Origin of the sequence: Lentzea alba, assembly GCF_011067745.1 — a bacterium.
GTDB lineage: Bacteria > Actinomycetota > Actinomycetes > Mycobacteriales > Pseudonocardiaceae > Lentzea > Lentzea alba.
The window spans coordinates 114,646-170,951 of record NZ_JAAMPJ010000011.1 but is presented as its reverse complement, the minus strand read 5'-3'; the positions used below and the strand labels follow the sequence as shown (position 1 = coordinate 170,951).

The window sequence follows — 56,306 nt, the reverse complement described above, 5'->3', positions numbered from 1 at the left end:
TGGAGACGCCGATCGCCCGGACCCGGCCGTCGGCGTAGAGCTGTTCCAACGCGCGCCAGGTCTCCGCGTACAGGTCGCGCGAGGGAGTGGGCCAGTGGATGAGGTACAGGTCGAGCACGTCGCGGCGCAGCCGTCGCATGCTCTCGTCGAACGCGCGCAGCGTCGAGTCGTAGCCCTGGTCGGAGTTCCACAGCTTGGTCGTGATGAACAGGTCGGGGACGCCCGCGATGGCGTCGCCGACCCCGGACTCGTTGTAGTAGGCGGCCGCCGTGTCGATGCTTCGGTAGCCGGCTTCGATCGCCGTCGTGACCGCACCGGCCACCTGGTCCTCCGGCACCTGGTAGACGCCGAAGCCGAGTTGAGGGATCCGTACTCCGTTGTTCAACGAGATCAGCGGAACCATGCGCGTAGCTTCGCATCGTTGTAGACGTCCTGCATCGCCTTCACCGTCTCGATGAGTTCGCGTCTCAACTCGCCAGGCGCGACCACCTCGACGTCCGCACCGAATTTGAGCAGGTCAGCGAGGGCGTGCCGGGTCGACTCGGTCGGGAATCCGAACTCCTCCCCCGGCTGCGGCGCGGTCTCCCGGATGACCCGCGCCTGGTACCCCCTGAGCAGGTACTGGGACTTGTCGAGGCCTGCTCGTGTCATGCGGACAGTGATGCGCTCGCCGTACATGCGGGCCTCGAACTGCTCCGACCACTCCGTCCAATACCGCGCGAGGTCGAAGTCCCCGGGCCGTTCGAACGTCTCCGGCAAAACCTCCAACGCCAGCACGCGGGAGACCCGATAGGTGCGGCCGCTGCCGACGAAGTACCAGGTGCCGGCCTTCAGCACGAGCCCGTACGGGTCGACCTCGCGTTGCACGGTCTGGTTGCCCCAACGCTGGTAGCTCATCCGCACGCGCCGTTGCTCCCACACGGCGTCGGCGATCGTCGCGAGATACGAGGTGGGTTCGTCGCCGCGGAACCACGTCGGGGTGTCGAGGTGGAACCGCTGCCGGATCTGCTCGGCCCGCGTCCGCAGCTCGGTCGGCAGCGCGGCGAGCAGCTTGAGCTGGGCCGCGGCAGCGAACTCCTTGAGCCCCAGCTCCTCGGCGGGACCGGGGAGTCCGGCCAGGAACAGCGACTGGGCCTCCGCGCCCGTCAGACCGGTCAGGCGCGTGCGGTAGCCGTCGACCAGCTGGTAACCGCCGGTGGGGCCGCGGTCGGCGTAGACGGGGATGCCGGCAGCGCTCAGCGACTCGATGTCGCGGTAGATCGTGCGCGGCGAGACCTCCAGTTCGGAGGCCAGTTCGTCCGCCGTCATCCGGCCCCTCGACTGCAGGAGCAGGAGGACTTGGATGAGCCTGCTGGATTTCACGGACCAAACCTGACACGAACTGTCAGGAACAGCCAGCAGAGTGGTCCACATGAAGGCAACCGGAACCATCGAAGTGAAGAGCTGGGACGAGAACACCTGGGACGGCCGCTCCTACAAGGAGGTCGAGGGACGCAAGCTGACCGAGGCGCACGTCCAGTTCACCTATGCGGGCGACATCAGCGGGACCGGCAGCTGCCGCTACCTCATGTACTACGGCGACGACGTGGCCTGGACGACCGCGCTGGAGGAGATCACCTGTGACCAGGGCTCGCTGGTGCTGCGGCACGTCGGCGCCTACCGGTCGTCCGTCGAGGCCGTGATCGAGATCGTGGACGGCACCGGCGAGTTCCTCAACGCGAAAGGTGCGGCGACGATCGAGTGGGCGGAGGATGGCAGCGGCACCTACACCCTGGAGTACGAGGTCTGAGCGATGACCAACGCCCCCATCTACGACGCGGCGAAGCAGCGGATCACCTCGCTGGTCGAGGGCCGTGATCCGCAGACGCCGGTGGCGGCGACGCCCGGCTGGTCGGTCAAGGACGTGGTGGCGCACCTCGCCGGCGGTCTGCGCGACTTCGTGGACCGCCGGTTCGACGGTGTCGAGTCGGGTGAGTGGGGCGAACGGCAGGTGCGCGACCGCCGCGACAACTCTCTCGCGGACGCCTTCGCGGAGTGGGACGCGAACCGGGAACGCGCTGAGCCGTTGTTCGACTCGCCCATGGGCTCCGTGCTGATCTCCGAGGTGATCGCGCACGAGCACGATCTCCGTGCGGCACTGGGAGTTCCCGGCGAGCGCGACAGCGTCGACGTGCGGGCGGCGCTCACCAAACCGCTGCAGCAGCTCGATCAGCGCATGCGGGACAACGACGTGCCGGCGCTGCGGATCACGCTGGAGCACGGCGATCGCGTGCTCGGCCACGGCGAACCGGCCGGGACGTTGCGGACGACGTCGTTCGAGCTGATGCGGGCGATCGGCGGGCGCCGGTCGGCGGACCAGATCAAGGCACTGGACTGGGAAGGCGATCCGGACACCTGGATCGCCGCGCTGGCGTTGTTCGGACGGCACCGCGCGGAGCCGTTCAGTGAGTGACTGGCTCACCGACACCCGCGATTCCTACGACACGGTCGCGGAAAGCTATGCCGAGTACACGCGCGGACTGCTGGCTGACCTGCCGTACGTGCGTGCGGCGCTCAAGATGTTCGCGGACCTGGTCGACGGACCGGTCGTGGACGTCGGCTGCGGGCCCGGCGAGGTCACGGCGTACCTGCACGGGCTCGGGATGGACGTGTTCGGGATCGACCTCTCCCCCGGGATGATCGAACTCGCCCGGCGCACCCACCCCGCGCTGCGGTTCGAGGTCGGGTCGATGACGGAACCGCTCGGCGTCGCGGTGGCCGGGATCCTCGCGTGGTGGTCGTTGATCCACGTGCCGGACGACGAGGTGCCCACCGTCTTCAAGCACTTCCACGACGCGTTGCAGCCCAACGGCCTGTTGCAGCTCGGTTTCCACGTCGGGGACCGGACGAACCGCAAGACGCAGGGCTACGGCGGGCATCCGATGCGGGTGAACGTCCACCTGCGACGGCCGGAGCGCGTGGCGGAGTGGCTGGAAGCCGTCGGGTTCACCGTTGAGGCGCAGTTGTTGTTGGGTGCAGACGGGGCCGTGCTCTTCGCACGGCGCAGGTGAGACCATCTGCGCCGTGTCAGAGGAACAGACGTGCCAGCGGTGCGGTGAGACCGTCGAGCTGAGCCAGGAAGACTTCGAGCTGTTCGAACGGATGCACCCCGAGTGCTTCCACTTCGCGTTCGAGCACGACCTGAACAAGCCGGGCCTCAGCGAGACCGAGGACTGCGGCGACCCCGCCTGCCCATCAGCCTGAACTGCCATGGGGGGCACATTCATGGACGTGAGGTCCATGAATGTGCCCCCCATGGTTTGGGTCAGCTGTTGTAGGCGGAGAGCGGCGGGCAGGAGCAGACCAGGTTGCGGTCGCCCTTCGCGCCGTCGATGCGGCGGACCGGCGGCCAGATCTTCGGAGCACCGGTACCGGCCGGGTAGACGGCCTCCTCGCGGGTGTACGGGTGGTTCCACTCGCCGACGGTCACGCAGGCCGCGGTGTGCGGGGCGTTGCGCAGCGGGTTGTCCTCGACGGGCCACTCGCCCGCGCCCACGCGGTCGATCTCGCGCTTGATGGCGATCATGGCGTCGATGAACCGGTCGATCTCGGCGAGGTCCTCGGACTCGGTCGGCTCGACCATCAGGGTGCCGGCGACCGGGAACGACATCGTGGGGGCGTGCAGACCGTAGTCGGCGAGACGCTTCGCGACGTCGTCCACCGTCACGCCGGTGGCCTTCGTCAAAGGCCGCAGGTCGAGGATGCACTCGTGGGCGACGAAACCGCCCTCACCGGTGTAGAGGACCGGGTAGTGCTCGTCCAGCCGCCGGGCCACGTAGTTCGCGGCGGCCACGGCGGTCAGGGTCGCGCGGCGCAGGCCGTCGCCGCCCATCATGCGGACGTAGGCCCACGAGATCGGCAGGATCGACGCGGAACCCCACGGGGCGGCACTGATAGGCCCGACGCCCGTCGCGGGGCCCGCGGTGGGCTGCAGCGGGTGGTTCGGCAGGAACGGCGCGAGGTGCGAGCGGACGCCGATCGGGCCGACGCCGGGGCCACCGCCGCCGTGCGGGATGCAGAACGTCTTGTGCAGGTTCAGGTGCGAGACGTCCGAGCCGAACTTGCCGTAGCGGGCCAGGCCGATCAACGCGTTGAGGTTCGCGCCGTCGACGTACACCTGGCCGCCCGCGTCGTGGACCAGGCCGCAGACCTCGCGGACGGTGTCCTCGTACACGCCGTGGGTCGACGGGTAGGTGATCATGATCGCGGCGAGGTCGTCGGCGTGCTCGGCGACCGTCTGACGCAGGTGGCCCATGTCGATGTTGCCCTTGTCGTCGCACTTCACGACGACGACGCGCATGCCGGCCATGACGGCGGACGCGGCGTTGGTGCCGTGCGCGGACGACGGGATCAGGCAGACGTCGCGAGCTTCCTCGTTGCGCGAACGGTGGTACGCGCGGATCGCCAGCAGGCCGGCGAACTCACCCTGCGAACCGGCGTTGGGCTGCAACGACACCGCGTCGTAGCCGGTGACCTCGGCGAGCCAAGCCTCAAGATCCGAAACGATGCGAAGCAGACCGGCGGCGTCCTCGACGGGCGCGAACGGGTGCAGGGTCGAGAACTCCGGCCAGGTGATGGACTCCATCTCCGCGGTCGCGTTCAGCTTCATCGTGCAGGAACCGAGCGGGATCATGCTGCGGTCGAGCGCGACGTCCTTGTCCGACAACGCACGCAGGTAGCGCAGCAGCGCGGTCTCGGAGCGGTGCGCGTGGAAGACCGGGTGGGTCAGGTAGTCGGACGTGCGGCGCAGGTCGGCCGGGATGCCGTCCGCGGTGTCGGCGTCGATCGCGTCCACATCGGACCCGGTGACCCCGAAGGCTTCCCACACCGCGACGACGTGCGCACGCGTGGTCTTCTCGTCGCAGGCGATCGCCACGACGTCGTCGTTGACGAGACGCAGGTTGATGCCGACGGCACGAGCCTTGGCGACGACCGCGGCGGCCTCACCGGGAACGCGCACCTCGACGGTGTCGAAGAACTCGCCGTGCACGACGTCCAGACCGGCCTCGCACAGGCCCGTGGCGAGCACGGTGGCCAGGCGGTGGACGCGGGTCGCGATGGCGCGCAGGCCCTCGGGACCGTGGTAGACGGCGTACATCGAGGCGATCACGGCCAGCAGCACCTGCGCGGTGCAGATGTTCGACGTGGCCTTCTCGCGGCGGATGTGCTGCTCGCGCGTCTGCAGAGCCAAGCGGTAGGCCAGCGAGCCGTCGGCGTCGACGGAGACACCCACGAGACGACCGGGCAGCTGACGCTCCAACCCGGACCGGACGGCCATGTAACCGGCGTGCGGGCCACCGAAGCCGATCGGCACGCCGAAGCGCTGCGTGGTGCCGATGACGACGTCCGCGCCGATCTCGCCCGGCGCGCGCAGCAGCGTCAACGCCAGCAGGTCGGCGGCGACGACGGCCTGCGCACCGGCGGCGTGGATCTCCTCGATCAACGCGGCCTGGTCGCGCACGACACCGGACGCGCCGGGGTAGGACAGCAGCACGCCGAAGAAGTCGCCGCCCAGGCCGAGGCCCTCGATGCCCTGCGACAGATCCGCGACGACGATCTCGATGCCCAGCGGCTCGGCGCGCGTCTCGATGACGGCCAGCGTCTGCGGCAGCGTGTCCGCGTCGATGACGAACTTGTTCGACTTCGAGCGACCCGCTCGGCGCACCAGCGTCATGGCCTCGGCGGCGGCGGTCGACTCGTCCAGCATGGACGCGTTCGCGACCGGCAGCCCGGTCAGGTCGCCGACCATGGTCTGGAAGTTCAGCAGCGCCTCAAGGCGGCCCTGCGAGATCTCCGGCTGGTACGGCGTGTACGCGGTGTACCAGGCGGGCGACTCCAGCACGTTGCGCAGGATCACGCCCGGCGTGACGGTGTCGTAGTAGCCGAGGCCGATCATCTGCGTCATCGGGCGGTTCTGCGCCGCGAGCTCACGCAGCTCGGCCAGCGCCTCGGTCTCGGTGGCCGGGGCGGGCAGGTCCAGCACGAGGTCGCGCTCGTGAATCGACGAAGGCACCGCGCGCTGCGCCAGCTCCTCCAGCGATCCGACGCCGATGACGTCGAGGATGCGCGCGAGTTCGGCGGGACGCGGACCGACGTGGCGGTCGGCGAATGGGGTGCCGTGCTCGAGAGCGGCGAGCGGAATGCGGTCCTGCGTCATCAAACGCCTCCGGGGTGGCTGCGGGCACACGTGTCCTGGTGCCCTCCCCGCTCTGTCCGTACCCCGAGGGGCGCCTGAGAGGTTCACCCACCACAAAAGAGAGTGGGCTTTCACCGTCGGCGGGATCCCCAGAAACCACCTGGGTGTCCACTTTCCAGAGGCGTCTCGCTCACGCGGTCCTGGATGCCTGAGAGGTTCCCGGGGAGGGACTTGCTCCTTCGGCGCCGGGCTCGAAACCCGGTCTCTCCCGCCTGAGTTCAGCGACTACCCGCGAAGAATACCCGCAGGCAGCCCAGCTAGTCCCTAGGGACGCGACCTACGTCTCAACGGCGAGACCTCGCAGCACCCGGCCGACCGGGTCGAGCAGGTCGTCGCGCACCGCCACCAGCAGGTGCTCGGTGTTCACGACCTCGTCGCCACGACGGGCCGCGACGAGCTTCGCGCTCTCCACGAACCTCCCGACCCCGGCACCGGTCGCGGCCGGCAACGTGGCCGGATCCACTCCCGCCGCACGCAGCGCCGCCGCCCCGCCGGAGGAGAACTCCGGCCGCAGCCGCCGCCCGGCGGCCGTCAGCTGGTCGTCGACCGTCAGCACCGCCGCGACCAGGTCCGCGGCCGTGACCTGGCGTCCGGCGATCACCGCGAGCCTCTCCGCCTCGTTGCGCACGACGGTCAGCACCGGTCCGCCCAGCCCCTGACCGCGGACGACGAACCGGATCAGCCAGCGCACGTAGCCTCCACCGGCGTCACCCTCCAACGCCCCGGCCTTGCGCAGCAGCCGCACGGCGGGAGCCTCTTCCGGTTTCGCGGCCTTCCGCACGGCTTCGATCGTCGCCCCGACGTCCACGCGCAGGAGGGTGAACAGGTCGGCGGCGCGTCCGGACTTCAGTGACAGCAACGCCACCGACAGATGGGTCGTGGTCAGCACACCGTCGCCGGCCTCGGCGATCGCCGCACGCAAGCACTCGTCCAGCGCCCGGCTCACCGGGATCGCGGGCTCGATGAGAGCGCGGTCGTGGGCTGTGCGCATCAGTGCGGCCACGCCCGGATCAGCCTCGACGGCACCACCGTCGTCACCGGACCGGTTCCCGGCTTCCTCGGCCATCGCCTCTGCTCGCACCGACTTCACGCCCAGCCTGCGACCGCGGCCGATCGAGTCCGCCAGGGCGACCAGCAGGTTCTCGGTGCCGACGAGGCCGGACCCCAGCCGGGACGCCCGCTTCACGGCGGCGGCCAGCACCGTCACGACCTGCGAGGAGGGAGTGATGATCATGCGAACAACACTAGGGACCGACGCGGTCCCGGCGCTTGCGCCGACCGGCCACTCAGGACGGCCAGTCGGCCATGATCTTGCTCAGCCGGTCGCGCGTTCCCGCCGGCGGCGCGCCAGCTCGTCCTCGGTCATGGGAGCGATCTCCATGCCGTCCGCACGTTCGGCCGGGAACTCGTGGATGGTTCCGGAGATCTCCCGCATCGCACCGCTGACCGCGATGCCGAACACGCCCTGGCCGCCCTGCAACAGGTCGACGACCTCTTCCGGCGAGGTGCACTCGTAGACGGTGGTGCCGTCCGAGAAGAGGGTGATCTTCGCCAGGTCCTGCACGCCGCGGCGGCGCAGGTGGTCCACGGCGACCCTGATGTTCTGCAGCGAGACGCCGGTGTCCAGCAGTCTCTTCACGACCTTCAGGACCAGGATGTCCTTGAAGGAGTACAGCCGTTGACTCCCGGAGCCGTGAGCCATCCGTATCGTCGGGGCGACGAGTCCGGTCCTGGCCCAGTAGTCGAGCTGCCGGTACGTGATGCCCGCGATCTGACACGCCGCGGGACCCCGGTAGCCGACGAGCTCGTCCGGCAGCGAGGAGTCCGGGAACAGCTCACCCTGCTGCCCGGATTCGGCCCTCACGGGCGCTTCCTCGGCCACGCCTGCCTCCCCTCGCAAACGGCAACGAAAGTCGAAGCCGTCAAGCCACCACGTCAGCTCGCACGAACCGGTGACGTCCACTCGAGTTCGACGGTAAGACCGGTCAGAGGGCAGGTCAACGCGACGCGCGGGGAGTGTTGACCCTCAACCTCAGGTGGAGAGTCAGAGCGTCACCCGAACCGGGAGGTTCAGGTGACGTTTAGTGATCGTTTAGCGGCCAAAGGGTCTGGGAAGTAGCCCAAATGAGCGACGCGCTGACGGGTTACATCGGCTCCAAACGAGACAGACAGCGACACGCAGCAAATCAGGTGTCAGCGCCCCGACTGTGCCTACGTATCCGCTCCGCGGAAGTCCTCGGGCGAGACCGAGTCGAGGAACTCGCGGAACTTCTCGACCTCGTCCTCCTGCTCGTCCGGGATGATGAGGCCCGCCTCGGCCAGCACGGACTCCTCGGCGTGGATCGGCACCCCCACCCGCAACGCCAGCGCCACCGAGTCCGAGGGCCGCGCGGACACCCGCACGTCGCCGTCGAACACGAGCTCGGCGAAGAACGTGCCCTCCTGCAGGTCGGTGATCCGCACCTGCTCGAGGTTGCGCCCCAGTGCTCCGATGACGTCCTTCAGCAGGTCGTGCGTCAGCGGACGAGCGGGGCGAACACCCTGTTGTTCGAGTGCGATCGCCGTGGCCTCGACGGACCCGATCCAGATCGGCAGGTACCGCTCACCCTCGGTTTCGCGCAGAAGAAGGATCGGCTGGTTCTGGGGCAGCTCCACCCGGACGCCCACGACGCGCATCTCGCTCATCGGGTCTCGCCTCCCTCTTACTCGTTGGGGAGTACCCGGTTCGTCTCCCGAGCATCCCCCGGCGTATGCGTTCGACGCTACCCGCCAAGCGGGCCGTGTGCTCAATTGTTGCGGGCAGAACGTGATCAAGATGATTGACGCAGGCCTGCTCTTACCAACAACGTGTGCAACGAGGTGAACAGGTCAGTCAATTCCCGGACCGTCTCGGGATCTGAGAAGGACTTCAGCAGAACCACCTCGTGATCCGCTGCCGCGCGAACCGCGCGCAGGTGTTCGCGCTCGACGCCGAGTCCGGTCATCGTCCGGATCGTGCGGAGCGTCGCGATGTCGTCGGTGGTGAAACGGCCACCGGGGCCGGGCCGCAGCAAACCGTCGCGCTCCAGCTGGGACAGCTGTTCCGCGCTGATTCCGGTCTGGGAAAGCAGATCGATCCGCGACACCCCAGTGGACACGGCGAAGTCCGTTGCGGCGTCGAGTTGTTCGCGGATCACCTTGAGCGGCAGGTACCTGTCGCGTTGTGCGGACAGCACGAACCGCAGCCTCTCGACGTCCGCCACGGAGAACTGGCGGTAGCCGGAGGCCGTGCGTGCCGGGCGGACCAGCCCCTCCGCTTCCAGGAAGCGGATCTTGGAGATGGTGACCTCGGGAAACTCGGGGCGGAGCTGTGAGAGCACCGCCCCGATGCTCAGTCCCCCACGTTGTGGCCGCCCGGCCGTCACGCGTCAGGCTCCCGCGGAGCCAGGACCCGTCAGGAAGACGAGGCGGAACTTGCCGATCTGGACCTCGTCACCGTTCGCGAGGACGGCCTGGTCGACCGGCTCGCGGTTGACGTAGGTGCCGTTGAGGCTGCCGACGTCGATGACGACGAACTCGCCGCTCTCCCGGCGGAACTCGGCGTGGCGGCGCGAGACCGTCACGTCGTCCAGGAAGATGTCGCTGTCGGGGTGGCGCCCTGCGCTCGTCGTGTCGCGGTCAAGCAGGAACCGGGACCCGGCGTTGGGGCCGCGCTTCACCACGAGCAGCGCGGAACCGGCGGGAAGTGCGTCAACACCGGCAACGGCCGGCTCCTGGGCAGGCGCCTCGGCGCCGCCCTCCATCTCCTGGAGGAAGTCCGCCCGGAAGACGGAGGTCCGCTCCGGGGACTGCTCCGGCGGAACGCCTGGGCCGTCGTTCGTGCTCACCTGAGCTCTCCTCCTGCTGCTGGATCCGTCACTTCCGGTAAAACCTATCGCGTTCGGGTCGCCACCCGAGGAGCGGCTCCCCTTCCGGCCGAAGATCCGGCGAAAGATCGACGTCACTCCTTCTCCACCAACGCCTTGTAGCCGTCCGCGTCCAGCAGGCCTTCCAGCGCGTCGGCGTCGTTCAGGCGGATCTCGACCATCCAGCCCTCGCCGTACGGGTCGGTGTTGACCGAGTCCGGCGTCTGCACCAACGCGTCGTTGATGGCGACGATCTCACCGTCGAGCGGCGAGTAGAGGTCGGACACGCTCTTGGTGGACTCGACCTCGCCGAACGTGTCGCCGGCGGCGACGGTGTGGCCGACCTCGGGCAGCTGGACGAAGACGACGTCACCGAGCTGTTCCTGGGCGTAGTCGGTGATGCCGACACGCACGGTGTTCTCGCCCGTGCTGGCGACCCACTCGTGTTCCTCGGTGTAGCGAAGCTCCTCGGGAATCAACTGACTGCGCTCCTCGTGCTGAACCTGTATGGGGTGATCTTTTCACGCGGCCCGGTCGGGAGTGACCCGCAGGGCCAGGAAGAACTGGTAGACGTACAGCAGCGCCGACCACAGGTAGAGCGCCCCGCCCCAGACCGTGAACGCGTAGGCGAACGGCTGGGCGACCTGGGCCCACGCCGAGTCGCCCTGCGCCAGCAGCAGCAGGGGGAACGCGTACAGCAGGTTGAACGTAGCGGCCTTGCCCAGATAGGTGACCTCGAACGGGCCCCAGCCCCGTCCGCGCAGGACCAGCAGGCAGATGCCGACGACGACCTCTCGCCCCACGAGCACGAGGGCGATCCAGAGCGGGACGATGTCCCTGATCACGAACGCCAGCAGCGTGCAGAACACGTAGAGGCGGTCGGCGGCGGGATCGAGCAGCGCGCCCAGGTTGCTCATCTGGTTCAGCCAGCGGGCGAGCTTGCCGTCCAGCCAGTCGGAGAGCCCCGCGAAGACGAGGACGAGCAGCGCCCAGCCGTCCGCGCGGGGTCCGAGCAACAGGTACAGGAAGAGCGGAACACCGGCCAGCCGCAACACGCTGAGCAGGTTCGGAATCGTCAGCAGGCGATCAGCCGGATCACGCACACCCGCACTCTAAACGAGTGACTGCGCAACGGCTGCCGGATGGCGTCACGGCGCGGTTGCGACTGTTGCGAGTCTTGTGCGGGGCGTTCGTTTCTTACGGGTGAAGCTCAGGCTGTCCGGGTGAACGTCCAGCCCCGGCGCTGCATCTCGGCACCGGTGATGGCGTGCGGGCGGCCCCGGTCGTCGCGGCCCACCCAGCGAGCGCGGAAACCCTCGAGCACGTAGGCGTGGCCCCGGCTCCAGACCACGCTGCACGGCGTGGTGGGCAGCGCGGAATCGGACTCTGCGTCCTGCTGCGGCTGGGTTTCCATGGCGGTTCTCATTTCAGTCCCTCCGTGACATCAGGGATGTCGCGCACCGGGGCTCCGGCGTTATCCCTGAGAACGAATTCTGGCGGACTGTGGTTCAGAACACGTGTCCTGTTTGGGTCCTTAGCGTTAACTGGATCAAACGGCGCGCCGAGCTGTTCGGGCCCGAAGTTCGACAGATGGCGGGTTGCTTGCCTACGCAACCGTTCGTCGTACACCGACGACCGCACAACGTCCGTCCGCGTTCGGCAGGGCCTAATCTTCGTGGGTGGACCAGGTGAAATTCGGTACTGAGCTCATCTCCCGGTTGATGGACCACCTCTCGTCACAACTCGACGGGTGCGTGGGTGTGGGCCTCAGCGTGTGGCCGGACGGCAGGCTGATGCGGGCCGTCGGCCGTGCGGCCGAACTGGACCAGCTGCAGCTCGACGGTGCCGACGGACCGCTCGTCGTCGCCTCCCGCGACGAGCGGCAGACGGTCGGCCAGGTCGGCGGCGTGGACGTGGTCGCGGTGCCGGGCAGCTGGGGCAACGGCGGGCCTGTGGTCCTCACCGTCTATCTCGACCACGCGCCGCGGGGCGAGGACCTGAAGGCGATCGAGGAGATCGAACCGCTCGTCGCGACCGCCGCCTCGGTGGTCGAGTTCTGCGCGGGCGAGGTGCTGCGGGCCGATCAGATGGTCCGGATGGTGCAGCACCGCCGTTACATCGAACAGGCGAAGGGTCTGGTGATGGGAGCACGGCCGTGCGCACCCGGTGAGGCCTTCGAACTGCTGGTGCGGGCCAGCCAGCACGCGAACGTGAAACTGCGGGACGTCGCCACGGCATTGGTGCTGGTCGTGGGCGGAGCGCTGGAGGACAGCGCGGAGGAGACGGTCGAGCCGCCGCGCGTCGCGTTCGACGCCGCGCGAAGACTCTGGGACGGCCTCAGGAAGTGACTTCCGCGCGTTTGAGCACCGGTCCGTTTGGGTAAGGCTTGCTCGACCTGTCCTGTTGAGCGGTCTCTCCCGTACGGTGAGACCGCAGCGGTTGAGCCAGCAGCCGCGTCGGGTGCCGCTGCAGTGGCGGCTCCCCATGTCCGAGAGGGAGTACATCGGTGACTGTGCAGGACCCGCGAGCGGACCAGACCATCGAGCTGTCGGTGCGACAGCCCGCAGCCGGTGTCTCCGTCCTCGCCGTTTCCGGAGAGGTCGACATGGTCTCCGCGCCCGCGTTGCGCGAAGCCCTGGTGAACGGCCTGGCCGACGGCGGCATCTTCGTGGTGGACATGACCGGCGTGACGTTCCTCGGCTCCGCCGGCCTGGCGGTGCTCGTGGAGGCCGCGAGAATGGCACCGCAGCACTCCGCGAACCTCAAGGTCGTCGCCAAGGCGCGGGCCGTGACGCGGCCGCTGGAGGCCACGGGCCTCGGCGAGGTGTTCAGCATTCACGAGTCCGTGGACGCCGCCCTCACCTAGCACACGGTGAGACGGTTCCCCGCCGCCTCCAGTGCTCCGGAGACGGCCCGCAGAGCCTGCTCGACGCCGCCCCGGTGCTCACCGAGCCCGGTGAGGTCGACGGTCAACGGCACACTGCCGCCGCGTGCGGCCGTGATGAGCGTCCGGCGCAGTGACGGGCCGGCCGCCACGGGCACGTCCCCGCGCACGACGGCCACGACACCGGAGGAGGTCTCGTACACGTGCACTTCGCATTCCGGCGGAGCGGGTTTTTCGGCGGGCGCGGGCATCCGCGCGCGGGTGAGCCGCACGGTGGTGCCGTTCGCCGAGCGGTCGATCTCGACCTCGTCCACGCTCTCCCGCATGAGCAGGAGACCCCGGCCGCGCGTGGTGAGCGCGGGTGGCGGCACGCGCCACTGGCCGTGGTCGGTGACGTCGACGTGGACCGCTCCGTCGTCGCCGATGCGCGCGCTGACCTCGACGGTGCCCCGGGCAGGCCCGGGATAGGCGTGTTCGACGGAGTTGTTGACCGCTTCGCTGACCGCGAGAACGAGGTCGATCGCCTCGTCCTCGGTGAAACCGCTGTCCTGGAGCCATTCGCGCAACTGATGGCGCACTGGCGCCACCTCACGCGGGTCGGCGGGGAAGCGGAGAGCCAGGAAGTCCTCGTGCACCAGCACAGCGCTCCTCCCGTGGTCGCTTGCCTCCAGCAGGTGATTTCCCGGGGAGCGCCGCCAATACACGTGTGAAACGGGATCGATTCGGGTACGGCAATGACATGCCGGCCTTCAGCAGAACGGACTACAAGGTGGGTGTGACGCAATTGTCAGGGGTCGAACTGCGGATGGCCGCGGATCCCACGCAGCTGTCCATCGTGCGCGCGGTCGCCGCGGACATCGCGATGCGACAGGACTTCGACCTCGACTCGATCGAGGACCTGAAGCTCGCCGTGGACGAGACGTGCTCGACGCTGATCACGATGGCCGCCGATGACGCGGTGCTCAGCTGTCACTTCGCGGTGGACGGCAAGGGCGCCGTCCGGGTGGCGGCGAAGATCGCGGGCAAGTCCGCCGCCGGGCCCGACGAGGGCAGTTTCGGCTGGCGCGTGCTGACCGCGCTCGTGGACTCCGTCGAAACCAGAGTCGAGGAGACCGAAGGGTTCGTGGTCCACATCGGCCTCGTGAAGTCTTCGGCAGGGGCGGTGGATGCGTGACGAGCTCGGAGGAGGCGACCAAGACCTCCCCTGAGGAGGAGGCGCCCAAGCGCTCGGGCGGTGACTACGACCACCTGGCACCGCTGTTCGCCGAGCTGGCCGTGACCCCGCCGGGGCCGTCGCGCGAGACGCTGCGGGACCGGCTCGTGACCGAGCACCTCCCGGTCGCCCAGCACATCGCCCGCCGCTTCGGCCACCGCGGCGAACCGCACGAGGACCTGGTGCAGGTGGCGACGGTAGGCCTGATCAACGCCGTCGACCGGTTCGACCCGGACCGCGGCAGCGACTTCCTCTCGTTCGCCGTGCCGACGATCATGGGTGAGGTCCGGAAGTACTTCCGCGACTCCAGCTGGTCGGTGCGGATGCCCCGCCGCCTCAAGGAACTGCACCTGGCGATCAACGCGGGCACCTCGCGGTTGTCGCAGTCCCTCGGCCGCGCCCCGACCCCGTCGGAACTGGCCGAGCACCTGGGACTGTCGCGCGAGGAGGTCCACGAAGGACTCGCGGCCGGAAACGCTTATCAGAGCGCGTCTCTGGACGACATGCTGATGTCCGAGGACTCGTCGATCTCGCTCGGTTCCACCATCGGCGAGGAAGACCCCGAGATCGCGATGATCGAGCAGCGGGAGGCGTTGCACCCGCTGCTGCAGAAGCTCCCCGAGCGGGAGCGCAAGATCGTGATCATGCGGTTCTTCGGCAACATGACGCAGACTCAGATCGCGCAGAAGGTCGGGATCTCGCAGATGCACGTCTCGCGGCTGCTCGCGAAGACGCTGCGGCAGCTGCGAGACGTGCTCGAAGAGTAGGACTGGCCATGAACGGCGCTTTTGTGGACCTGGGGTCCACAAAAGCGCCGTTCATGGCCAAGCCCGCCAGGTGTTCAGGACGCGACGCGGACACGGCGCCGGGTGGCCGCGATGATCTGGCGCCGTTCGTCCTCCCCCATGCCGCCCCACACGCCGTACGGCTCCTGAGCCTCGAGCGAGTGGGCGCGGCACTGCGTCAGCACCGGGCAGTGCGCGCAGATGGCCTTCGCCTTCTCCTCCCGAGCCTCACGGGCGTACCCGCGCTCGTTGTCGGGGTGGAAGAAGACCGCGCTGTTCTGGCCGCGGCACAGACCTTCCATCTGCCAGTCCCACACGTCGGTGACCGGCTTGGGCAGACGGGTCGTGCAGGTCATCGCGACTCCCTTGGATGGGCGGAAGAGTTGCGATCACTGCGTACCCGTGGTCTGACCAGGGATAAACCTGTCAGAGCCTTTCGGGTGCTCCGATACCCAGCAAAGACAGTCCCAGCGTGAGCGCCCGCGACGTCAGCGTGAGCAGGTGCAGCCGCGAGTCCTGCAGTTCCTGGCTCTCCGCGGTGGCCACCGGGCAGTGGTTGTAGAACGTGGAGAACGCCGTGGCCGTCTCGAACAGGTAGTTCGTCAGCTTGTGCGGCGCGAGCTCGTCGATGGCCGCCTGAACCGCCGTGGGCAGCTGCAGCAACTTCAGAGCAAGATCCCGCTCGGCCTGCTCCTGCAACACCAGCGGCGCGTCAGCGGGCGCCTCCCGCCCGACCTTGCGCCCGATGGAGAGGATCCGGGCGTTCGCGTACTGGATGTACACGGACGTGTCACCCGTGGTCGCCAACATCTTCTCCCAGGTGAAGACGTAGTCCTTCTCCCGGTCGTTGGAGAGATCCGCGTACTTGACCGCGCCGAGCCCGATCGTGCGGGCGAGCGCGTCCTTCTCCGCACCCTCCACTTCGGACGATTCGGGCATCACCTTGTACGAGTTCTCGACCGCCTCGTTGAGCAGATCGATCAACCTGATCGTCCCACCGGCCCGCGTGCGGATGGTCTTCCCGTCCGACCCGAGAATCGTGCCGAACCCGGTGTGCACCGCCGTGTGCGCGTCGTCCAGCCACCCGGCCTGCTTGGACGTCGCGAAAATCATCTGGAAGTGCTGCGCCTGCGGCGTCCCGACCACGTAAATCAGCTGGTCGACCTTGCGCTCCCGCACCCAGTACCGCGCCGTGGCGAAGTCCGTCGTGGCGTACCCGTACCCGCCGTCGCTCTTCCGGATGATCAGCGGCAACCGATCACCCTCGCGGTTGGTGAACCCAGGCGGGAACACGCACAGCGCGCCGTCGCTGGTCTCGACGAGCCCCTTCTGCTGCAACTCGGTGATCGTGTCCGCGAGATAGGGGTTGTAGAAGCTCTCGCCGTAGTTGTCCTCGGCCGTCAACCCGATCTCGAGCAGCTCGTACACCTGGTTGAAGTGCCGCTGCGACTCCCCCACCAGCTCGTGCCACAACTTGAGCGTGGCCTCGTCCCCACCCTGCAACAGCACAACCCGCCGCCGAGCCCGGTCCGCGAACTCCGGATCAGCGTCGAACTTCTGCCGAGCCTGCTGGTAGAACGCGTTGAGGTCGCCGATCTGATGATCGGCCCCGTGCCCCTCGTCCGTCAGATGCTCGATCAGCATCCCGAACGGCGTCCCCCAGTCCCCGAGATGGTTGTGCGGGATGACCTCGTGCCCGGCAAACGTCAGCAACTTGCAGAACGCATCCCCGATGATCGTCGACCGCAGATGCCCGACGTGCATCTCCTTGGCCACGTTGGGGCTGCTGTAGTCGATCGCGATCCGCCGAGGCTCCTCGGTGACCGGCACGCCGACCCGCTCGTCACCGAGCAGCTTCGCGGTCTCCAGCTCCAGCCACTCACGCTTCAGCTTCAGGTTGATGAACCCGGGCCCAGCGATCTCCGGAGCCTCCACCGCATCAGCCGCGTCCAGGTGCTCCACGATCAACTGGGCAACCTCGCGGGGGTTCTTCCCGACCTTCTTCGCGAGACTCATCGCCACGTTGCACTGATAGTCGGCACCGTCGCGGTTGGACGGTCGGATCAGCGCTTCCTCGGCGGTGATGTCCACGTCCAGCGCAGCGCGCAACGCAAGCGCGACCCGCTGGCCCAGCTCAAGCCCGACATCCCCACGCAGCACTGAACCCACCTTTCACCACGGCTAGTTCACCCAAGTATTTCACCAGCCGCCAAACCGAATACACCCCCGCCCACTCAAGCCGATGGCGAAGCCGAGGCGACGCGAAGGACGCAAGCGCATGGTCGCCGCCCGCAAGGCGACCCCCCGCACGGTCGCGTCTCGCAACCGGCCCCGCGTCACCACCGCCCAAGCAACAACGCCCCACCCCCGACCAGCGCAGCAACGCTGACCACCCCGAACAACGTCACCCACCCCAACGCCGGCACCCCGGTCAACCAGGCCAACTGATCAGCATCCGACCGAGGAGCCTGCCTCCGCCACCGCTTGACCTGCAGCTCCCAAACCGGCCGAACCCCACCAAGCAGCAAAAACCAGGCAAACACGTACGCAGCGGTATCCCGGACCTCGGTGCTCGCGTAAAACGACACGAACAGGAACAACCCACCCGTGACGATGATCGACAACACCCCGAACACGTTGCGAATCATGATCAGCATGGCCGCGAGAAACCCGATGCTGATCCACAACATCAGCTGAATCTGCTCGTTCGTGATCAACACAGCCGCCCCGAACCCGAGCAACGAGGGAGCGACATACCCGGCCAGCGCGGTCAAGACCATCCCAGGCCCCCGAGGCTTCCCCCGGGAAACCGTGAGCCCACTGGTGTCGGAGTGCAACTTGATCCCGCTGAGCCGCCGCCCGGTGAGCACAGCGACCAACGCATGCCCACCCTCATGGGCGATGGTGATCACGTTGCGCGTGACTCTCCAGATCCCGTGCAACGCGACGGCGAGGAACGCGGCCAGCGCGGTCCCCCACGTGATCAGCACTTCGTGGGTCAGCAACTCAGAAGGCATCGCGACATCGAAACAGACGCCCTGTTAGAGCCGCATGTGGGCTCCAACAGGGCGCCTGAGCCGGACAGGGGGACCGTCCGGGGCTTGGCGAAAGGCACGTACGTACGCCCTGGACGTACCTACGTGCCTTTCGCCCCGAAAACTAGTGCTTGATCTTGTCCTTGCTCACCCGCTCGGTCTTCGGGTCGACCACGGCCTGCTCCTTCGTGATCGGCTCCCGCTCACGCGGGCTCACGGTCGGATCCATCTCCTCGATCCGGTGCTCGCGGGTGTCGCCAACACGGGTGTCGCGGGTGTCGTCGACACCGTCGAACGCCCTGGACCTCTGCTCCGGCAGCACCGGCTCCTCCTCCTCGATCAGCTTCCGCCGCGCGGGCAGCACCGCGAGCAGGAGGCCGAAGAGCGCGAGGCCGAGGTACAGCCAGTTGTCGTTGGTGTTGAGCGCCAACGGGTTGCCGAACTGCGACGCCGGGTTCTGGGCGAGGATGCCGGTGATCATCAGGCCCCACACGAAGATCGCGGCGCAACCGACGAACAGCAGCCACCCGTACAGCCGGGCGAGGCCCGACCCGAGAGCCATGAGCAGGCCGAGCACGCCGACGGCCACGAGCACCGTGTTGTGCAGCGGGTTCACCGAGAACCCGAGCACGAACGAGTGGGTGGCCCAGTCGCCGACCCCGGTGCGGGTGAAGCCCACGACGCCGAACACGATGAACGCGATGCCGGCCAGCGCGGCCAGAATCTGCACCGGTTGCAGACCGGCGACCTTGACAGTGACGCGGTGGGTCATGACGCCCTCCAGGCTCCATTCTTGTCGCCCGGCGGACTACCCCGCGCTGACCTCCGTCAAACCGTTCACGGACACGTCCGGCATGCCGTTGCGCACCGCGACGACGTTGCGCTTGCCGATGTGGACGACGCGCGCGCGTGCCGGGTTGACCAGGACCGTCATCTCGGCGTTCTGCTCGTTGTACGCGCGGACCTCGACCTGCGTGCCGCGGGCGGCGGCGTTGCGCAGGGCGGCGGCCAGCGTGTCCAGGTTCCAGGGTTTGACCAGGCGGAACTGGAACTCGTCCACGTGCAGCACGGCCCAGAGTTCGGTGTTGGTGGGTGGATCGATCGGATTCATCTGCACATCCCCCTCAGAGATGGACGGTGGGCTCCGGGAACGCCGCGCCCACCGCTCGGCGCCCCCGGAAGTAGTTGTTACGGCAGCTGGGTCACGACGTACGAGACCCGGTAGAACGCACCGGCGCCCGCGACGTCACGCTCCACCGAAGCCGCACGGCAGGGCGCGCGGAACGAGCCGATGACGGTGTCGATGGTGGGATCGTCTTCGACGACGGACACCGCCACGAAACCTCCGGGCGCGATGAACTCCGTGATCTGGTCGGGGTTCCCGAGCTCCGCGGCCTCTCTCGTCTGACCTTCGGTGAAGGTGCGGGTTCCGGTTCTCTCGTCACCGACTCGCAGGTAGATCTCGTCCGTGGGCGTCTCCTGCAGGTCGAGCGCCCGCACCTCCGTGATGCGCAGTTCGCACCCACCGGCCATGGCGACCTGTGCGTGCGACGTTCCCGCGGTGGCGGCGGCGATTGCGCCGGCAAGAGACATCACGGCTGCGACGCGCTTGAGGTTCATCTGGTTCTCCTTCAGCAGGGTTTCTGTTACCCCTCAAGGAAAACTCAGACGGCACCACCGGCACATCCAGAGCAATACCTAGGTTTGGTCGCGCGCGATCCGCGCCGCCTCCGACCGGTTGCCCGCGCCGAGCTTGGCGAGCACGTGCGACACGTGCAGCCCGACGGTCCGCACGCTCAGCACCAGCTCCGAGGCGATCTCCTTGTTGGTGCGGCCCCATCCCAGCAGCTCCAGCACGTCGCGCTCGCGCGGGGTCAGCGTGCCGAGCTGTGGTTTGTCCTCGTGCAGCAACGGAATCCGCTGCCTGCGGGCTTGTCGTTCGATCATCTTGGCCAGCGGCCGCGCGTCGAGCCGAAGCGCCGTGCGGTCGGCGTGACGCAGCGCTTCCGGTTCGCCACAACGGGTTCGTGCGTAGGCGGCCTGGTACGGCATCTTCAGCCGGTCCCAGTCGAGTGCGATCTCGGCCCAGGAATCACGTCCGGCCTCCGCGAACGCCACCCGGCGCCACACCTCGTCCTCCGGGCCGTGCGGCAACGGCAACCGGGCGAGCAGCTCCTGTTCCGTCGCTTCCGGATCATCGAGTCTGGTCACCCGGCCGGGCGCCGTCCGCAGATCACGCGCGGCGCCGAGACCTTCCACGCACAGCCGCAGCACCTCGCCGCGGGTCATCGCCTCCGGTGCGTCGGCCACGGTCTCGCGGCACAGTTCGACCGCCGCCCGGTACTGACCTTTCGCCCTGGCCGCAACGGCTCTGGCGTAGGTGCACTGGGCCGTGAACAACGCGTCCGGTCCGTCGATGATCTTCTCGGCTTCCTCGATCAGGTCGTCGGGATCCTGCCCGCGCAACGCCGCCGCTTCCGCCTTGCACAGCAGGATCCGCGCGGCCTTGTTGCCCGGAATCGAGTCCGGGACCTCCAGCTCGTCCAGCTCCTGCCACCGTCCGAGCGCGAACAGGCTGGCCGCGAGGTTGTAGCGGATCACCGCGCTGAACGTCGGCGCCATCCCCTGGATCCTGAGGCGCGTCAACGCTTCTTTGCCGATGCGCGCGCTGCGTTCGTGCCGCCCGGAACTGCCGAGCACGAAGGTCAGGTTGCCCACGGCCCTGGTGAGCTCACGGACGCAGCCGCTGCGATGCGCGGCCGTGCGCGCGTCCTCCAACGTGGCGATGCCGAGGTCGACATCCCCCAGGAACGCCTCGCACACACCCCGCACGCTCAACGCATAGGCGCGAACCGCATCGTCGTCCGTGTCCACGGAACCGGCGAGCGTCATCGCTTCGCGGTACTCGCCCTGCGACATGAGCCAGCTCGCCTCGGCGACCGCGACGCGCGCGACCATCTTCCCTTCGGCCAATCCCTTGGCCTCCAGCAACGTTTCGTGCGCGGCGGCCCGGTCACCCAGCACGAACTGGCAGTCCCACAACAGGTACAGCAGCTCGCAGCGGTCACCGGCACCGGCGAGCGCCTTGCGCAGCTCCAACGCCGCGTCTTCCGGCCTGCCCGCCCACCGCAACGCCTTCGCTCGCTCCAGCGCTTCCCGCACGTTCCTTAAGGAGGCGGGAAACCCGAGTCAGATACGGCCCTTGCGCCCGATGCTCGCGTACGCGCCCGGCACGACGATCGGCGCCTCGATCAACAGCCCTTCCATCAGCTGCTCGACCGGGGCCGGATGCGACACCACCAGGAACCCGCCCGCCGGCAACGCGTGCCGGTACCGACGCACCACCCGTCCCGGCCCGGTGGCGTCGTCGACGTACCTCAGGACGTCGACCATCAGCACCGCGTACGGCTCGCGCAGGTCGAGATGCGACATCACGCCCGGATGCCGCAGCACCTGCTCGGGACGGCGCAGGTCGGCCTCCACCGCGCACGTCCGCGGCTCGCCGCGCAGCAGCCCGCGCGCGAACGCCACCGTCACCGCGTCCGAGTCCACGTACACGACACGGGCGTCGGGCAGCGTCTGGTGCGTCGCACCGCACGTCGGGATGCCGGAACCGAGGTCGAGGAACTGGCGGACGCCCGCAGCCCAGCAGTGCCGGACGGCGTGCCGCAGGAACGTCCGCTGGGCTCGGGTGACGAGCGGCAGTTCCGGGTCGATCCGGACGGCCTGCTTGGCGAACGCCCGGTCGGCGGCGTAGTTGTGCGCGCCGCCGAGGTAGAAGTCGTGGATCCGCGCGGCGTTCGGCCGACGTACGTCGACCTCGTAGCGTGCGAAGGCGGGGACCGCTGCCATTCGCAGAGCGTAACTGGCGTCTAGACCATTCGGGCGAAGTTTTGCCAAGATTCTTTGGGTCCGTCTGACATCGACCCGTGGAGAGCGGGCCCAGTCCACCCCACGAAGACCGGGCCACGTAGCGCGTACGGGGATCGAACCCGTGTTTCCGGATTGAGAGTCCAGCGTCCTGACCACTAGACGAACACGCCAAACACGAGCACTGATACAAAATGCTCGCAAAAGTCAGAAAGAAAGCGAACTAGCAGCTCACAGCTTCGAGGGCGCTCCGGCCCATTCCTCTGCGGTAATCATGGAACAATGATGACCGAGCAGGCGCGGACATCGCAAAGCAATTAATCGAGCCACGTCAGCGCGAGCCACAGCGAGGCCCGCGCGTCGGCCGAGCCAAGATCACGACCGAGCAGCCGTTCGACGTGCGAGATTCGGTGCCGAACGCTGTTGCGGTGCACCCCGAGCGCGGCCGCGGCCCGGTCCCAGCTGCCGTGCTGCCCGAGCCAGGCGCGCAGGGTCTCGACCAGCTCGGGGCGTCCGAGCAGGGCGGCGAGCTCCCGGCGAGCGAACGCGCGGGCCGCCACCGGGTCGACCAACGACGAGAGTTCGGCCGCGGGGAACGCCGGCGAGCCGGTGGCCAGCGCTCGCGCCAACATCGCCGATGCCTCCTCAACGGCACTCGTGATGTCCGATTCCGACACCTCCGCGGACACCCCGACCGGACCGGACACCTCGAACCCCGCCGGCACCAGCGCCAGGAACCCGTCCTCCACCTTCGACACCAGCGGCCCGTACCGCTGCGCCAGCACGTCGTAGTCCGCCCGCGACTGTCCCGCCATCACCCGGTACGGGCCAGGCCCCAGCACGTTCCCGACTCCGGTCACCCGCGAGCGCAGCAACGCCGACGCCGCGAGCCGGGCGATCTGACCGCGTTCGCTCTCCAGGTCCCGGCGCAGCAGCCCGAGCAACGCGAGCGCGACCGCGACGACCGCCCGTTCGGCGGGTGACAGCGGCATCGATCGGCGCACCACGAGCACCGCGGACTCGACCGGGTCCAGCGTCACGTGGTCTTCACCCACCTGGGTCGAGGCCGAACGGGGCCCGGTGCCGGAGGCGACCCGTCGGGCCAGCGTTGCGACGTCTTCCGGCGCCGATGCGGGATCCACCAGATCGGCGCGGCAGTTCAGCACCACGGCCAGGGTCGTCAGCACCGACTCGACAGGACGGACGCGGGTGGCCGCGCGGGTCAGGGCGCGCTGGCTGTCCGCGAGCATCCGCTGTTCGCGCACGGCGATCTCCGCGAGCAGCGCGCCCAGCGCCTGGGAGACCGCGAGGAACGGCGTCGACGGCGGCACCTCCAGCAGCGGCATCCCCTGCGCCGCACACGCCTCCACCAGCGAAAGCGGCACCGTCGGGAACTCCGGTTCGACGCCGAACCCGATCGCCGACACCCCGGACGAGACCAGGCCGGCGACGTACGCGGGCACGTCCGACGGGAACCGCACCCCGGCCGTGAGCAGCAGCTCCTGCCCGACCAGGTACGGCGTCGGGTCCTCCAGCTCGGACACGTGCGCCCAGCGGATCGGCCGGTCCAGCCCGTCGGCTCCACACAGGACGGTCAGCCCGAGATCGACTCGCGCGACCAGGTCCTTGAGCGGGACGGTTTGCACAACCACAAGTCCAGGATTGTGCACAACGACCACTTATCAGCGCCAGTCCGCGTTCCTACTGTGACCTGCAACCCAAGGAGGTCCGACAGTGGCTCTCGACTACGCGGTGATCGCCGCCTACGTGCTCGGCATGCTCGGCATGGGCTGGTGGGGCATGCGCCGCGCCACCAGCAAGAGCGAGTACCTGGTCGCCGGACGCAGGCTCGGTTTCGGCATGTACTCCGGCACCATGTCCGCCGTCGTGCTCGGCGGCGCGTCGACCATCGGCGGTGTCGGGCTCGGCTACAAGTTCGGCATCTCCGGCGCCTGGATGGTGTTCGCCATCGGTCTCGGCATCCTGTTGCTCAGCGCGCTGTTCGCGCGCCGGATCGTGAAGCTGAAGGTCTACACCGTCTCCCAGATGCTCGACCTGCGCTACGGCGGCAACTCCAGCGCCATCTCCGGTCTGGTGATGGCGGCCTACACGCTGATGCTCACCGTCACGTCCACGATCGCGTACTCCACGATCTTCAACGTCCTCTTCGGACTGCCGAAGTCCGTCGGCGTGATCATCGGCGGCAGCATCGTGGTGCTGTACAGCGTTCTGGGCGGCATGTGGTCGATCACGCTCACCGACATCGTGCAGTTCGTCGTGAAGACGGTCGGCATCCTGTTCCTGCTGCTGCCGATCAGCCTCGCCACCGCGGGCGGCTTCGACGGCATCCGGGAACGCCTCGACGACCCGGCGATGTTCGACGTCGGCAACATCGGCGCGAGCACGATCGTCACCTACCTGCTGATCTACGTGTTCGGCCTGCTGATCGGCCAGGACATCTGGCAGCGCGTGTTCACCGCGAAGTCGCCGAAAGTCGCGACCTGGGGCGGCATCACCTCCGGCCTCTACTGCCTCGTCTACGCGGTCGCGGGTGCGTTGATCGGCCTCGCGGGCAAGGCGCTGTACCCCGACATCGTCAACTCCGACGAAGCGTTCGCGACGATCGTCGAGGGCCTGCTGCCGACCGGTGTGCGCGGCCTCGTGCTCGCCGCCGCGCTGGCCGCGATGATGTCGACCTCCTCTGGCGCCCTCATCGCCTGCGCCACGGTGGCGTCCAACGACATCTGGCGGCGCAAAGCCAAGGCTGGCCGCAACGCTGCTTCCGACGTCCACGACAACCGGATGTTCACGCTCGTGATCGGTGTCGTCGCGATCGCCATCGCGGTGGCTTTGAACGACGTCGTGGCCGCGTTGACCGTCGCCTACAACATCCTCGTCGGCGGGCTGCTGGTCGCGATCATCGGCGGTCTGGTGTGGAAGCGCGGCACCCGGCTCGGCGCGATGGTGTCGATGGCGGTCGGGTCGCTGACGGCCATCGGGTTCATGGTGTTCGTGGACGTGTACGCCAACGAAGCCATCTACTACAGCCTCGGCGCGTCGTTCGTGACGTACGTGGTGGTCAGCCTGGCCACCCCGGCGACGGATCCGGCCGTGCTCGCGCGGTGGGACCGTCGGGTCGCGGGGGAAGCAACCGAAGAAGAGGAACTGGTGAGCGCATGATCGGCCCCGTCGACTCCTCCCAGGTCCCGCGCTACGCGGGCCCGGCGACCTTCGCCCGGCTGCCCCGCCTGGACCAGGTGGCGCACGCCGACGTCGCGGTGGTGGGAGTCCCGTTCGACACCGGCGTCTCGTACCGGCCGGGTGCGCGGTTCGCGCCCTCGGCGGTGCGGGAGGCGTCCCGGCTGCTGCGGCCGTACCACCCCGGCCTGGACGTGTCGCCGTTCGAACGGATCCAGGTCGCGGACGGCGGGGACATCGCGGTCAACCCGTTCCACATCGGCGAGGCCATCGAGACGATCGAGGGCGCTGCTGCCGATCTGCAGCGCGACGGGACCCGGCTGGTGACCATCGGCGGTGACCACACGATCGCGTTGCCGTTGCTGCGGGCCGTTGCGCGGATCCACGGGCCGGTGGCGTTGCTGCACTTCGACGCGCACCTCGACACGTGGGACACCTACTTCGGCGAGCCGTACACACACGGGACGCCGTTCCGCCGCGCCGTCGAGGACGGGATCCTCGACACCGAGGCGATCTCGCACGTCGGCACGCGGGGTCCGTTGTACGGCAAGAAGGACCTCGAGGACGACCGGCGGCTCGGGTTCGGGATCGTGACTTCGTCGGACGTCATGCGGCGGGGCGTCGACGAGACCGTGGACGCGCTGCGGCAGCGGATCGGGTCGCGGCCGTTGTACGTGTCGATCGACATCGACGTGCTGGATCCGGCGCACGCTCCGGGTACCGGGACGCCGGAGGCCGGTGGGATGACCTCGCGGGAACTGCTGGAGATCCTGCGCGGGCTGCGGGGACTGAACCTGGTCGGGGCGGATGTCGTCGAGGTGGCGCCTGCTTACGACCACGCGGACATCACGTCCGTGGCAGCCTCGCACGTGGCGTACGACCTGGTGAGCTTGTTGTCTCTCAAGGAGGGACAGTGACCATCCGCAACGGTGGTGATGTGGTCGTCGAGACGCTCGAAGCGCTCGGCGCGCACACCGTCTTCGGCATCCCCGGTCAGCACGCGCTCGGGCTGTTCGACGCCCTTCGCCGGTCAGAACTGCGGTACGTCGGTTCGCGGACCGAGGTCAACGCCGCTTTCGCCGCCGACGGGCACGCGCGGATCACCGGCTCGGTGACGCCGTTGCTGGTGTCGACCGGCCCTGGCGCGCTGCAAACCCTGGCCGGGCTGCAGGAATCCGCCGCCGCCTCGGCGCCGGTGCTGGGGATCTCGTCGCAGATCCCGTCCGCCGGACTCGGTGGGGTGCGGGGTGGGTACCTGCACGAGCTGACCGATCAGCTGGCGTCGTTCCGGGACGTCGTCAAGCACGCTCGGGTGGTGCGGCACGCGTCGCAGATCCCGTCCGCGCTGGCCGAGTCGTGGGAGATCGCGCTGACCGCGCCGTTCGGACCGGTGTGGGTCGAGATCCCGCAGGACGTGTTGCTCGGGCCGGCGGCCATCCCACCCGTGGCGTCGGTTTCCTGGTCCGTGCGGGAACTGCACCCGCGGGCGGAGCTGGTCGCCGAGGCGGTTCGGTTGCTGAACGAGGCTTCCCGGCCGGTGATCCTCGCCGGCGGTGGCGCTGCCGGGGCCGCGGACGAGCTGCTGGAGCTGGCCGAGAAGCTGCGGGCGCCGGTCGTGACGACGTTCGGCGGCAAGGGCAACTTCCCCTGGGACCACCCGCTTTCCGCGCAGTCGTGGCTGGAGGACTGGCACACCACCGAGTTCCTCGCCTCCGCCGACGTGCTGCTCGTCGTCGGGTCCGGGCTGGGCGAGCTGTCCAGCAACTACCGGACCTTCCGCCCCACCGGTCAGGTCGTCCAGATCGAGGCCGACCTGGGCAAGCTGGAGTCGAACTACCCGGCACTCGGCATCCACGCCGATGCCCGCCACGCGGTGCGCGCCTTGACCTCCGGCGTGACGGCACGGGCGGTGGACGGCGTCTCCGAGTCGCTCGTCAGCAGGCTGCTGGAACTGGTGCGGGCGCGACTCGACGGGCAGGGGCTCGACCTGGAGCAGCAAGTGCTCGATGCGCTGCGATCGGCGGTACCCGACGGCACGCCGACCTGCTGGGACATGACGATCCTGGCGTACTGGGCCTGGTCGGCGTGGGATCCCCGTGGTGGGGCGCACTTCTCGGCCCAGGGCGCCGGTGGGCTCGGGTACGGCTTCCCGGCCGCGCTCGGAGTCGCCGCGGCGGTGGACGGGCCGGTGCTCGCGGTGTCCGGGGACGGCGGCGCGATGTACGGGATCTCGGAACTGGCCACGGCCGCCCAGCACGGTTCGCGGGTAGTGTGGCTGATCGTCGACGACGGCGGTTACGGCATCCTGCGCGAGTACATGTCCGACGCGTTCGGCCAGGCCACCGCCACCGAGCTGGCCCGGCCCGACTTCGTGGCGCTCGCCGAGGCGTTCGGTGTGCCCGCCACCCGCAGCACGCCCGAGTCGCTGCGCGAAGATCTCGCCAAGGCGTTCGCCGGGGACGGCCCGCACGTGGTGGTGCTGCCCGCGGTGTTGCGCATGTTCGCCCCGACGCATCTGGAGCACACGTGACCGTCGCGAACTTCGTCAACGGCGCTTCGGCGTCCGCCGAGGAGACCTCGGCGTTGATCGATCCCACGACCGGCGAGGAGTTCGGCCGCGCCGTCGTCTCCCGTGCCGCCGAGGTCGACGCGGCGGTGCGCGCAGCGGAGGCCGCCTTCCCCGCGTGGTCCCGCACGACCCCCGGCGAACGCCAGCTGGCGTTGCTGAAACTCGCGGACCTGCTGGAGGCCAACGCGGAAGCGGTCGCCGACGCGGAGGTCCGCGAGACCGGCAAGATCCGCTCGGTGGTGCTCGGCGACGAGATTGCGCAGTGCGTGGACCAGATCCGGTTCTTCGCCGGTGCCGCCCGTGCGCTGGGCACCGCCGCCGCGGGTGAGTACCTCCCCGGTGCCACCTCGTACCAGCGGCGTGAGGCGGTCGGTGTGATCGCGCAGATCACGCCGTGGAACTACCCGCTGATGATGGCCGTGTGGAAGATCGCCCCTGCGCTCGCGGCCGGCAACACCGTCGTGCTCAAGCCCGCCGACACCACGCCGTCGTCGGCCGTGCTGCTGGCCACGCTCGCCGCGCAGGTGCTGCCGGCGGGCGTGTTCAACGTCGTGCTGGGCGACCGGGACACCGGCCGGTTGCTGGTCGAACACCCCGTGCCGGCGATGGTGTCGCTGACCGGCTCGACGCGGGCCGGCGTCGAGGTGGCTCGCAGCGCGGCCGCGACCGTGAAGCGCACGCATCTCGAACTCGGTGGCAACGCGCCGGTTCTGGTGTTCGACGACGTCGACGTGACGGCCGCGGCGGAAGGCATCGTCGGCGCCGCCTTCTACAACGCGGGCCAGGACTGCACCGCCGCGACCCGTGTGCTGGTGCACTCGGGCGTGCACGACGAGTTCGTGGCGGCGCTGACGAAGGCGGCGTCCGCGTCCGTGCCGGGGCAGGACTTCGGTCCGTTGAACAGCAAGGCTCAGCTCGACCGCGTGCTCGGGCTGCTCGGCAGGTCTTCCGGAACCGTCCACTGTGGAGGAAAGCAGCACGGTTCGGCCGGTTTCTTCCTGGAGCCCACCGTGATCTCCGGGCTCGGGCAGGAAGACGAGCTGGTCCAGGAAGAAGCGTTCGCGCCGGTGATCACCGTGCAGTCGTTCGCGACCGACGACGAGGCGATCGCGCTGGCCAACGGTGTGCCGCAAGGACTCGCGTCGTCGGTCTGGACCCGTGACACGGGTCGGGTCGCGGCACTGACGGCACGGCTCGACTTCGGCATCGTGTGGGTCAACACGCACGGCCTGGTGACGTCCGAGATGCCGCACGGCGGGTTCGGCGCCTCGGGCTACGGCAAGGATCTCTCGATGCACGGACTTGAGGACTACACGCGCGTCAAGCACGTGATGATCGCGCACTGACCATCGCGCGGTACGGCATCGGGTAGTGCAGCAGGCGGGTCGGGACGATCGCGGAGACCAACCGGATCGTCCTGATCCACCGGCCCAGCCTGCGCTCGTCGCCGTCCGTCCACTCCAGACCGAGCTTGGTCCGCAACACCGGCGGCAGCGTGCCGACCGCGAAGTCCGGCAGCACCCGTGCCGCGACGGGCCGCACGAACGGCCAGAGCACGCTCGGCAGGTGCTCGCCTCCCGGCGCCCGGCCGGTCCGCAGTGCGAAGGCCTCCAACAGGCCCGGCACGCCGTCGGTGCGGGTCAGCTGGGTTTCGATCACCTCGTCCACGTACTCCCGCAACGCCACGAGGTCGCTCGGCATCGTCCTGATGCCGAGCGACCTGCCGGTGTCGCGCCACTCCCGGTACAGCCGTGCTTCGTGGATCGCGGGCAGCCGGGGCCGCAGCAGCCGGTACGCCGTGAGCAGCGAGTCGAAGCTGGTGGCGTGCACCCAGCGGAACAGCTCCTCGTCCGCGCCGGGGATCGAGGCGTGGGTGCGCTTCAGCCGTTCCGCCTCGGGTGCGGCCAGCTCGCCACCGAACAACCGCAGCTGCGACGAGGTGATCGTCCGCGAAAGCCGGGCGAACGGGTCGGCGCGGTAGCCGTCGTTCACCGCGGCGGCGATCACCGGGTGGGCGACCTGCATCAGCACCGCCCTGCCCAGCACCACCAGCTCGAACCGGGTGTACCAGCCGAGCCGCCACGTCACCGACTCCGGTCCCAGCGTCACGACCATGATCATCCCGCGCGCCGAGCCGTCCGACGATGATCATTACCTGATCGAGTTACCGGCAGAGTGCTCCCTTCTGCCACTTCTTGGCCGAGTAGAGATCGGGACGTGAGGGCGCCATCAGCGTGTACGCGGTCGGGCACGCCTTGTCCGTGTACTCGACCGCGAAGATGAAGCTCGACCCGTCCGAGACCTCCTGGCGCTGCCAGTCCATGTTGATCAGGTTGTAGACGCCGGACGACCCGGGACCGCCGTGCAGCGGGATCTTCCTGCCGTTCCGCACGACGTACTGGACCTCCCCCAACGGCTGGTGGATCTTCGGCCCGAGCTCGCGCACCACCTCGTCGAACGCCTGCTCGGTACCGCCCTTCGCGAACCACCGGTCGAACAGCAACGCCCCCACACTGCCGATCTCGTTGCGGCGGTCCCACTTCCTGAGTACCTCACACTCCTTTCGCGTGCACGGCATCTGGTCGAGGAACATCTCGGCCGCCGTGTTCCTGTTCTCCAGCACCAGCTTCTGCATGGTTGCCGCGTCGTACCGGCCGAGGTGGCGCGGGATCTCCTCGAGCCCGAACGACGTGCGCATGTTCGCCACGCTCTCGTCGCCGAACACCCGCGGGAACCCGGTGAGCGGTTTGTCGGCCCGCACGAACGCGTGCGTGGAGTTGGAGTTCGTCGCGTAGGTGTCGCTTTCGATCCACGGCATCTTGTCCATCGGCAGCAATCCCGGCTTGCACCGCGACCGCGTGCCGTCGACGATCGCGACGCTGTTGCGTTTGAGGAACTCCTGGTCCACCACGCACTCGTCGGCCACGTCCGGCACGACCTGGATGCCCGCGTAGAGCGTCTTGCCGCGCTTGTCCGCCGCCACGACGTTGGTGCGCACCGTGCCGCCGTGCCGGTCGAGGCTCGCCTTGAGGTCCGCCGTGGTCCGCGCTTCCAGGAACCCGGCCGTCGCGTTCACCGCCGCCAGCCGGTCGGCCGCGCCGTCGGTGACCGCGTAGGCCTCGGTCTCGGTCCACGGCAACTCGGTCATCTCGTGGCCGGTGAGGTGCGGGTTCGTGCGGATGAGCCGGGTGACCGGCCCGTAGCGGGTGTCCCAGTGGGTGCCGCGGTCGATCATCTTCTCCGGCCTGCCGTCGACCAGGTAGGTGTACCGGTCGACGAGCTTCAGCTTCGTCAGCGAGTAGCTCGCCGCCGTGGACACCGTGGCCGACCACGCGACGCCGCGGTTGTATCCGTTGAAGACAACGGGAATGCCGAGCAGCATCGCGCCGTCGACGTCCACCTTGCCCGGAATGGTCAGCCGCGCGTGCCAGAACGAGATCATGCCGTTCCACGGCACGTGCGGGTTCCCGAGCAGCACGCCCTTCCCTCCGTTGGTACCCCTCGAACCAACGGCGATGGTGTTGCTGCCCCGCTCCTTGTAAGGCTTCGGCTGAGGCCAGATGCCTTCGTACGCGCGGAAGATCCCCTCGTTGAACGCCACGTAGTTGAACCGGTAGAGCTCGGCCTCGCTGATCTGCCGGTTGCACTTCGGGTGCGTCGCGGCGTAACGGTTGTAGCCCTGCACGTAGCCGGCGAACAGGTCGCGGACCTGCTGGGTCGGCCCGATCGGCGGCGGTTGCGCGACTATCCCCTCGACCACCCTCCTCTTCTCGAGATCTCGGAACTGCGGGTCGGCGGCGAAGCCGGTGAACAGCTCGGCGAGCTCGCACAGGCGTGCCTCGGCCTGCCCGAACCCGATGCCCTCCCCCAGACCGCGGTAGCCGGCCGCGACGACGTGCGGCACCTGCTCCGGCTCGGCCTGCGCGACGGGCGCCGACGTGACCAGGAGGAGGCTCGCGATGACGGTTTTCCACACGACCGTGTTTTTAGCACACTCGTGTCATAAACCGCCAGTGCACATGCCTTGACCTCCAGTTAGGTGGAGTTCATAGCGTCGCGGGCATGTTCGCGATTCGGCAGTACGAGTTCGGCCCGGCTTCGAACCTCCTGCACGAAGAGGTCCCCGACCCGGAGCCCACCACCGGCCAGGTCCGCATCACCGTGGCGGCCACCGGTGTCCACCTCGTCGACACCACCATCCGCAAGGGCGGCTTCGGCCCTGTCGACTTCCCGATGACGCCGGGCCGCGAGGTCGCCGGTGTCGTCACGGCACTCGGCGACGACGTCTCCCCCGACTGGCTCGGCCGCCGCGCCGTCGCGCACCTCGGCCAGGCAGGAGGCGGTTACGCCGAACTCGCCGTCGCCAACGTGACCGCACTGCACGCGCTGCCGGACGAAGTGTCGTTCGAGGCGGCGGTCGCCATGATCGGCACCGGCCGCACGGTCGTCGGAGTGCTCGACGCGGCACGGTTGACCTCGGACGACGTCGTGCTGGTGACGTCGGCGGCCGGCGGCATGGGCGCACTCTTCGTGCAGGAGGCGCGCAACGTCGGCGCGCGGGTCATCGGGCTCGCGAGCGGTGAGAAGCTCGACCACGTGATGGCCAACGGTGCGGACGCCGCCATCGACTACACCCGGCCGGACTGGGCGGACGGGATCAAGGACATGACCGTGGTGCTCGACGGCGTCGGCGGCGAGGCGGGGGCGCAGGCGTTGAAGACGCTGGGGCCGGGCGGGCGGCAGATCATCTACGGCTGGGCGTCCGGGGAGATGACGCAGATCAGCACGCCGGCGTTGTTCGCCAACAGCCTCACCGCGACCGTCGCGCTCGGGCCGGGGCTGATGCGGCGCGGAATCCGGGCGCTGGAGGACGAGTCGATGGCGGGGCTGGCGAGCGGGCGGTTCGTACCGTTGATCAACCCGCCGTTCGCGCTGCGAGACGCCGCGAAGGCGCACGAGGCGCTGGAATCCCGTGCCACCGTGGGAAAAGTGGTGCTCAAGCCGTGACACCGGAGGAGCCGGCCCAGCGATCGGCCATGCCGACGAGCTCGTCGATCATGTGGTGCACGGCCGCGTTCCGGGCCACCGCGGCCGGTTGCTCCGCCTCGATGGCGTCCTTCAGCTCCTCGCGGACGACCCGCACGATCTCGGCCCCCTGGTCCGGGGTGTAGTAGGTCAACGCGAGCCAGGCGTAGCCGCCCTTCAGGAACTCGCGCAGCAGACCGGCCAGCTCGTCGTCACGGACGCGGTCCGCGAGCACTTCGACGACCCAGACGAACACACCACGCGACGGGTTCCACGTCTCGTCCTCGTGGCCCGCGGGCGGCTCGTGGTGGTCGATGATGAAAATGGCCGACATGGGGAACACGGTAATGGGGCCGTCCGAAGTGGACGACCCCATCACCTCCCCTCGGTCACGCCTGGACCGGCACCTCGACGAACTTCTTGCCCGCGAAGTTCTCGACCACGACCGACTGCACGTCGGCCGGTGCCACGAGCGCGGAACCGTCGAGATTCGTGCCCTCGGCGGCGCCCTTCTTGGACACCACCCAGGAGCCCGCTTCCTGCCGGCTGCCGTCCTTCGCCACGACGAAGATCCGGCACTTCTCGCCCTCGGGAATGCCGCTGATCGACATGTTCGTCCGCACCCAGCCCGCGGCGGGGACGACCTTCACGGTCATCGACGCCTTGGTCACCGGGTCGGTGAAGGTGGCGAGCTTGGTACCCGTCGGATCCGGTGCGACCGTCGGAGTGGGAAGGGCTACCTCCGCATCGGGCGAAGTGGCCTTGCCGACGAAGACACCGGCGCCGAGCACCAGCGCGGCCACCACGGCCGCCGCGGCGCCGAGAGCGAACTGACGACGTCGGGCGACGCCGCCGCGTTCGCTGCGCACCTGGCGCAAGGTGCGCTGCAACAACAGATCGCCGCCCTCTGGCGGCCCGTCCAGCATGGCCTCCGGCGGCACCTCACCGAGGTAGGCCTCCATCGCCCGTAGTTCGTCGAGCTCGCGCGTGCAGTCAGGGCAGGACGCCAAGTGCTCGTCCATGGCGTGCACCTCCTGCTCGTCCAGTGCTCCGAGAACATAGGCACCGAGCAGCTGCGGGTCGTGCTGCGTGGTCATCCGGCCACCCCCTTCAGTGCGACCTGTTGACCGACGAACGTCTCCCTCAGGGCTCGCAACGCGTAATACGATCTTGATTTAACCGTGCCCGGTGGTACCCCGAGCGCCTGCGCCGCCTCCGTCACACTGCGACCGCGGAAGTAGATCTCCATCAGCACGTCGCGGTGGTCCGAGGACAACCTGTCGAGCGCTTCCAGCACCACCACCGAGTCGACGACCTGGTCGGCGTGGTCCCGCTCGATCGGTGGCGTCGCCGGAGACTCGGCCACCTCCTGCGGGCGCGCCGCCTTGGCGCGCACCCGGTCGGTGACGATGTTGCGCGCCACCGTGAGCAACCAGCCGCGCACCGATCCCTTGCCGTTCACGAGGGCGTCGGGATGGCGCCACGCTCGGACGAGGGTCTCCTGGACCACGTCCTCGGCAGCCGCCCGATCACCGGTCAACCGCGTCGCGTACGCCAGCAGTGCCCGACCGTGCTCCTCGTAGAGCGACCGGATCAGTGCCTCGTCGGCCGCGGTCTCCCGTTTGCGGGAGAACAAAGCCGCCATCCACCCACTCCTCCCCGCCCGCGAACACCTCGTGCGGGCGTTCTCTTTCCCAGACCTCAGCCGACACACGAGCAGAGACGGGCTTCGGTTCAACGAAAGTCGAATAAAGATCTGGGGATGTTAGCGGGAGCGGTTGAGCTGCCGGACGACTTCACTCATCAACGCCTCCGGCATCACGTTGATGAACATCGCGTGGTCGGTCGCCGGGTCCCGCATCTCCTCGGGAAAACTGTCGATCGCGAACGGACGGCCCGCCGGGATGTCGTAGCCGACCGTGACGTGCAGCCGCGGGATCGGGAACGTCTTGGGCGGGCACGCGCCGCTCACCAGCGGAAAGACCACGTGGGTGCGGTGCGAAGCGCTGTCGGTGTTGTTGCCGTCCCAGCAGCTGCCGAAGTCGTAGCTGCGCACCGTGGTGGCGTTTCCGCACAACGGGTATTTCGTCGTGTAGCGGCCTGGTTTGTCCGCACAACCCCACCGCGCCCGCGTGTTCGGGCCGTGGTCGTTGGTGAACGCGCTCGGATCGCCGGTGATCAGGCGCAGAAACCGCGGCATCGGCAGCACACCGCTCACCGGATTGCCGTCGTACCGGATTTCCACGCTCTTCGGCTTGAGCACCTCACCGGTGTTGCCGTGCAGCCCGCCACCGTCGGCGTGCGCGTCGTGGCCCGCGCGGTCGGTCAGGCGCAGCACCGGCCAGTAGTACGTGGAGAGGTCGCCCTTCTCGCACGTGGTGGGCGCTGCCGCGAGAGAGGCGTTCGTCGACCTCGCGTCGGCGGACTTGTTGCCCACGTACTCGTGTGTGTGGTGCGCGCCGAACGGGATGCCCGGCGAGACGACCGGGTTGTCCGCGTTGAGGTGCCGCTCCTCGTTGGTGCCGCACTGGATGACGACGCTCGGCGTGTCCGGCTCGGTCAGCACCTGGTCGAGCTCGCTGACGTACTGGTCAGCGTTGTAGGTCCCGTACAACACCGCAGCGGAGGCCCCGATGACGAGGACCACGACCGCCGCGACCACCAGGGTCATCGGTTTGTTCGGGGCCACGGCTACAGCTTGCCAAGCCGCATGCCGAGCCCCAAGGGGGGTGTCTCAGATCGAGCGCTCACCTTGGCTCCACGAGGTTGATGGGGGGAGCTTTCATCAACCTCAGGTTGATGAAAGCTCCCCCCATCAAGAGCTAGTTCGCGGTCACCAGCGGCTGGTGATCGTGGTTCACCACGCTGACCCCGGCCACGTCGCCGGCCCGCACCATCGCGGACCCGGCCAGGGTCACCTCACCGTCGTGCGCCCTCCACGAGCCGGCGGTGAACGTCCTTCCGTCCTTCGTGTGCACGACGAGCCAGCAGGCTTCCCCGTCCTGCATGCCGTCGACCGTGGCGACCAGCCTGAGGCCGCCCTCGGTGTCGGTGACCTTCACGGCCAGGTGCGCTCCGGCCGGCGAGGTCCCCTGCAGGACCGCAGCCACGTCGTCCACGCCGCCGACCCCCATGCCCTGGCCCATCCAGACGCCCCCAGCGAGCACTCCGGCGACCATGAAGGTCGAGGTCAGGGCCGTGATGCGGCCTCGGCGGCGCACGGCCTGATGTCTTTCCTCGCGGACCGTGCCCAGCGTGCGCCGCAGCAGGTGGTCCGCGTTCTGCGGAGGCCCGTCCAGCGCGGCCTCCGGTGGCAGTTCTTCCATCAGCATGTGTCGATCTCGTTCAACTCGTTGGTGCCCAGGGACGTTCGGTGCCATGCGCTGGCGGACGCGGCAATGGACACGGTCACGCGGAACGATGCACTCAATTTTCTCCATCTCCGGTCCCCGCGTACTTGCGGTGACCGACACCTTCAAAACGAGTGCGCGAGAGAGTTGGTTCAATCCAGATACAACGAGGTTGCACAGCCCACAGAAGACGCTTGACCTGGGCCTCCGGAGGCTCCTAGGGTCTCATATATGATGTATGACCGGGTGGAAGCGCCTCCTGCGTCGCGCACCGACTTTGTTCTGGAATCGATCAAAGAAGCGATTCTCAACGGAAAGCTGAAACCCGGTCAGGCGCTCGTGGAAACGGATCTCGCCGCCGCGCTCAAGGTCTCGAAGACGCCGGTGCGCGAGGCACTCAAGACGCTCGCCGGGTCCGGACTCGTCGTCATGAGCCCGTACAAAGGCGCCGCGGTCCGCACCGTCGACGCCGCGATGGCCGGCTCCGTCTACGACGTGCGCATGCTGATGGAGCCCGAGGCGTTGCGCCGCGCGGTTCTGCTGGGCGCGTCCTTCGACGAGGCGGCACTGGCGCTGCGGGACGTGGGCGACCTCGCTGCGCGCTCGCTGGCCAACCGCCGCTTCCACCGCGCGCTGTACGCCGGGTGCGGCAACCCGTTGATGATCGAGATCCTGGACGGGTTGCGCGACCAGGCCGCGCTGATCACCGTCGCCGGCTGGGGCATCTGTCCGACCTGGGACGACGAGGCCGCCGAACACCGCGCGATCCTCGCCGCCGCCGTCGCGGGCGAGGGCGACCTCGCGTTCGAACTCCTCCGCCGCCACATCCAGACCTTCGCCGACCGAGTAGTTGAGGAGCTTCCCGATGGCGTTCGATGACCTCTCCGAACAGCTCGCGTCCGTCGTGGCGATCACCGTCACGCCGTTCGACGCCGACGGTGCGATCGACGAGAAGAACTACGCCGCGATCGTGGACCGGATGGTGGAGGGCGGCGTCTCGGTCGTCACGCCGAACGGCAACACGAGCGAGTTCTACACGCTGTCGTCCGCCGAGACCGAGCGCGCTCTGTCCATCACCGTGGACACCGTCGGGGACCGGGCCGCGATCGTGGCGGGCGTCGGGCACGACGTCGCGTCGGCGGTGACGGCCGCTCGGTTCGCTGATCGGGCCGGCGCTCAGGGCATCATGATCCACCAGCCGGTGCATCCGTACGTGTCGCTGGACGGGTGGGTCGACTACCACCGGGCGATCGCGTCTTCGGTGCCCGAGCTGAGCGTGATCCTGTACGTGCGCAACCCGCGGATCGGGGGCGCGCAGATCGCGGCGTTGGCGGATTCCTGCCCGAACGTCGTGGGCGTCAAGTACGCGGTACCGGATCCGGTTCGCTTCGCCGCGGTGGCACGGGATGCCGGGCTTGATCGGCTGACCTGGGTCGCGGGGCTGGCCGAGCTGTCGGCGCCTGGCTATTTCGCGGTGGGGGCGACGGGGTTCACGTCCGGGCTGGCGAACGTGGCGCCGCAGCTGTCGGTGCAGATGTTCCGTTCCCTGCAGGCCGGGGAGTTCGGGGCGGCGATGGAGTTCTGGGAGTTCATCCGGAAGTTCGAGGAGCTGCGGGCGTTGAACGAGTCCGCGAACAACGTGTCCGTGGTGAAGGAAGCGTTGGCACAGCTGGGGTTGTGCCGCCGGGACGTGCGGCCGCCGGCTTCGCTGCTGGCCGAGGCTGATCGGTCGGCTGTTGGCGTGCTGCTGAACTCGTGGAGCCTGCTGTGAAGCCTTCCCAAAACAAACTTCGCAGCGCGGAGTGGTTCGAGGGCGAAGGGCTGCGGGCGTACTCGCACAACGCCCGGATGCGTCAGCTCGGGATGAACCCCGCCGAGCACCTGGGCAAGCCGGTCATCGCGATCCTGAACACGTGGAGCGGCATCAACCCGTGCCACATGCACCTGCGCGAGCGGGCCCAGCAGGTCGAGCGCGGGGTGTGGGAGGCCGGCGGACATCCGTTGGAGTTTCCGGTTTCCACGCTGTCGGAGACGTACCAGAAGCCGACACCCATGCTGTACCGGAACATGCTGTCGATGGAGACCGAGGAGATCCTCCGGTCGTACCCGGTCGACGGCTGCGTGTTGATGGGTGGCTGCGACAAGACCACGCCAGCGTTGCTGATGGGCGCCGCTTCCGCCGGTCTACCCACGGTTTTCGTGCCCGCCGGGCCGATGCTGCGCGGCAACTGGCGCGGCCAGAAGCTCGCGTCCGGCACCGACATGTGGCGATTCTGGGACGAGAAGCGCGCGGGGACGATCTCGGGGGCCGACTGGGCGGAGATCCAGTCCGGGCTGGCCCGCTCCCCCGGCACGTGCATGACGATGGGCACGGCGTCGACGATGACCGCGGCGGCGGAGGCGTTGGGCCTCACTTTGCCTGGTGCGTCGTCGATTCCGGCCGTCGACTCGGCGCACTACCGGATGGCGGCCGCGGCGGGGACGCGGGTCGTCGAGATGGTGCGCGAGGGGTTGACGATCGGTGACGTGCTGTCCGCGGAGGCGTACGAGGACGCGATCCGGACCGTGCTGGCGCTGGGCGGGTCCACCAACTCCTACATCCACCTGATCGCGATGGCCGGGCGGTCGCAGATCCCGTTGTCGCTGGACGACTTCGACCGGTTGTCGCGCGAGGTGCCGGTGCTGGCGTCCGTGCAGCCCGCCGGCGAGCACCTGATGGAGGACTTCTACTACGCGGGCGGGCTGCGCGGACTGCTGTCGCGGTTGCGGGAAACGTTGCACCTCAACCGGATCACGGTGACCGGGCGGACGTTCGGCGAAGACCTCGAAGGTGCCGAGGTCTTCGACTCGTCGGTGATTCGTGCTGTGGACGACCCCATTTCTGCCGAGGGCGGGCTGGCCGTTCTGCGCGGGAACCTGGCGCCGGACGGTGCGGTGATCAAGTACGTCGCCGCGGAACCCGCGTTGTGGAAGCACACCGGACCCGCCGTGGTTTTCCACGGCTACAAGGATTTGCTGGCACGGATCAACTCGCCGGACCTGGAGGTCACGCGCGACTCGGTGATCGTGCTCGCCGGCGGAGGCCCCAAGGGCGGGCCCGGCATGCCGGAATACGGGATGCTGCCGATCCCGGACAAGCTGCTGCGCGAGGGCGTCCGGGACATGGTGCGCGTGTCGGACGCGCGGATGAGCGGAACTTCTTACGGCGCATGCGTTCTGCACGTCGCCCCGGAGGCGCACGTGGGCGGTCCGCTGGCGTTGGTGCGCGACGGCGACCTCGTGACGTTGGACGTCTCAGAACGCGTGTTGCGGGTCGAGATCTCCGACGAGGAGATGGCCCGGCGTCGGGCTGCCTGGATCGAGCCGCCGCCGAAGTTCGAACGCGGTTACGGCGCTTTGTACTACGAGCACATCACGCAGGCCAACGAGGGCTGCGACTTCGAGTTCCTGTCACGGCCGGGAGTCAACCCGGAACCCAACGCCCACTGAGGCCTGCTGCCAGTCAGCCGTCCCGAGCAGCTGACTGCGCAGGTAGGCCGTGGTCAGCTGTTGCACGGTCGCGACCCGCTCCGGGCTCTCGTCCGTGGTCTCGGCGACGTCGTAGCCGGAGACGCCACCGAACCCGTGTTCGGCGCCTTCGAGCACGAGCAGGTCCTTCGGGCCGGGCGACAGGTGGTACGGGTCCATGTGCCACTCGGGCCCGTTGGTCGTGAGGTGCTCCGAGCCGTCCTTGTCGCCCGCGACGACGAGGGTCGGGGTGGTCATGTCCGCGAAGTTGGGGCTCAGCATGAACGAGTAGTGCTCCTTGACGACGTCGGTGAGCCCGTCGCCGCGGCCGGTCGAGCCGAGCAGCACGCCCGCCTTGATCCGCTCGTCCTTGAGGCTGACGCCCTCGGTCGTCATGCCCAGCAACAGGCTCGCGGTGTGCCCGCCCATGGAGTGGCCGACCACCGCGATCTTGGTGTGGTCGAGCCGGTTCTGCAGCTGCGGCACGGCCTTCTCGATCTCGTCGAGCCGGTCGATGATCGCCGACATGTCCTCGGCCCTGGAGCGCCAGTACATCGGCGCGCCGGGGGTGTCGGCGGGGAGGGTGATCGTGCGGGAGCTCAGGTGCGTCGGCTGCAGGACGACGAAGCCCTGCTCGGCCCAGTGGTTCGCGAGCGGCGCGTAGCCGTTCAGCGAGGAGAGGTGGTTCGAGTAGCCCTGGCCGTGGGACAGCAGGATGATCGGCAGCCCGGTGCCCTCGGTCGGCGCGCTGACTTTCAACTGCAGGTCAACAGGCCTTCCGGGGATTTCGAGCACGACAGGACTAACCGTGAAGACGGTCATGACGTTCCCTTCGGGTAAGCTCGTCGCTTAAGTGGAGCGACGTTCCGGAACGATACGGAGCACTGTTCCGCTTTGTCAACCTTGTTCGAGGGGAGTCGCGCGTGCCACCACGCAAGCGGGCGGACGCCGTGCGCAACGAGCAGACGCTGCTCGCGGCCGCCGCCGAGGTGTTCGTCAGGTCCGGCGTCGACGCGCCGATCCGCGAGATCGCGGCCGAGGCGGGCGTCGGCATGGGCACGATCTACCGCCACTTCCCCACCCGCGCCGACCTCGTCGTGGCGGTCTACCGGCACCAGGTCGAGGCGTGCGCGTCCGCCGGTCCGGAGCTGCTGTCCACTTCGGACTCACCGTTCGCGGCGCTGCGGGCGTGGGTCGACCTGTTCGTGGACTTCCTGGTGACCAAACACGGGCTCGCCAACGCCTTGCAGTCGGACAGCAGCGGGTTCGAGTCGCTGCACGCGTACTTCCTCGACCGGCTGGGACCGGTGTGCGGTTCGTTGCTGGAGGCGAGCGAGATCAGGGACATCCAGCCGTACGAGTTGATGCGCGGCATCGGGAACCTCTGCATCGGCAGGGATGACGACCCGCGCTACAACCCGCGGCGGCTGATCGAGTTGCTGCTGGACGGACTCGCGATCAGAAAATCTTGACGATGCGGTCGATGCCGTTCTCGTCCCGCACGCGTTCACCGTGTCTCTAACCCGCTGAACATCCCTGCGTTTGGCGCAGATGGCGTCTGCAAGTACCACCAGCTCAACATCAACAGGCACTTTTCCCTGCCAACAGGAGGCCGTCTGCACGGGTGCACCGGCTGACTGGCGGCGACCAGTTGGGTGCAGTTGGTGGCGATTCGATCATCTGCTGGTAGTACTTGCACGACTCCATTGGCGAATCCACCAAGCCCCACGCCCGGTAGTGGCCAGGGGCGGGAGCGTGCGTCGGGTTCGCCGGGAGAGTGCGGACAGGGCTCCTGGCCGCTGCTCAGACGCCGAGAACTCGACCCGGAGTGCCTCTCAAGGCGTTGCTAGCCCACCAACAACTTCGCGGCCACCTCAGCACCGTCCGCCCGGACGTTGCTCGCCACCTCTGCCGCGCGAACCGCGGTTTCCGGCGCCAGCGCGGTCTTGAGCGCCCCGGACAACGACTCGAACGTCGGCGTCGGACCGTCGTGGGCCGCGCCGATGCCCAACTCGGCCACCCGACGGGCCCAGAACGGCTGGTCCACGATCTGCGGCACGATCACCTGCGGCGCACCGGTACGGGCCGCGGTCGTGGTGGTGCCGCCCCCGCCGTGGTGCACGACGGCGGCGACGCGGCGGAACAGTTCCTGCTGGTTGACCTCACCTACGACGAAGCAGTCGTCACCGGAGTCGATCTGCGCCAGGTCCGCCCAGCCGCGAGCCAGCAGCACGCGGCGGCCCTGGACGCGCACCGCGTCGACGGCCACCTGGCCGACGTCCTTCGAGGTGTGCATCGGCATGCTGCCGAAGCCGACGTACACCGGTGGTTCGCCCGCTTCCAGGAACGCGACCAGGTCGGGTGCGAGCGGCCGGGTGTCCGGCAGGATCCACGCACCGGTCTGGGTGACGTCGAGGTTGAGCAGCTCCTCGGACGGCCACAGCAGCGGGTCCGCCGCCAGCAGCAGTTCGCCGGTGTAGACGTGGTCGCGGACGTTGTCCACCGGCGGCATGCCCAGCGCCGCCCGGTGGGTGTTCAACGCCGGGCCGTACATCGCGTTCACGTTCTCCGCGTCGATCGCCCACAGCACCCGGTTGTCGGTCTCGTCCGGAGGGTAGGGCTTGCCGGGGCGCTGCGACGGCCTGCGGTGCGCCGATGGCAGCGAGATGGTGTGGCACATCGCGAGCACATAGCGCAGGCCGAGGTGCTCGGCCACCGACCGGGCGCCCGCCGGCATCAGGCCGGTCGCCACCAGCACGTCGGCTCCCTCGGCGGCCCGGGCGACCGGGCCGAACCACTCGCCGACCAGCGCCGCCGCCACGGCGGGCGGGTCCGCGCGCCCGCTCGTCACCAGCTCGCGCACCGACTGTCCGAAGGGGACGAACGGCACGCCGAAGTCACCCAACCTGTTCTCGAACTCCTCGTCCGGTGGCACGCACACCACCGCTTCCGCGCCCGCGGCCTGCAACGCCACCGCAAGGCCGATCAGCGGTTCGACATCTCCACGCGATCCGTATCCGGCCAGTACAACACGCACTTCGCGACTCCCCAGTCCTCGCCGATTCCTGTCGAGGTCGCAGAGTTTGCGGCATGAACGGGGTCTTGCCGCAAGGCCCCCCATGCGCTATATGTTGAAGTGGGAAGAGGCCCCGGACATCGCGTCCGGGGCCTCTTCCGTTCGCGCGGGAGCTAGTTCAGAGCCACCTTCAACAGCTTGGTGTTGCTGTTGCCCGCGGTGGAGTCCTTGTCACCGTTGGACGTGGTGACCCACAGCGAGCCGTCCGGAGCGGGTTCGGGCGTCCGCAGCCGGCCGTAGGTGCCCTGGAAGTGCGACGTGGTGGTGCCGACCGACGAGCCGTTGATCTGCATGCGGTACAGGCGCTCGCCGCGCAGGGCGGCGAGGAACAGCACGTCGTTCACGATCGCGAGGCCCGACGGCGAGGCGGAGCCGACCGAGAAGGTCTTCTTCGGCGCGATGTAACCACTGCAGTTGCCTGCGGTGCCTTCACAGCTCGACCAGCCGTAGTTGCCGCCCTTCTGCAGCAGGTTGATCTCGTCCATGTTGCCGTCGCCGAGCTCGGCCTGCCACATGCGGCCCTGCGAGTCGACCGCGAGGCCCTGGACGTTGCGGTGGCCGTAGGTCCACACGTAGCGGGCGTTGCCGCCCTCGCCGAAGAACGGGTTGTCCGAGGGCGCGGTGCCGTCCGGGTTCAGGCGCAGGACCTTGCCGCCCAGTGACTGCTTGTTCTGGGCGTTGGGCTTGGACTGGCCGTCACCGGTGCCCGCGTAGAGCTTGCCGTCGGCACCGAAGCGCAGGCGGCCGCCGTTGTGGAACTTGTTGCGCGGGATGCCGGTCAGCAACGTCGTCCACCCGGTCAGCGAGTTGCCCTCGATCTTCGCCCGCACGATCCGGTTGTCACCGGAAGCCGTGTGGTAGACGTAGATCAGGCCGTCCGAGGCGAACGTCGGCGACAGCTCGATGCCGAGCAGACCGCCCTCGCCGTTGGTGCCGGAGACGCCGGGAACCTTGCCCAGTGTGGTCTTCACACCAGCAGGCGTGATCTTCACGATGTCCTGCGCGTCACGGCGTGAGTAGATCCCCGAACCGTCCGGCAGGAACGCGAGGCCCCACGGCACGTCGTTGTCGGTCGCGATCTGCGTGACGGCGCCGACCTGGTCGCCACCGGAGCGCGTCTTCACGGTCACGGCGTTGGACGCGGGGCCGGCGTTGCCGACGGCATCGAAAGCCTTGACGGTGAAGGTGTACTCGGTGTTGGCGCTGCGCCCGCCGATCGTGGCGGACGTGCCGGTCGCGTCACCGACCTTCGTCGAACCGGTGTAGACCTCGTAGCGGGTCACGCCGATGTTGTCGGTCGCCGGGTCCCAGGCCAGCGAGACCGAGTTCGCCGTCACGCCCGTGGAACGGAGGTTCTTCGGCGCGGTCGGCGGGATCGGGTCGTCCTGAGCCGGCGGCGTCTTGAACTCCGCCGTGTTGGACGCCTGCGAGACGTTGCCCGCCACATCCCGCGCGTTGACGTAGAAGCCGTAGTTGACGTTCGGCTTCAACCCGGTCATGACCGTCGTCAGGTCGGTGGCCGGCACCGACTTCTGGAACTGGCCGAGGTTGTAGATGTCGTACCCGGCCACGGCGACGTTGTCGGTCGCGGCCTTCCACGTCAGCTTCGCCGAGTCGTGCTTGATGTCCGAGGCGACGAGATCTGAGGGCGGCGACGGCGGTTCGACGTCGGCCGGGCCGCTGTTGCCGAAGACCTGGAACTCCTGCAACGAGTAGCCGTACGACGTGCCGGTGCGGCAACGCGTGGTGCCGTACACGCGGACATAACGGCCTCGCCCGGTGACCGTCAGGTCCTCGACGCCGCCCTTGCCGTCCGCGGTGGTGTAGATGGACGTCCACGTCGAGTCGTTCTCAGAGGTCTCGACCCGGTACGCCTTGGCGCACGAGAGGTCCCACTGCAGCCGGACCCGGCTGATGTTCGCGGACGCGCCGAGGTCGACGCGGATCCAGGCCGGATCGGTGTTCGACTTGCTGGCCCAGCGCGTGCCGGAGTTGCCGTCGACGGCGTTGCGCGGCGCGTAGTTCGCCCCGCCGGACGCCGACTCGGTCGCGGGTTTGCCTTGGGACAGCAGGACATCAGCTGCGACCGCCGCAGGCGCGGCGGACACGAGCGAGGTCACCGCCACTGCGAGCGCAGTGGCCAGGATGCCGGTTCTGGTGACCGGCAGCCGCCGTGAACGGGGTGCCACAGGAGCCTCCCACTTTCGTTGGGAACAGGGGATGCGGCGGCGGGCATTGCGTTCGACTGGCGGCGGGTGTACGAGTGTTACAGAAAAACCGTAAACGTTTTCGAGCGCCAGGTCCAGAGTCAGTTAGGGAGCCCCGAGATGCGCTGGACAAGGAAGTTACAGCTCGTCATCCCCGCCCTGTTGGTCATCACGGCGTGTGGTGCGCCGGAGTCCCCGCAGGCGCAGAACGCCCCCACGACAGTCCCGGACAAGCCGTCGAAACCGGTCGAGCTCAACGTCCTCGACGTGGCCGGCAACCTGCAGCTCACCCAGGGCATGATCGACGAGTTCGTGAAGGCCAACCCGGACTTCGTGAGCAAGGTCAACTACACCAAGGCGACCGCGCCGGACATGCCGGGCAAGCTCAAGGCCGAGCAGAACTCCGGCACCTCCCAGACCCACCTCGTGCTGACCGGTACCGACGGATTGTCGTCGGTCATCGAGCAGAAACTCGTCTACGAACTGCTCCCCGGATTTTCGGCGAAGCTGCCGGACCTCGAGAAGACCTACCTCCCGCCGGCCTGGGAGATGCAGAAGCTCGCCCAGGGCCAGGGCGTCGCCGTCACCTACTACCCCGCGGGACCGCTGCTGGAGTACGACCCGGCCAAGGTGCCCACCGCGCCGACGTCTCCCGCCGAACTGCTGGAGTGGGCCAAAGCGCATCCCGGCAAGTTCCAGTACGCGCGGCCCGCGAACTCCGGTCCTGGCAGGACGTTCCTGATGGGACTGCCGTACCTGCTCGGCGACTCGGACCCCAAGGACCCGGAGAAGGGCTGGGACAAGACCTGGGCCTACCTCAAGGAACTGGGGCAGTACGTCGACAACTACCCAGGTGGCACGACCGACGTCATGAAGAACCTGGCGAACGGCACGTCGTGGATGGTCGCCTCCACCACCGGCTGGGACATCAACCCGCGCGTGCTCGGCTCGGTGCCGGAGGGCATGAAGATCGCGACCTTCAAGGGCTTCCACTGGGTCACCGACGCGCACTACGCGGTGGTGCCGAAGGGTGTCTCGGACGACGTGCTGGCGGCGAACCTCGCGCTGATCAAGTTCATGCTGGACCCCAAGCAGCAGGCCAAGGCCTACGACAAGGGCTACTTCTACCCCGGCCCGGCGGTCAAGGACGTCACGCTGAAGATGGCGCCGCAGGAGTCGCAGGACGCGATCGCGAAGTTCGGGCGCGCCGAGTACGACAAACTGATCGAGGACAACCCCAAGGAGACCTCGCTTCCGGCGGCGCAGCAGGTGAAGGCCTTCCAGCGGTGGGACAGGGAGATCGGCAAGAAATGACCGGACAACGGTTTGCCGAGCTGCACCTGGACCACGTGCGGCGGGCGTTCGGGGACACCGTTGCCCTCCAGGGCATGGACCTGACGATCAAGGGCGGCGAGTTCGTCGCCCTGCTCGGGCCGTCGGGCTGCGGGAAGTCCACCGCCTTGAACTGCCTGGCGGGGCTGCTGCCGTTGACCGGCGGGCGGATCACGCTGGACGGCAAGCGCATCGACGACCTGCCGCCGGAGAAGCGCGGGTTCGGCATGGTGTTCCAGAACTACGCGCTGTTCCCGCACATGTCGGTGCGGCGCAACATCGGGTTCGGGCTGTCCATGCGCAAGACGGCCAAGGCGGAGCTGAACCGGCGCGTGGACGAGGCGGTGCGGCTCGTCCAACTCGAAGAACACCAGCACAAGTTCCCGGCACAACTCTCCGGCGGCCAGCAGCAGCGCGTGGCGATCGCCCGCGCGATCGTCCTCGAGCCACCACTGGTGCTGATGGACGAACCACTGTCCAATCTGGACGCAGCGCTGCGGCTCGAAATGCGCACCGAGATCCGCCGGCTGCACCAGTCCCTGGGTCTCACCACCGTCTACGTCACGCACGACCAGGAGGAGGCGCTGGCCCTCGCCGACCGTCTCGTGGTCCTGAGGCTCGGCGAGGTGCAGCAGGTCGGTTCACCGGAGGAGGTCTACGCACATCCGGTGAACCGGTACGTCGCCGGGTTCATGGGCTACCGCAACATGATCCCGGTGAGCGTGAGCGCTCAAGACGACGATCAAGCGACCGTCCGCACCGAAGACGGCATCGAACTCGTTGGCGTCAAACGGGAAGAGCTGTCCGACAAGGCTGTGGCGGCAGTCCGGCCGGAGGACTTCACGGTCGTCAGCGAGGCCGGCGACAACACGTTGGAAGCCACCGTCGAGATCGTCGAGTACCACGGACGTGAGCAAGCCGTGGAGGCACGGCTGAAGAACGGCGAACAGCTGCACGTCCGCACGAACTCACGACTCGCTCCCGGCGACACCATCAGGTTGAAGGTGCCGACTGAGCGCGTGCTGGTGTTCACATGACCGCGGTAACCGATCGGGCGTCGCTGAAGCATCGGCTGGCCGAGAAGGGCGTCGACCGCGTCCTCTGGCTGCTGGTGCCGGGAGCGGTGTTCGTGGTGCTGCTGTTCGTCTACCCGTTCCTGTACGGGTTGCAGCTGAGCTTCCAGCCGAAGGGCGGCGGCAGCCCGTTCCAGAACTACGTCACCTTCTTCCAGGACGAGTACCTGGCGGAGACCGTCTGGATCACGCTGCGGCTCGGGTTGCCGGCGGCGCTGTTCAACGTGCTGGCGTCCATCCCGATCGCGTTCCGGATGCGCGGCCGGTTCCGCGGCAAGAGAGCGCTCACCACGTTGCTGGTCGTCCCGATCACCCTCGGCACCGTGCTGACAGCCGAAGGACTCCTCGCCTTCTTCGGACCGACCGGGTGGTTCAACCGCATCTGGATGGCACTGGGCGCGGACGAACCGGCGAAGCTCACCCACAACTACTGGGGCGTGCTGTTCAGCCTGATCATCACCGGCTTCCCGTTCGCGTTCCTGCTGACGCTGTCCTACCTGTCCGGCATCGACCCCACGCTCGAACAGGCGGCGGCGACGCTGGGAGCGTCGAGGAGGCAGCGGTTCCGGACGATCACCATGCCGTTGCTCGCGCCGGGGCTCGCGGTCACGTTCTGCCTCTCGTTCGTGCTCGCGTTCTCCGTGTTCCCGAGTGCGGTCATGGTCGGCAACCCGGCCGGTGAGACGCACGTGATGTCGATCGCCGCGTACGAGACGGCGTTGCGGGACAACGACTTCGCGATGGGCTCGGCGATCGCGATGCTGATGGCGCTGGTGATGCTGATCGTGATCGGCGTGGTGCTGGTCTGGCGCACGACGCTCTACCGCGGTGCGACAGGAGGTAAGGGATGAAGCTCGCTGCTCGCCCGGTGGTGTGGCTGACGTGGGGCGCGTTGATCTTCTTCATGCTGAACCTGATCGGCATCGTCGGTGCCGTGGTCACCAACTCGTTCGCCGAGTCGTGGTTCGGCACGTGGCTGCCCAACGGTTACACGGGCAAGTGGTACGGCGAGGCATGGCGCGACTACCGTCTGTTGGACGTGCTGGTCGTGACGTTCCAGGTCGCGATCGCGGTCGTCGTCATCTCCGTCCTCATCGGAGTTCCTACGGCCTATGCTCTGGCGCGCCGCGACTTCCCCGGAAAGAAGCTGCTCAACGTGCTGTTCCTGCTGCCGATCCTGATGCCCCCGATGACGTACGGCATCCCGCTCGCGACGGTGCTGTACAAGTTCCAGTTGGCGGGAAGCATGTTCGGCGTGATCGCGGCGAACCTCGTGCCGGCCGTGCCGTTCGTGGTGCTGACGATGACGCCGTTCATCGAGCAGATCGACACGAAGATCGAGTCGGCGGCCCGGATGTGCGGGGCGAACACGTTCGCCATCTTCACCCGCGTGCTCGCGCCGCTGCTCGTACCGGGCATCCTGGCGGCGTCGATCCTGGTGCTCGTGCGCACGGTGGGCATGTTCGAACTGACGTTCCTCACGGCCGGTCCGACCAGCCAGACCCTGGTGGTCTCGCTGTACGAGGCCATGTCGTCGGCGGGCATCAGACCACAACAGATGGTCGACTCGATGGCCGTGATCTACACGGCGTCCATGTTGGTCCTGCTGGTGATCGCGCTCAGGTTCGTGAACCCGACCCAGCTCGTCACCAGACTCAAAGACCCGGCTTGACACCTGACCCGTCATGATTGTTTCAACCGGCAGTTGAGGGTGAGGTAACCAGTGGCAGTCACCATCCGCGACGTGGCACGCAGGGCGCACGTATCGGTCGCCACCGTTTCGCGTGCGCTGACATCTCCCGAGCTGGTCCGCCCGGAGACCAGATCACGGGTGCTGGCTGCCGCCTCGGACCTCGGCTACCAGCCCAATCGGGCGGCTCGAGGGCTGATCACCGGCAAGACCGGCAACATCGGCATCGTCGTGCCGGACCTCGACAACCCGTTCTTCACGGGCGTGCTCAAGGCCGTGCAGGCGCGGGCGATGCAGGCGGACTACGCGGTGTTCGTGGCGGACAGCGACGAGGACCCGGTCACCGAGGCCAAGCTCGTGCACGCGATGGCCAAGCAGGTCGACGGCGTGGTGCTGTGCGCGCCGGGCCTGGAGGACTCGCAGATCTACGAGATGGCGGGCGCGACGTCGCTGGTGCTGCTGAACCGGCGCCTGCCGGGCGTGCCCGCCGCGTTGATGGACTCGGCGGGTGGAATGCACGCGATCGTCGACCACCTCGTCGCGTTGGGGCACCGGCGGATCGCCTACCTGAACGGGCCGCGCACCTCGTGGTCCAACCAGGAGCGTCGCCGCGGCCTGTTGTCGGCGGTGGCCCAGCACGGGGTGGACCTGGTGGACCTCGGACCGTTCGCGCCGCGCTACGAAGGCGGCTTGCAGGCCGCTGATTTGGCCGTGGCGGCCGACACGTCCGCGATCGTGGCCTACAACGACATCATGGCTCTCGGCGTCCTAGCGCGGCTCAGGGACCGCGGCATCTCGGTTCCCGGTGACGTGTCGGTGACCGGGTTCGACGACCTGACGTACGCGGCGCTGTGCTCGCCCGCGTTGACCACGGTGGCGATGCCGGTGGCACAGGCGGGACGCACGGCGGTGAACCTGCTGCTCGACTGGCTGGACTCGGACAACACCGAGGTCCCACAGATCGTGGCGGAGACGCAACTCATCGTGCGGGGCACCACAACCCCGCCCCGCAAGTGATGTTGATGAGGGGAGCTTTCATAAACCTGAGGTTTATGAAAGCTCCCCTCATCAACGTACAAGGCGGCCCCGGCAAGGGCGTCTGGGGGGAGTACGCCGTGAGCCGGGGCCGCGAAGCGGCTGGGCCCGAGGGGGGAGGGGGCCTGGCGCCGCTTGGTGTTCCACTCTGCCCTGAGCGGACGGAATCCGCCAGGGTGGATGTACCTGTTTTTGGATTTCTCGTACGTACGGGTTACGCGTAGAGCCCTTCGTACAACGCAGAGTGAAGGCGGTGCACCACGTTGCGTTTGACCTTCAACGTCGGGGTGAGCTCACCTTCCTCCTGTGACAGGTCGCGGGTGAGCAGCACGAACTTCTTCACCTGGGAAACACTGGCGAAGTGCGAGTTCGCTTCGTCAACAACTCCCTGCACGAGCGTTCGCACGTCCGGGTGACCCACCAAAGATTCGAGGTCGGACGGCAAACCACGTGCCGTCGCCCACGGCACGATCTCGTCGGCGTCGAGTGTGATCAGGGCCACGCAGTAGGGCTTGCGATCGCCGAACAACACGGCGTGCGAGATCCAGCGCGACTGGCGCAGCACGTTCTCCACGTTCGCCGGCGCGATGTTCTTGCCACCGGCGGTGATGATGATGTCCTTCTTGCGCCCCGTGATCGTGACGAAACCGTCCGCGTCGATCTCGCCGAGGTCGCCGGTGTGCAGCCAGCCGTTCTTGATCGTGGCAGCCGTCGCCTCGTCGTTGCGCCAGTACCCGGCGAAGACGTGCGGGCCGCGCATCAGCAGCTCACCGTCCTCCCCCACCGCCATTTCCAGGCCGGAGATGCCGGACGCGCCGACCGAGCCGAGCTTGAAGCGGCTCAGCGTGTTGATGGTGCCCACCGCCGTGGACTCGGTCATGCCGTAACCCTCCAGCACCGGCACGCCGGCCGCGTGGAAGAACTGCAGCACCTCGCGAGAGATCGGTGCGGCACCGGAGAGCGCCTGCACGAGCCGGCCGCCGAACACCGCGCGCACCTTGGCGAACAGCGCGTCGACCTGTTCGAACGCGGCCGCCATCTCCGCGGGCACGGGTTCACCCGCGGCGCGCCGGCGTCGCACCTCCAGACCCAGCGTCACGGCCTGAGCGAGCTGCTCCGGCGGCACGGCCGAGGTGACGAACGTGTAGATCTTCTCGAAGATCCGCGGCACGGAAGGCAGGAACGTCGGCCGCACCTCGGCCAGCTCCGGCACGATCGCCGCCATGTCACCGCCGAAGTACGCCAACGCGCCGCCGCGGTACATGGTGCCGAACATGACGATCTGCGCGAAGACGTGCGCCAGCGGCAGGAACAGGTAGACGGTGCCGGTCATCGCGTCGATGCGGGCTTCTTCGGCGAGCCGGCACAACGCGACCCAGTTCTCGTTGGTCAGGACGCAGCCCTTGGGCGGGCCGGTGGTGCCCGAGGTGTAGATGATCAGACCTGGGTCCTCGGGCCTGATCGCGGCCCGACGGGTGTCCAGTTCGGCGGCCAGCGGCGCGGTGCGGCCGGTGTCCTGCAGCTCGGCCAGGCTCGGGCGATCACCGGCCGCGTCAATCGTGAAAACTGTTCGCAGTTCCGGGAGTTCGCCCCTGACCGCGTCGACCTTGACGCACTGGGCCTCGTCCTCGGCCACCACGATCGACGCGCCGGAGTCGCCGACCACCCAGGCGATCTCCTCGGACGTGCTGGACGGGTAGATCGGCACGACGATGCCGCCCGCCGCGAGCACGGCCAGTTCCACCGCCGTCCACTCAGGACGGGTGTTCGCCAGCACGCAGACCCGGTCGCCCGCCTTCAGTCCGGCGTGGACGAACCCCGAGGCGAGGTCCAGCACCAGCTCGGAGACCTCGGCGTAGGTCTGGTCGCGCCACTCGCCGTTCTGCTTGAACCGCCACGCCACCGCGTCGCCGTACGCCTGCTCCGCGAGGAACGGCAGGTCGGCTATCCGGCGGACGGTCTGCACCGCGTTCGGGCTGGTGACTCCGGCGGTCATGGCGGCTCCTAGGAAATCGGCGGGTTTTCTAGGCGGGCACGACCTGCACTCGGGTGCCGTTCAGGACGGCGGTGCCCGAGAGCGGGTCGATGCGGAGGTCGTCGGTGAGGAGGTTGACGTTCACGCCAGCGTGCTCACGGGCGACGCTGAGCTGCGTGCCGGGCTGGTCGTGGCCCCAGCCGTGCGGCATCGAGACGACGCCGGGCGCGATGTCGGCGGTGACCTCGACCAGCACCTCGATCTTGCCGACGCGCGAGGTGACCTGGGCGGTCCCGCCGTCCCGCAGTCCGAGGCGGTCGGCGTCGCCGGGGTTGACGAGCAGCGTGCACAACGGCTTGCCCTTCACCAGCGCGGGCACGTTGTGCATCCAGGAGTTGTTGGTGCGCAGGTGCCGGCGGCCGACGAGCACCATCTCGGTCTCGGGGTGCTCCAACGCTTCCAGCACGCGCGGGAAGTCGTCCACTATCGGCTGCGGGGTCAGTTCGATCCTGCCGGACTCCGTGCGCAGGATCTCCGGCAGGCGTGAGGTGAGCGGGCCGAGGTCGATGCCGTGCGGGTGGTCGAGCAACTGCCGGAGCGAAACCCCGTACGGGCCGGTGCGGAGCTTCAGATCCAGCAAGCGTTCCTCGCGCGTCTCGCCCTCGGGTTCGAAGTCGACACCGGCCTTCTGCTTCAGGTCGGCCAGTTGGAAGGCCGCGATGGCGTCGAGATCGGCTGCCGGGCCCAGGCCGCTGAAGATCGTGGCGAGCCGGAAGAAGATGTCCGTCTCGTCGACCCTGCCTTCCTCCAGCGGAATTGCCGCGCGCGAGTACTTCGCGACGTTGCGCACGGAGTTGTTGAGGAACGCGATGTCGTAGTGGTCGCGGCGGGACGGCGGCGGCGTCGGCAGGATGACGTCCGCGTGCCGGGTCGTCTCGTTGAGGTACGGGTCGACGCTGACCATGAAGTCCAACCCGGACAGAGCGGCGTTCACGCGGGCCGAGTTCGGCAACGACAGCGCGGGGTTGCCGCCGATCGTGAACAGCGCCCGCACCTGGCCGTCGCCGGGCGTCTCGATCTCGTCGACCATCGTGACGGCCGGGTACTCCCCCATCACCTCGGGGTGTCCCTTGACCCGGCTGTGCCAGCGGCCGATGCCGAAACCCTTGCCGCGGCCCGTACCGCGCTTGCTGTGCGCGGGCAACGGCCACATCACGCCGCCCGGCCGGTCGAGGTTGCCGGTCAGGATGTTGAGCGTGTCGACCGCCCACGACGCGACCGTGCCGAACTCAACGGTCGTGGTGCCGATACGGCCGTACACAGCAGCACGGTCCGCTTCAGCCAACCGCCGTGCGAGCGCTCGGATCGTTTCCACCTCAACGCCCGTGCGTTCCGCAACGGCCTCAGGGCTGAACGGCGCGACGTGCTGGCGGATCCCCGTGTGGTCGGTGACGTGCTCGGCGAGGTCTCGCAGGTTCACCAGGTCCTGCGCGAACAGCTCGTGGATCAACGCCAGCAGCAGGAACACATCCGTGCCGGGGCGGATCACGACGTGCTGATCGGCGGCTGCGGCCGTGCGGCTGCGGCGCGGATCGACGACGACGAACGAACCACCGCGTTTCTGCAGGTCCTTGAATCGGCCGGGCACGTCCGGAACCGTCCACAGGCTGCCGTTGGACGAGAACGGGTCCGCGCCCAGGACCAGCATGAAGTCGGTGCGGTCGATGTCGGGCACCGGGATCGAGAAGATGCTGCCGTACATGTGGCCGCACTGGACGTGCTTGGGCATCTGGTCGACGGTGCTGGCGGTGAAGACGTTGCGGCTGCCCAGCGCCTTGCGCAGCGGTCCGGCGTAGAGGCCGCCGGCGAGCGAGTGCACGACCGGGTTGCCGAGGTACATCGCGACCGCGTTGCGGTCCGGGAAGTCCTTCAGCCGTTCGTCGATGTACCGGAAGGCCTCGTCCCAGGTCGCTTCCCGGAACTCGCCGTCGCGCTTGATCAGCGGGGTGCTCAGGCGGTCGGGATCGGCGTCGAGCGTGCCGAGCGAGGCGCCCTTCGGGCAGATGAAGCCCCTGCTGAAGTCGTCCTCGCGGTCGCCGCGCACCTTCGTGATGCGGTCGCCCTCGACCGTCAGCTCCAGCCCGCACGTCGCTTCGCACAGCGGGCAGGTCGTGAACACGGTCCTCATGGGGTCCCCTCCACCAGCTTGTTACCAACGAGTACTAGTCAGCTGCCATCGGACGCAACCGGCCGGCCGAGGTCAACCCGAACAGCTCACTGACCGCCCTTGCGATCATGTCGGGTCGTTCGAGGGTGTGCTCGAAGCGGAAGCCGATGACCGCGCGTGAGCCGCTGAGCAGACCGGTCATCTTGATGGATTCTTCCTGGTCAGCGCCGTAGCAGACGATCCTGCCAAAAGGTGCAAGAGCCTCTAACGAAGGTTTTATGGTGTAACCCGGATCGAGCACGATGTCGACATGTTTGCCCTCGTTCGCCTGGATCAGCCGCTCGGCGAGCCCGTCTCGGTCGGATTCGACGGCGACGTCGGCGCCGAGCTTGAGAGCCCTGCGCCGGCGGGCCTGGCTGGAGTCCGTGGCGATCACGCGTCCGGCGCCGAAACTGCGGGCCAGTTGGACCGCGATCGCGCCGACCTCGCTCGCGGCGTCGTGCACGACGATCGACTCGTCCGGCCTGAGGTGCGCGCACGTGCGTAGGAGGTGCCAAGCCGTTGTGCCCGCTCTGGCCAGTGTCAGCGCCTGGTCGTCGGTGACGCCCGCGGAGACCGGGAGGTGCAGACGGCCCGCGACCACCACCACGCGACGTCCGCCGTCCTCCACCCGGACCTCGTCGGCCGCCTCGGCTGTGCGCATGTGCCCATCTCACGTTCTGGCGGCGCCGGGCTGTAGTGCGGCTTCCACGACAACTAAGCCATTACCCACGGAGTGAGTCCGAGTGGGTACGCCCTGTGGCCGGGTCTGGCGGTCCTGTGTGCACGGGTGGAGCATGTGCCGGTGAACGCCGGACTGCGCACTACCCTCACCGTGCTCGCGGTGGCGGTCGCCTACTACGCGACGGCCAAGGTGGGACTGGTCCTGGCGCTCGTCAAGGGCCAGGTCACTCCACTGTGGCTGCCCACCGGGATCTCGGTGGCGGCGCTGCTGATGTCGGGCGGCAAGATCTGGCCCGGCATCGCGCTCGGTGCGTTGACCGCCAACATCGCGCTCGACTCGGGCCCGTGGGCGGTCGTGGTGATCACGATCGGCAACACCGCCGCCCCGCTGGCCGCCTGGTACCTCCTGACGCGGTTCGGGTTCCGGCCGCAGCTCGACCGGTTGAAGGACGCGTTGCTGCTCGTCTTCGCGGGCGCGCTGGGGGCGATGCTGATCAGCGCGCTGATCGGCTCGGCGGCGTTGAAGATCGACGGCGGCATCCCGTGGCACGAAATGCCGGCCGTGGTGGCGGTCTGGTGGACCGGCGACGCGATGGGCGTGCTGGTGTTCACGCCGCTGCTGCTCACGCTGCCCCGGCAGTGGCACGCCTCGCCGCTGCGGCTCGCGGAAGCCTGCGCGTTGCTGATCGTCACCGCGGTCCTCGCGGCCTTCGTGACGACGTCGCAGTTGCGGCTGCTGTTCCTGGTGTTCCCGATGCTGATCTGGGCCGCGCTGAGGTTCCAGCACGCGATCGCCGCACCGTGCGCCGCGATCATCTCGGTGGCCGCCGTGATGTCGGGGGCCGGCGGGCACCTCGCGAACAACGACCTGCTGGCCACGATGATCGTGCTGCAGGCGTTCAACGGGTCGGTGGCGCTGACCGGGCTGATCCTGAGCGCCATCACCAGCGAGCGCAACCAGGCCAGGGAGGCCATCGAGCGCGCGTGCGAGCAGCTGGCGGAAACCGTTGCGCGGTACCAGGAAGAGGGCGTGCGCAAGCGGCTGGGCAAGGTCGTGCCGCCCGGTTAGCGCTGCACTAACGCTGTTGCATCGCGTCCAGCACACGGGCCAGTTCGAGACGTGATGAGACGTGCAGCTTCGTGTAGATCCTCGACAGGTAGACCTCGATCGTGCGCGGGCTGTAGTGCAGGGCTGCGGCGATGTCGCGGTTGCGCATGCCCTGCTGCACCAGCCGTGCCACGTTCTCCTCGGCCTCGGTGAGCAGCCCCGGCGCCTTCGAGCGGGCCCTGGGCACCTTGGCGCCCAACGTCCTGAGGCGGTTGCCCGCCTGACGTCTGAGTCCGTGCGCACCGAGCCGTTGGAACGCCGTGTAGGCCTCGACGAGCACCGGTACCTCGTCTTTCGACGCCTCGCCGAGAGCCAGCTGTGCGCGGGCCTTCTCGAACTCCAGCCCGCCGAGCGCGGCCTCGGAC

General features: G+C 68.4%; 58 protein-coding genes, 1 tRNA gene and 1 riboswitch (2 of these 60 only partly in view). Of the genes, 23 read left to right on the top strand and 36 right to left on the bottom strand.

The annotated features are described in order from the left end of the window. Both G7043_RS33875 and G7043_RS33870 read right to left on the bottom strand, forming a co-directional pair. On the bottom strand, nt 1-403 hold the beginning of the coding sequence (locus tag G7043_RS33875) for an aldo/keto reductase (RefSeq protein WP_166052726.1). It extends 410 nt beyond the left edge of the window; the window shows 403 of its 813 coding nt (coding positions 1-403); the start codon lies at nt 401-403; its stop codon lies beyond the left edge, outside the window. Continuing rightward, on the bottom strand, nt 391-1,362 hold the full coding sequence (locus G7043_RS33870; RefSeq protein ID WP_166052725.1) for a helix-turn-helix transcriptional regulator: 972 nt from the start codon (nt 1,360-1,362) through the stop codon (nt 391-393). Before G7043_RS33870 ends, G7043_RS33875 begins: the two co-directional genes overlap by 13 nt. Nucleotides 1,363-1,411: 49 nt before the next feature. Here G7043_RS33870 and G7043_RS33865 point away from each other — a divergent pair, with 49 nt between their 5' ends. Genes G7043_RS33865 through G7043_RS33850 form a run of 4 tightly spaced genes read left to right on the top strand, consistent with a single transcriptional unit; the run spans nt 1,412 to nt 3,243 of the window. Then, nucleotides 1,412-1,789, top strand: coding sequence for a DUF3224 domain-containing protein (locus tag G7043_RS33865; protein ID WP_166052724.1), 378 nt, complete (start codon nt 1,412-1,414; stop codon nt 1,787-1,789). A 3-nt stretch (nt 1,790-1,792) separates the two neighbouring features. Further along, nucleotides 1,793-2,452, top strand: coding sequence for a maleylpyruvate isomerase family mycothiol-dependent enzyme (locus G7043_RS33860; RefSeq protein ID WP_166052723.1), 660 nt, complete (start codon nt 1,793-1,795; stop codon nt 2,450-2,452). Next, nucleotides 2,445-3,050 carry a class I SAM-dependent DNA methyltransferase gene (locus G7043_RS33855; RefSeq protein WP_166052722.1) on the top strand — a complete coding sequence of 202 codons (606 nt, stop codon included), beginning with the start codon at nt 2,445-2,447 and terminating at the stop codon, nt 3,048-3,050. Before G7043_RS33860 ends, G7043_RS33855 begins: the two co-directional genes overlap by 8 nt. Before the next feature lie 13 nt (nt 3,051-3,063). Beyond that, the gene (locus G7043_RS33850; protein ID WP_166052721.1) at nt 3,064-3,243 is read left to right on the top strand and encodes a hypothetical protein; all 180 of its coding nucleotides are present in this window, start codon (nt 3,064-3,066) and stop codon (nt 3,241-3,243) included. Between the two features lie 61 nt (nt 3,244-3,304). Here G7043_RS33850 and gcvP read toward each other — a convergent pair whose 3' ends face one another. The 9 genes from gcvP to G7043_RS33805 form a co-directional block, all read right to left on the bottom strand. Beyond that, a complete protein-coding gene (gene gcvP / locus G7043_RS33845) occupies nt 3,305-6,196 on the bottom strand; it encodes an aminomethyl-transferring glycine dehydrogenase (RefSeq protein ID WP_166052720.1) in 2,892 nt (963 codons plus the stop codon). Between the two features lie 164 nt (nt 6,197-6,360). Beyond that, nucleotides 6,361-6,456, bottom strand: a riboswitch (glycine riboswitch). Nucleotides 6,457-6,512: 56 nt separating this feature from the next. Next, entirely contained in the window at nt 6,513-7,469 is a 957-nt protein-coding gene (locus tag G7043_RS33840; RefSeq protein WP_166052719.1) for a Clp protease N-terminal domain-containing protein, read from the bottom strand. 81 nt (nt 7,470-7,550) lie between these two features. Next, nucleotides 7,551-8,117: a MerR family transcriptional regulator gene (locus G7043_RS33835; protein WP_166052718.1), complete on the bottom strand. Its 567-nt coding sequence runs from the start codon at nt 8,115-8,117 to the stop codon at nt 7,551-7,553. A 329-nt stretch (nt 8,118-8,446) separates the two neighbouring features. Further along, nucleotides 8,447-8,920 (bottom strand): bifunctional nuclease family protein, encoded by a 474-nt coding sequence (locus G7043_RS33830; protein WP_030468959.1) that lies wholly within the window; start codon nt 8,918-8,920, stop codon nt 8,447-8,449. Nucleotides 8,921-9,045: 125 nt separating this feature from the next. Continuing rightward, nucleotides 9,046-9,609 carry a MerR family transcriptional regulator gene (locus G7043_RS33825; RefSeq protein ID WP_207312129.1) on the bottom strand — a complete coding sequence of 188 codons (564 nt, stop codon included), beginning with the start codon at nt 9,607-9,609 and terminating at the stop codon, nt 9,046-9,048. A gap of 33 nt (nt 9,610-9,642) precedes the next feature. Further along, nucleotides 9,643-10,101: a glycogen accumulation regulator GarA gene (gene garA, locus G7043_RS33820; protein ID WP_030476302.1), complete on the bottom strand. Its 459-nt coding sequence runs from the start codon at nt 10,099-10,101 to the stop codon at nt 9,643-9,645. A gap of 113 nt (nt 10,102-10,214) precedes the next feature. Then, nucleotides 10,215-10,598 (bottom strand): glycine cleavage system protein GcvH, encoded by a 384-nt coding sequence (gene gcvH, locus G7043_RS33815; RefSeq protein ID WP_166052716.1) that lies wholly within the window; start codon nt 10,596-10,598, stop codon nt 10,215-10,217. Between the two features lie 42 nt (nt 10,599-10,640). Further along, nucleotides 10,641-11,222, bottom strand: coding sequence for a CDP-alcohol phosphatidyltransferase family protein (locus tag G7043_RS33810; RefSeq protein ID WP_166052715.1), 582 nt, complete (start codon nt 11,220-11,222; stop codon nt 10,641-10,643). Between the two features lie 107 nt (nt 11,223-11,329). Then, nucleotides 11,330-11,545: a hypothetical protein gene (locus tag G7043_RS33805; protein ID WP_086667678.1), complete on the bottom strand. Its 216-nt coding sequence runs from the start codon at nt 11,543-11,545 to the stop codon at nt 11,330-11,332. A gap of 253 nt (nt 11,546-11,798) precedes the next feature. Between G7043_RS33805 and G7043_RS50085 the strand changes: the two genes are divergently transcribed. Both G7043_RS50085 and G7043_RS33795 read left to right on the top strand, forming a co-directional pair. Further along, a complete protein-coding gene (locus G7043_RS50085) occupies nt 11,799-12,467 on the top strand; it encodes an ANTAR domain-containing protein (protein WP_166052714.1) in 669 nt (222 codons plus the stop codon). Nucleotides 12,468-12,625: 158 nt separating this feature from the next. Beyond that, a complete protein-coding gene (locus tag G7043_RS33795) occupies nt 12,626-12,985 on the top strand; it encodes an STAS domain-containing protein (RefSeq protein ID WP_166052713.1) in 360 nt (119 codons plus the stop codon). Here the strand turns inward: G7043_RS33795 and G7043_RS33790 are convergent. Continuing rightward, the gene (locus G7043_RS33790) at nt 12,982-13,644 is read right to left on the bottom strand and encodes an ATP-binding protein (protein WP_166052712.1); all 663 of its coding nucleotides are present in this window, start codon (nt 13,642-13,644) and stop codon (nt 12,982-12,984) included. The two genes, G7043_RS33795 and G7043_RS33790, sit on opposite strands and share 4 nt — an antisense overlap. Nucleotides 13,645-13,778: 134 nt before the next feature. Between G7043_RS33790 and G7043_RS33785 the strand changes: the two genes are divergently transcribed. Together G7043_RS33785 and G7043_RS33780 are read left to right on the top strand one after the other, a co-directional pair. Next, a complete protein-coding gene (locus G7043_RS33785; RefSeq protein ID WP_313888200.1) occupies nt 13,779-14,177 on the top strand; it encodes an ATP-binding protein in 399 nt (132 codons plus the stop codon). Then, nucleotides 14,174-14,983, top strand: a complete 810-nt coding sequence (locus tag G7043_RS33780; protein ID WP_166052710.1) for a SigB/SigF/SigG family RNA polymerase sigma factor — start codon at nt 14,174-14,176, stop codon at nt 14,981-14,983. The genes G7043_RS33785 and G7043_RS33780 overlap by 4 nt, the downstream gene beginning before the upstream one ends. Before the next feature lie 74 nt (nt 14,984-15,057). On the opposite strand, the gene G7043_RS33775 is transcribed toward G7043_RS33780, so the two are convergent. The 10 genes from G7043_RS33775 to G7043_RS33730 form a co-directional block, all read right to left on the bottom strand. Then, nucleotides 15,058-15,357, bottom strand: coding sequence for a WhiB family transcriptional regulator (locus G7043_RS33775; protein ID WP_166052709.1), 300 nt, complete (start codon nt 15,355-15,357; stop codon nt 15,058-15,060). 70 nt (nt 15,358-15,427) lie between these two features. Next, the gene (argS, locus tag G7043_RS33770) at nt 15,428-17,161 is read right to left on the bottom strand and encodes an arginine--tRNA ligase (protein ID WP_166052708.1); all 1,734 of its coding nucleotides are present in this window, start codon (nt 17,159-17,161) and stop codon (nt 15,428-15,430) included. Nucleotides 17,162-17,337: 176 nt separating this feature from the next. Continuing rightward, nucleotides 17,338-17,913 carry a M50 family metallopeptidase gene (locus G7043_RS33765; protein ID WP_390828707.1) on the bottom strand — a complete coding sequence of 192 codons (576 nt, stop codon included), beginning with the start codon at nt 17,911-17,913 and terminating at the stop codon, nt 17,338-17,340. 247 nt (nt 17,914-18,160) lie between these two features. Next, nucleotides 18,161-18,808, bottom strand: coding sequence for a DUF4383 domain-containing protein (locus G7043_RS33760; RefSeq protein WP_166052706.1), 648 nt, complete (start codon nt 18,806-18,808; stop codon nt 18,161-18,163). Nucleotides 18,809-18,844: 36 nt separating this feature from the next. Beyond that, nucleotides 18,845-19,147 (bottom strand): hypothetical protein, encoded by a 303-nt coding sequence (locus tag G7043_RS33755; RefSeq protein WP_166052705.1) that lies wholly within the window; start codon nt 19,145-19,147, stop codon nt 18,845-18,847. Between the two features lie 77 nt (nt 19,148-19,224). After that, nucleotides 19,225-19,656, bottom strand: a complete 432-nt coding sequence (locus G7043_RS33750) for a hypothetical protein (RefSeq protein ID WP_166052704.1) — start codon at nt 19,654-19,656, stop codon at nt 19,225-19,227. A 78-nt stretch (nt 19,657-19,734) separates the two neighbouring features. Then, complete coding sequence (locus G7043_RS50080; RefSeq protein WP_166052703.1) at nt 19,735-21,198, bottom strand: LuxR C-terminal-related transcriptional regulator; 1,464 nt, start codon at nt 21,196-21,198, stop codon at nt 19,735-19,737. A gap of 27 nt (nt 21,199-21,225) precedes the next feature. Beyond that, nucleotides 21,226-21,888, bottom strand: a complete 663-nt coding sequence (locus tag G7043_RS33740) for an SAM-dependent methyltransferase (protein ID WP_166052702.1) — start codon at nt 21,886-21,888, stop codon at nt 21,226-21,228. A gap of 119 nt (nt 21,889-22,007) precedes the next feature. Next, nucleotides 22,008-22,079, bottom strand: a tRNA-Glu gene (locus G7043_RS33735). A gap of 144 nt (nt 22,080-22,223) precedes the next feature. Further along, nucleotides 22,224-23,552, bottom strand: a complete 1,329-nt coding sequence (locus G7043_RS33730) for a PucR family transcriptional regulator (RefSeq protein ID WP_166052701.1) — start codon at nt 23,550-23,552, stop codon at nt 22,224-22,226. 88 nt (nt 23,553-23,640) lie between these two features. On the opposite strand from G7043_RS33730, the gene G7043_RS33725 reads away from it, so the two are divergent. From G7043_RS33725 to G7043_RS33710, 4 genes are read left to right on the top strand one after another with little or no spacing between them, the layout of a single operon-like run. Then, nucleotides 23,641-25,086 (top strand): sodium:solute symporter, encoded by a 1,446-nt coding sequence (locus tag G7043_RS33725; protein ID WP_166052699.1) that lies wholly within the window; start codon nt 23,641-23,643, stop codon nt 25,084-25,086. Continuing rightward, nucleotides 25,083-26,021 carry an agmatinase gene (gene speB, locus G7043_RS33720; protein ID WP_166052698.1) on the top strand — a complete coding sequence of 313 codons (939 nt, stop codon included), beginning with the start codon at nt 25,083-25,085 and terminating at the stop codon, nt 26,019-26,021. Before G7043_RS33725 ends, speB begins: the two co-directional genes overlap by 4 nt. Beyond that, nucleotides 26,018-27,634, top strand: coding sequence for a thiamine pyrophosphate-binding protein (locus G7043_RS33715; RefSeq protein ID WP_166052697.1), 1,617 nt, complete (start codon nt 26,018-26,020; stop codon nt 27,632-27,634). The genes speB and G7043_RS33715 overlap by 4 nt, the downstream gene beginning before the upstream one ends. Next, a complete protein-coding gene (locus tag G7043_RS33710; protein WP_166052696.1) occupies nt 27,631-29,019 on the top strand; it encodes an aminobutyraldehyde dehydrogenase in 1,389 nt (462 codons plus the stop codon). Before G7043_RS33715 ends, G7043_RS33710 begins: the two co-directional genes overlap by 4 nt. Here G7043_RS33710 and G7043_RS33705 read toward each other — a convergent pair. Together G7043_RS33705 and G7043_RS33700 are read right to left on the bottom strand one after the other, a co-directional pair. Continuing rightward, on the bottom strand, nt 28,994-29,782 hold the full coding sequence (locus G7043_RS33705) for an oxygenase MpaB family protein (RefSeq protein WP_166052695.1): 789 nt from the start codon (nt 29,780-29,782) through the stop codon (nt 28,994-28,996). The genes G7043_RS33710 and G7043_RS33705 overlap by 26 nt on opposite strands. Nucleotides 29,783-29,837: 55 nt before the next feature. Beyond that, complete coding sequence (locus tag G7043_RS33700; protein ID WP_166052694.1) at nt 29,838-31,649, bottom strand: penicillin acylase family protein; 1,812 nt, start codon at nt 31,647-31,649, stop codon at nt 29,838-29,840. Between the two features lie 86 nt (nt 31,650-31,735). On the opposite strand from G7043_RS33700, the gene G7043_RS33695 reads away from it, so the two are divergent. After that, the gene (locus G7043_RS33695) at nt 31,736-32,680 is read left to right on the top strand and encodes a zinc-binding dehydrogenase (protein ID WP_166052693.1); all 945 of its coding nucleotides are present in this window, start codon (nt 31,736-31,738) and stop codon (nt 32,678-32,680) included. Here G7043_RS33695 and G7043_RS33690 read toward each other — a convergent pair. The 5 genes from G7043_RS33690 to G7043_RS33670 form a co-directional block, all read right to left on the bottom strand. Next, a complete protein-coding gene (locus G7043_RS33690; RefSeq protein ID WP_166052692.1) occupies nt 32,670-33,032 on the bottom strand; it encodes a hypothetical protein in 363 nt (120 codons plus the stop codon). The genes G7043_RS33695 and G7043_RS33690 overlap by 11 nt on opposite strands. Before the next feature lie 55 nt (nt 33,033-33,087). Next, a complete protein-coding gene (locus G7043_RS33685; RefSeq protein ID WP_166052691.1) occupies nt 33,088-33,795 on the bottom strand; it encodes an anti-sigma factor family protein in 708 nt (235 codons plus the stop codon). Next, nucleotides 33,792-34,343, bottom strand: a complete 552-nt coding sequence (locus G7043_RS33680) for a sigma-70 family RNA polymerase sigma factor (protein ID WP_086668280.1) — start codon at nt 34,341-34,343, stop codon at nt 33,792-33,794. The genes G7043_RS33685 and G7043_RS33680 overlap by 4 nt, the downstream gene beginning before the upstream one ends. A gap of 120 nt (nt 34,344-34,463) precedes the next feature. Further along, entirely contained in the window at nt 34,464-35,387 is a 924-nt protein-coding gene (locus G7043_RS33675) for a DUF1996 domain-containing protein (RefSeq protein WP_313888199.1), read from the bottom strand. A 133-nt stretch (nt 35,388-35,520) separates the two neighbouring features. Next, complete coding sequence (locus G7043_RS33670) at nt 35,521-36,030, bottom strand: hypothetical protein (protein WP_166052690.1); 510 nt, start codon at nt 36,028-36,030, stop codon at nt 35,521-35,523. Nucleotides 36,031-36,279: 249 nt separating this feature from the next. Between G7043_RS33670 and G7043_RS33665 the strand changes: the two genes are divergently transcribed. The 3 genes from G7043_RS33665 to araD are packed head-to-tail and all read left to right on the top strand — an operon-like array spanning nt 36,280 to nt 39,537. Beyond that, a complete protein-coding gene (locus G7043_RS33665) occupies nt 36,280-36,927 on the top strand; it encodes a GntR family transcriptional regulator (RefSeq protein WP_242642964.1) in 648 nt (215 codons plus the stop codon). Further along, the gene (locus tag G7043_RS33660) at nt 36,914-37,819 is read left to right on the top strand and encodes a dihydrodipicolinate synthase family protein (protein WP_166052689.1); all 906 of its coding nucleotides are present in this window, start codon (nt 36,914-36,916) and stop codon (nt 37,817-37,819) included. The genes G7043_RS33665 and G7043_RS33660 overlap by 14 nt, the downstream gene beginning before the upstream one ends. Beyond that, nucleotides 37,816-39,537, top strand: coding sequence for an L-arabinonate dehydratase (gene araD / locus G7043_RS33655; RefSeq protein ID WP_166052688.1), 1,722 nt, complete (start codon nt 37,816-37,818; stop codon nt 39,535-39,537). Before G7043_RS33660 ends, araD begins: the two co-directional genes overlap by 4 nt. Here the strand turns inward: araD and G7043_RS33650 are convergent. Further along, nucleotides 39,499-40,377, bottom strand: coding sequence for an alpha/beta hydrolase family protein (locus tag G7043_RS33650; RefSeq protein WP_166052687.1), 879 nt, complete (start codon nt 40,375-40,377; stop codon nt 39,499-39,501). The genes araD and G7043_RS33650 overlap by 39 nt on opposite strands. A 101-nt stretch (nt 40,378-40,478) precedes the next feature. Here G7043_RS33650 and G7043_RS33645 point away from each other — a divergent pair, with 101 nt between their 5' ends. Continuing rightward, entirely contained in the window at nt 40,479-41,027 is a 549-nt protein-coding gene (locus tag G7043_RS33645) for a TetR/AcrR family transcriptional regulator (protein ID WP_166052686.1), read from the top strand. Nucleotides 41,028-41,401: 374 nt separating this feature from the next. Here the strand turns inward: G7043_RS33645 and G7043_RS33640 are convergent, their stop codons facing one another. Beyond that, nucleotides 41,402-42,592: a glycosyltransferase gene (locus G7043_RS33640; protein ID WP_166052685.1), complete on the bottom strand. Its 1,191-nt coding sequence runs from the start codon at nt 42,590-42,592 to the stop codon at nt 41,402-41,404. 152 nt (nt 42,593-42,744) lie between these two features. Continuing rightward, the gene (locus G7043_RS33635; protein ID WP_313888198.1) at nt 42,745-44,820 is read right to left on the bottom strand and encodes a PQQ-dependent sugar dehydrogenase; all 2,076 of its coding nucleotides are present in this window, start codon (nt 44,818-44,820) and stop codon (nt 42,745-42,747) included. Nucleotides 44,821-44,958: 138 nt separating this feature from the next. Here G7043_RS33635 and G7043_RS33630 point away from each other — a divergent pair, with 138 nt between their 5' ends. Genes G7043_RS33630 through G7043_RS33610 form a run of 5 tightly spaced genes read left to right on the top strand, consistent with a single transcriptional unit; the run spans nt 44,959 to nt 49,950 of the window. After that, nucleotides 44,959-46,152, top strand: a complete 1,194-nt coding sequence (locus G7043_RS33630; protein WP_166052684.1) for an extracellular solute-binding protein — start codon at nt 44,959-44,961, stop codon at nt 46,150-46,152. After that, the gene (locus tag G7043_RS33625) at nt 46,149-47,207 is read left to right on the top strand and encodes an ABC transporter ATP-binding protein (RefSeq protein ID WP_166052683.1); all 1,059 of its coding nucleotides are present in this window, start codon (nt 46,149-46,151) and stop codon (nt 47,205-47,207) included. Before G7043_RS33630 ends, G7043_RS33625 begins: the two co-directional genes overlap by 4 nt. Then, nucleotides 47,204-48,094, top strand: a complete 891-nt coding sequence (locus G7043_RS33620) for an ABC transporter permease (RefSeq protein ID WP_166052682.1) — start codon at nt 47,204-47,206, stop codon at nt 48,092-48,094. Before G7043_RS33625 ends, G7043_RS33620 begins: the two co-directional genes overlap by 4 nt. Continuing rightward, nucleotides 48,091-48,915: an ABC transporter permease gene (locus tag G7043_RS33615; RefSeq protein ID WP_166052681.1), complete on the top strand. Its 825-nt coding sequence runs from the start codon at nt 48,091-48,093 to the stop codon at nt 48,913-48,915. The genes G7043_RS33620 and G7043_RS33615 overlap by 4 nt, the downstream gene beginning before the upstream one ends. 51 nt (nt 48,916-48,966) lie before the next feature. Beyond that, nucleotides 48,967-49,950 carry a LacI family DNA-binding transcriptional regulator gene (locus G7043_RS33610; protein WP_166052680.1) on the top strand — a complete coding sequence of 328 codons (984 nt, stop codon included), beginning with the start codon at nt 48,967-48,969 and terminating at the stop codon, nt 49,948-49,950. A 232-nt stretch (nt 49,951-50,182) separates the two neighbouring features. Here G7043_RS33610 and G7043_RS33605 read toward each other — a convergent pair whose 3' ends face one another. Genes G7043_RS33605 through G7043_RS33595 form a run of 3 tightly spaced genes read right to left on the bottom strand, consistent with a single transcriptional unit; the run spans nt 50,183 to nt 54,813 of the window. After that, nucleotides 50,183-51,964, bottom strand: coding sequence for an AMP-dependent synthetase/ligase (locus G7043_RS33605; RefSeq protein ID WP_166052679.1), 1,782 nt, complete (start codon nt 51,962-51,964; stop codon nt 50,183-50,185). 28 nt (nt 51,965-51,992) lie between these two features. After that, nucleotides 51,993-54,131, bottom strand: coding sequence for a molybdopterin oxidoreductase family protein (locus G7043_RS33600; protein ID WP_166052678.1), 2,139 nt, complete (start codon nt 54,129-54,131; stop codon nt 51,993-51,995). A 34-nt stretch (nt 54,132-54,165) separates the two neighbouring features. After that, nucleotides 54,166-54,813 (bottom strand): zinc-binding dehydrogenase, encoded by a 648-nt coding sequence (locus G7043_RS33595; RefSeq protein WP_166052677.1) that lies wholly within the window; start codon nt 54,811-54,813, stop codon nt 54,166-54,168. 141 nt (nt 54,814-54,954) lie between these two features. Between G7043_RS33595 and G7043_RS33590 the strand changes: the two genes are divergently transcribed. Then, nucleotides 54,955-55,902 (top strand): MASE1 domain-containing protein, encoded by a 948-nt coding sequence (locus G7043_RS33590; protein WP_207312079.1) that lies wholly within the window; start codon nt 54,955-54,957, stop codon nt 55,900-55,902. A 7-nt stretch (nt 55,903-55,909) separates the two neighbouring features. Here G7043_RS33590 and G7043_RS33585 read toward each other — a convergent pair whose 3' ends face one another. Continuing rightward, nucleotides 55,910-56,306, bottom strand: the 3' portion of a protein-coding gene (locus G7043_RS33585) for an AAA family ATPase (protein ID WP_278185944.1). It continues 2,351 nt past the right edge of the window; 397 of the gene's 2,748 nt are visible here — the last part of the coding sequence; the start codon falls outside the window, past its right edge — the gene reads right to left on this strand; its stop codon occupies nt 55,910-55,912.

What these genes read in the sequence shown, in the direction of transcription:
- G7043_RS33865 (WP_166052724.1), top strand. Translation starts at nt 1,412, where the DNA reads ATGAAGGCAACCGGAACCATCGAAGTGAAGAGCTGGGACGAGAACACC.
- G7043_RS33860 (WP_166052723.1), top strand. Translation starts at nt 1,793, where the DNA reads ATGACCAACGCCCCCATCTACGACGCGGCGAAGCAGCGGATCACCTCG.
- gcvP (WP_166052720.1), bottom strand. Translation starts at nt 6,196, where the DNA reads ATGACGCAGGACCGCATTCCGCTCGCCGCTCTCGAGCACGGCACCCCA.
- G7043_RS33840 (WP_166052719.1), bottom strand. Translation starts at nt 7,469, where the DNA reads ATGATCATCACTCCCTCCTCGCAGGTCGTGACGGTGCTGGCCGCCGCC.
- G7043_RS33830 (WP_030468959.1), bottom strand. Translation starts at nt 8,920, where the DNA reads ATGAGCGAGATGCGCGTCGTGGGCGTCCGGGTGGAGCTGCCCCAGAAC.
- G7043_RS33805 (WP_086667678.1), bottom strand. Translation starts at nt 11,545, where the DNA reads ATGAGAACCGCCATGGAAACCCAGCCGCAGCAGGACGCAGAGTCCGAT.
- G7043_RS33775 (WP_166052709.1), bottom strand. Translation starts at nt 15,357, where the DNA reads ATGACCTGCACGACCCGTCTGCCCAAGCCGGTCACCGACGTGTGGGAC.
- G7043_RS33760 (WP_166052706.1), bottom strand. Translation starts at nt 18,808, where the DNA reads ATGACCCACCGCGTCACTGTCAAGGTCGCCGGTCTGCAACCGGTGCAG.
- G7043_RS33755 (WP_166052705.1), bottom strand. Translation starts at nt 19,147, where the DNA reads ATGAATCCGATCGATCCACCCACCAACACCGAACTCTGGGCCGTGCTG.
- G7043_RS33750 (WP_166052704.1), bottom strand. Translation starts at nt 19,656, where the DNA reads ATGAACCTCAAGCGCGTCGCAGCCGTGATGTCTCTTGCCGGCGCAATC.
- G7043_RS33740 (WP_166052702.1), bottom strand. Translation starts at nt 21,888, where the DNA reads ATGGCAGCGGTCCCCGCCTTCGCACGCTACGAGGTCGACGTACGTCGG.
- speB (WP_166052698.1), top strand. Translation starts at nt 25,083, where the DNA reads ATGATCGGCCCCGTCGACTCCTCCCAGGTCCCGCGCTACGCGGGCCCG.
- G7043_RS33695 (WP_166052693.1), top strand. Translation starts at nt 31,736, where the DNA reads ATGTTCGCGATTCGGCAGTACGAGTTCGGCCCGGCTTCGAACCTCCTG.
- G7043_RS33690 (WP_166052692.1), bottom strand. Translation starts at nt 33,032, where the DNA reads ATGTCGGCCATTTTCATCATCGACCACCACGAGCCGCCCGCGGGCCAC.
- G7043_RS33685 (WP_166052691.1), bottom strand. Translation starts at nt 33,795, where the DNA reads ATGACCACGCAGCACGACCCGCAGCTGCTCGGTGCCTATGTTCTCGGA.
- G7043_RS33680 (WP_086668280.1), bottom strand. Translation starts at nt 34,343, where the DNA reads ATGGCGGCTTTGTTCTCCCGCAAACGGGAGACCGCGGCCGACGAGGCA.
- G7043_RS33670 (WP_166052690.1), bottom strand. Translation starts at nt 36,030, where the DNA reads ATGCTGATGGAAGAACTGCCACCGGAGGCCGCGCTGGACGGGCCTCCG.
- G7043_RS33665 (WP_242642964.1), top strand. Translation starts at nt 36,280, where the DNA reads ATGATGTATGACCGGGTGGAAGCGCCTCCTGCGTCGCGCACCGACTTT.
- G7043_RS33660 (WP_166052689.1), top strand. Translation starts at nt 36,914, where the DNA reads ATGGCGTTCGATGACCTCTCCGAACAGCTCGCGTCCGTCGTGGCGATC.
- G7043_RS33650 (WP_166052687.1), bottom strand. Translation starts at nt 40,377, where the DNA reads ATGACCGTCTTCACGGTTAGTCCTGTCGTGCTCGAAATCCCCGGAAGG.
- G7043_RS33630 (WP_166052684.1), top strand. Translation starts at nt 44,959, where the DNA reads ATGCGCTGGACAAGGAAGTTACAGCTCGTCATCCCCGCCCTGTTGGTC.
- G7043_RS33625 (WP_166052683.1), top strand. Translation starts at nt 46,149, where the DNA reads ATGACCGGACAACGGTTTGCCGAGCTGCACCTGGACCACGTGCGGCGG.
- G7043_RS33620 (WP_166052682.1), top strand. Translation starts at nt 47,204, where the DNA reads ATGACCGCGGTAACCGATCGGGCGTCGCTGAAGCATCGGCTGGCCGAG.
- G7043_RS33615 (WP_166052681.1), top strand. Translation starts at nt 48,091, where the DNA reads ATGAAGCTCGCTGCTCGCCCGGTGGTGTGGCTGACGTGGGGCGCGTTG.
- G7043_RS33605 (WP_166052679.1), bottom strand. Translation starts at nt 51,964, where the DNA reads ATGACCGCCGGAGTCACCAGCCCGAACGCGGTGCAGACCGTCCGCCGG.
- G7043_RS33600 (WP_166052678.1), bottom strand. Translation starts at nt 54,131, where the DNA reads ATGAGGACCGTGTTCACGACCTGCCCGCTGTGCGAAGCGACGTGCGGG.
- G7043_RS33595 (WP_166052677.1), bottom strand. Translation starts at nt 54,813, where the DNA reads ATGCGCACAGCCGAGGCGGCCGACGAGGTCCGGGTGGAGGACGGCGGA.